Annotated in this window: 63 protein-coding genes and 1 pseudogene (1 of these 64 only partly in view); 22 read left to right on the top strand and 42 right to left on the bottom strand. The window is 44.7% G+C overall.

Going from position 1 to position 55,986, the window contains the following annotated elements; translation table 11 throughout:
* On the top strand, positions 1–1,132 hold the 3' portion of the coding sequence (locus LAY57_RS07330) for a hypothetical protein (RefSeq protein ID WP_249065740.1). 401 nt of this gene lie to the left of the window's left edge; the window shows 1,132 of its 1,533 coding nt (coding positions 402–1,533); its start codon lies beyond the left edge, outside the window; its stop codon occupies positions 1,130–1,132.
* 32 nt (positions 1,133–1,164) lie between these two features.
* Positions 1,165–1,920 carry a hypothetical protein gene (locus LAY57_RS07325; protein ID WP_249065739.1) on the top strand — a complete coding sequence of 252 codons (756 nt, stop codon included), beginning with the start codon at positions 1,165–1,167 and terminating at the stop codon, positions 1,918–1,920.
* A gap of 72 nt (positions 1,921–1,992) precedes the next feature.
* Here LAY57_RS07325 and LAY57_RS07320 read toward each other — a convergent pair whose 3' ends face one another.
* Positions 1,993–4,926, bottom strand: a complete 2,934-nt coding sequence (locus LAY57_RS07320; RefSeq protein WP_249065738.1) for a tetratricopeptide repeat protein — start codon at positions 4,924–4,926, stop codon at positions 1,993–1,995.
* A gap of 36 nt (positions 4,927–4,962) precedes the next feature.
* Entirely contained in the window at positions 4,963–5,811 is an 849-nt protein-coding gene (locus LAY57_RS07315) for a DUF4384 domain-containing protein (RefSeq protein ID WP_249065736.1), read from the bottom strand.
* Between the two features lie 194 nt (positions 5,812–6,005).
* On the opposite strand from LAY57_RS07315, the gene LAY57_RS07310 reads away from it, so the two are divergent.
* Positions 6,006–6,476: a hypothetical protein gene (locus tag LAY57_RS07310; protein ID WP_249065734.1), complete on the top strand. Its 471-nt coding sequence runs from the start codon at positions 6,006–6,008 to the stop codon at positions 6,474–6,476.
* Between the two features lie 222 nt (positions 6,477–6,698).
* Here the strand turns inward: LAY57_RS07310 and LAY57_RS07305 are convergent, their stop codons facing one another.
* Together LAY57_RS07305 and LAY57_RS07300 are read right to left on the bottom strand one after the other, a co-directional pair.
* Complete coding sequence (locus LAY57_RS07305) at positions 6,699–6,908, bottom strand: hypothetical protein (protein ID WP_249065732.1); 210 nt, start codon at positions 6,906–6,908, stop codon at positions 6,699–6,701.
* A complete protein-coding gene (locus LAY57_RS07300) occupies positions 6,908–7,279 on the bottom strand; it encodes a PIN domain-containing protein (RefSeq protein WP_249065731.1) in 372 nt (123 codons plus the stop codon). Before LAY57_RS07300 ends, LAY57_RS07305 begins: the two co-directional genes overlap by 1 nt.
* Positions 7,280–7,410: 131 nt before the next feature.
* Here LAY57_RS07300 and LAY57_RS07295 point away from each other — a divergent pair, with 131 nt between their 5' ends.
* From LAY57_RS07295 to LAY57_RS07285, 3 genes are all read left to right on the top strand, one after another.
* Positions 7,411–7,647, top strand: a complete 237-nt coding sequence (locus tag LAY57_RS07295; RefSeq protein WP_249065730.1) for an antitoxin family protein — start codon at positions 7,411–7,413, stop codon at positions 7,645–7,647.
* 5 nt (positions 7,648–7,652) lie between these two features.
* Complete coding sequence (locus LAY57_RS07290; RefSeq protein WP_249065728.1) at positions 7,653–8,057, top strand: type II toxin-antitoxin system VapC family toxin; 405 nt, start codon at positions 7,653–7,655, stop codon at positions 8,055–8,057.
* 82 nt (positions 8,058–8,139) lie between these two features.
* On the top strand, positions 8,140–10,212 hold the full coding sequence (locus tag LAY57_RS07285; protein ID WP_249065727.1) for a type IV pilus assembly protein FimV: 2,073 nt from the start codon (positions 8,140–8,142) through the stop codon (positions 10,210–10,212).
* A gap of 226 nt (positions 10,213–10,438) precedes the next feature.
* Here LAY57_RS07285 and LAY57_RS07280 read toward each other — a convergent pair whose 3' ends face one another.
* The 6 genes from LAY57_RS07280 to LAY57_RS07255 all read right to left on the bottom strand — a co-directional run bounded on the left by LAY57_RS07280 (position 10,439) and on the right by LAY57_RS07255 (position 13,011).
* Complete coding sequence (locus LAY57_RS07280; protein WP_249065726.1) at positions 10,439–10,558, bottom strand: photosystem II reaction center protein J; 120 nt, start codon at positions 10,556–10,558, stop codon at positions 10,439–10,441.
* 164 nt (positions 10,559–10,722) lie between these two features.
* Positions 10,723–10,845 carry a photosystem II reaction center protein PsbL gene (psbL, locus tag LAY57_RS07275; RefSeq protein ID WP_249065724.1) on the bottom strand — a complete coding sequence of 41 codons (123 nt, stop codon included), beginning with the start codon at positions 10,843–10,845 and terminating at the stop codon, positions 10,723–10,725.
* A 9-nt stretch (positions 10,846–10,854) separates the two neighbouring features.
* Positions 10,855–10,992, bottom strand: coding sequence for a cytochrome b559 subunit beta (gene psbF / locus LAY57_RS07270; protein ID WP_249065723.1), 138 nt, complete (start codon positions 10,990–10,992; stop codon positions 10,855–10,857).
* 22 nt (positions 10,993–11,014) lie between these two features.
* Positions 11,015–11,263, bottom strand: a complete 249-nt coding sequence (psbE, locus tag LAY57_RS07265; RefSeq protein ID WP_249065721.1) for a cytochrome b559 subunit alpha — start codon at positions 11,261–11,263, stop codon at positions 11,015–11,017.
* A 212-nt stretch (positions 11,264–11,475) separates the two neighbouring features.
* Positions 11,476–12,480, bottom strand: a complete 1,005-nt coding sequence (locus tag LAY57_RS07260) for a photosynthesis system II assembly factor Ycf48 (protein ID WP_249065719.1) — start codon at positions 12,478–12,480, stop codon at positions 11,476–11,478.
* A 195-nt stretch (positions 12,481–12,675) separates the two neighbouring features.
* Positions 12,676–13,011, bottom strand: coding sequence for a rubredoxin (locus tag LAY57_RS07255; protein ID WP_249065717.1), 336 nt, complete (start codon positions 13,009–13,011; stop codon positions 12,676–12,678).
* A 183-nt stretch (positions 13,012–13,194) separates the two neighbouring features.
* Here LAY57_RS07255 and ndhC point away from each other — a divergent pair, with 183 nt between their 5' ends.
* Genes ndhC through LAY57_RS07240 form a run of 3 tightly spaced genes read left to right on the top strand, consistent with a single transcriptional unit; the run spans position 13,195 to position 14,781 of the window.
* Entirely contained in the window at positions 13,195–13,557 is a 363-nt protein-coding gene (gene ndhC / locus LAY57_RS07250) for a photosynthetic/respiratory NAD(P)H-quinone oxidoreductase subunit C (RefSeq protein ID WP_249065716.1), read from the top strand.
* Complete coding sequence (ndhK, locus tag LAY57_RS07245; protein ID WP_249065715.1) at positions 13,548–14,288, top strand: photosynthetic/respiratory NAD(P)H-quinone oxidoreductase subunit K; 741 nt, start codon at positions 13,548–13,550, stop codon at positions 14,286–14,288. Before ndhC ends, ndhK begins: the two co-directional genes overlap by 10 nt.
* Positions 14,281–14,781 carry an NAD(P)H-quinone oxidoreductase subunit J gene (locus tag LAY57_RS07240; protein WP_249065714.1) on the top strand — a complete coding sequence of 167 codons (501 nt, stop codon included), beginning with the start codon at positions 14,281–14,283 and terminating at the stop codon, positions 14,779–14,781. The genes ndhK and LAY57_RS07240 overlap by 8 nt, the downstream gene beginning before the upstream one ends.
* Positions 14,782–14,902: 121 nt before the next feature.
* On the opposite strand, the gene LAY57_RS07235 is transcribed toward LAY57_RS07240, so the two are convergent.
* The 3 genes from LAY57_RS07235 to LAY57_RS07225 are packed head-to-tail and all read right to left on the bottom strand — an operon-like array spanning position 14,903 to position 17,912.
* On the bottom strand, positions 14,903–16,084 hold the full coding sequence (locus LAY57_RS07235) for an ATP-binding response regulator (RefSeq protein ID WP_249065712.1): 1,182 nt from the start codon (positions 16,082–16,084) through the stop codon (positions 14,903–14,905).
* Positions 16,085–16,086: 2 nt separating this feature from the next.
* Positions 16,087–16,452, bottom strand: a complete 366-nt coding sequence (locus tag LAY57_RS07230) for a response regulator (protein WP_249065711.1) — start codon at positions 16,450–16,452, stop codon at positions 16,087–16,089.
* Positions 16,449–17,912: an ATPase domain-containing protein gene (locus LAY57_RS07225; RefSeq protein WP_249065709.1), complete on the bottom strand. Its 1,464-nt coding sequence runs from the start codon at positions 17,910–17,912 to the stop codon at positions 16,449–16,451. The genes LAY57_RS07230 and LAY57_RS07225 overlap by 4 nt, the downstream gene beginning before the upstream one ends.
* Positions 17,913–18,131: 219 nt before the next feature.
* Between LAY57_RS07225 and LAY57_RS07220 the strand changes: the two genes are divergently transcribed.
* Together LAY57_RS07220 and rdgB are read left to right on the top strand one after the other, a co-directional pair.
* A complete protein-coding gene (locus LAY57_RS07220; protein WP_249065708.1) occupies positions 18,132–19,592 on the top strand; it encodes a phosphoglucomutase/phosphomannomutase family protein in 1,461 nt (486 codons plus the stop codon).
* 222 nt (positions 19,593–19,814) lie between these two features.
* Positions 19,815–20,396 carry an RdgB/HAM1 family non-canonical purine NTP pyrophosphatase gene (gene rdgB, locus LAY57_RS07215; protein ID WP_249065706.1) on the top strand — a complete coding sequence of 194 codons (582 nt, stop codon included), beginning with the start codon at positions 19,815–19,817 and terminating at the stop codon, positions 20,394–20,396.
* An 83-nt stretch (positions 20,397–20,479) separates the two neighbouring features.
* Here rdgB and LAY57_RS07210 read toward each other — a convergent pair whose 3' ends face one another.
* The 7 genes and pseudogenes from LAY57_RS07210 to LAY57_RS07180 all read right to left on the bottom strand — a co-directional run bounded on the left by LAY57_RS07210 (position 20,480) and on the right by LAY57_RS07180 (position 26,929).
* The gene (locus LAY57_RS07210; protein ID WP_249065705.1) at positions 20,480–20,818 is read right to left on the bottom strand and encodes a P-II family nitrogen regulator; all 339 of its coding nucleotides are present in this window, start codon (positions 20,816–20,818) and stop codon (positions 20,480–20,482) included.
* Positions 20,819–21,565: 747 nt separating this feature from the next.
* Positions 21,566–22,393 (bottom strand): DUF3153 domain-containing protein, encoded by an 828-nt coding sequence (locus LAY57_RS07205; RefSeq protein ID WP_249065703.1) that lies wholly within the window; start codon positions 22,391–22,393, stop codon positions 21,566–21,568.
* A gap of 4 nt (positions 22,394–22,397) precedes the next feature.
* Positions 22,398–22,850 (bottom strand): annotated as a pseudogene (locus tag LAY57_RS07200) (metallopeptidase TldD-related protein); the annotation flags it as partial.
* 12 nt (positions 22,851–22,862) lie between these two features.
* Complete coding sequence (locus tag LAY57_RS07195; RefSeq protein WP_249065700.1) at positions 22,863–23,387, bottom strand: hypothetical protein; 525 nt, start codon at positions 23,385–23,387, stop codon at positions 22,863–22,865.
* Positions 23,388–23,686: 299 nt separating this feature from the next.
* On the bottom strand, positions 23,687–24,580 hold the full coding sequence (gene argB, locus LAY57_RS07190; protein WP_249065790.1) for an acetylglutamate kinase: 894 nt from the start codon (positions 24,578–24,580) through the stop codon (positions 23,687–23,689).
* A gap of 290 nt (positions 24,581–24,870) precedes the next feature.
* Positions 24,871–25,422 carry a shikimate kinase gene (locus LAY57_RS07185; RefSeq protein WP_249065699.1) on the bottom strand — a complete coding sequence of 184 codons (552 nt, stop codon included), beginning with the start codon at positions 25,420–25,422 and terminating at the stop codon, positions 24,871–24,873.
* On the bottom strand, positions 25,364–26,929 hold the full coding sequence (locus LAY57_RS07180) for an NB-ARC domain-containing protein (RefSeq protein ID WP_249065697.1): 1,566 nt from the start codon (positions 26,927–26,929) through the stop codon (positions 25,364–25,366). The genes LAY57_RS07185 and LAY57_RS07180 overlap by 59 nt, the downstream gene beginning before the upstream one ends.
* A gap of 354 nt (positions 26,930–27,283) precedes the next feature.
* On the opposite strand from LAY57_RS07180, the gene LAY57_RS07175 reads away from it, so the two are divergent.
* Complete coding sequence (locus tag LAY57_RS07175) at positions 27,284–27,520, top strand: hypothetical protein (RefSeq protein WP_249065696.1); 237 nt, start codon at positions 27,284–27,286, stop codon at positions 27,518–27,520.
* Between the two features lie 22 nt (positions 27,521–27,542).
* Here LAY57_RS07175 and LAY57_RS07170 read toward each other — a convergent pair whose 3' ends face one another.
* Both LAY57_RS07170 and LAY57_RS07165 read right to left on the bottom strand, forming a co-directional pair.
* Positions 27,543–28,256, bottom strand: a complete 714-nt coding sequence (locus LAY57_RS07170) for a lipopolysaccharide assembly protein LapA domain-containing protein (protein ID WP_249065695.1) — start codon at positions 28,254–28,256, stop codon at positions 27,543–27,545.
* 103 nt (positions 28,257–28,359) lie between these two features.
* On the bottom strand, positions 28,360–28,977 hold the full coding sequence (locus tag LAY57_RS07165) for a flavin prenyltransferase UbiX (RefSeq protein WP_249065693.1): 618 nt from the start codon (positions 28,975–28,977) through the stop codon (positions 28,360–28,362).
* Positions 28,978–29,215: 238 nt separating this feature from the next.
* Here LAY57_RS07165 and LAY57_RS07160 point away from each other — a divergent pair, with 238 nt between their 5' ends.
* Positions 29,216–29,389: a hypothetical protein gene (locus tag LAY57_RS07160; protein WP_249065682.1), complete on the top strand. Its 174-nt coding sequence runs from the start codon at positions 29,216–29,218 to the stop codon at positions 29,387–29,389.
* Positions 29,390–29,444: 55 nt separating this feature from the next.
* Here the strand turns inward: LAY57_RS07160 and LAY57_RS07155 are convergent, their stop codons facing one another.
* A complete protein-coding gene (locus tag LAY57_RS07155; protein WP_249065680.1) occupies positions 29,445–31,793 on the bottom strand; it encodes a ribonuclease R family protein in 2,349 nt (782 codons plus the stop codon).
* A 657-nt stretch (positions 31,794–32,450) separates the two neighbouring features.
* Here LAY57_RS07155 and LAY57_RS07150 point away from each other — a divergent pair.
* Both LAY57_RS07150 and LAY57_RS07145 read left to right on the top strand, forming a co-directional pair.
* Positions 32,451–32,690, top strand: coding sequence for a hypothetical protein (locus LAY57_RS07150; RefSeq protein WP_249065679.1), 240 nt, complete (start codon positions 32,451–32,453; stop codon positions 32,688–32,690).
* 149 nt (positions 32,691–32,839) lie between these two features.
* A complete protein-coding gene (locus LAY57_RS07145; protein WP_249065678.1) occupies positions 32,840–33,649 on the top strand; it encodes a slr1353 family protein in 810 nt (269 codons plus the stop codon).
* 90 nt (positions 33,650–33,739) lie between these two features.
* On the opposite strand, the gene clpP is transcribed toward LAY57_RS07145, so the two are convergent.
* The 6 genes from clpP to LAY57_RS07115 form a co-directional block, all read right to left on the bottom strand.
* On the bottom strand, positions 33,740–34,345 hold the full coding sequence (gene clpP / locus LAY57_RS07140; RefSeq protein ID WP_249065677.1) for an ATP-dependent Clp endopeptidase proteolytic subunit ClpP: 606 nt from the start codon (positions 34,343–34,345) through the stop codon (positions 33,740–33,742).
* A gap of 32 nt (positions 34,346–34,377) precedes the next feature.
* Complete coding sequence (locus tag LAY57_RS07135; RefSeq protein ID WP_249065675.1) at positions 34,378–34,533, bottom strand: hypothetical protein; 156 nt, start codon at positions 34,531–34,533, stop codon at positions 34,378–34,380.
* A gap of 22 nt (positions 34,534–34,555) precedes the next feature.
* Positions 34,556–35,335, bottom strand: coding sequence for a 3-methyl-2-oxobutanoate hydroxymethyltransferase (panB, locus tag LAY57_RS07130; RefSeq protein WP_249065674.1), 780 nt, complete (start codon positions 35,333–35,335; stop codon positions 34,556–34,558).
* Positions 35,336–35,381: 46 nt separating this feature from the next.
* Positions 35,382–36,035 (bottom strand): alpha-ketoglutarate-dependent dioxygenase AlkB family protein, encoded by a 654-nt coding sequence (locus tag LAY57_RS07125; RefSeq protein ID WP_249065673.1) that lies wholly within the window; start codon positions 36,033–36,035, stop codon positions 35,382–35,384.
* A 22-nt stretch (positions 36,036–36,057) separates the two neighbouring features.
* Entirely contained in the window at positions 36,058–36,849 is a 792-nt protein-coding gene (locus LAY57_RS07120; protein WP_249065672.1) for a hypothetical protein, read from the bottom strand.
* A gap of 237 nt (positions 36,850–37,086) precedes the next feature.
* Positions 37,087–38,157, bottom strand: coding sequence for a ligand-binding sensor domain-containing protein (locus LAY57_RS07115; RefSeq protein WP_249065669.1), 1,071 nt, complete (start codon positions 38,155–38,157; stop codon positions 37,087–37,089).
* 279 nt (positions 38,158–38,436) lie between these two features.
* Here LAY57_RS07115 and LAY57_RS07110 point away from each other — a divergent pair, with 279 nt between their 5' ends.
* From LAY57_RS07110 to LAY57_RS07090, 5 genes are all read left to right on the top strand, one after another.
* Complete coding sequence (locus LAY57_RS07110; RefSeq protein ID WP_249065668.1) at positions 38,437–39,867, top strand: form I ribulose bisphosphate carboxylase large subunit; 1,431 nt, start codon at positions 38,437–38,439, stop codon at positions 39,865–39,867.
* Positions 39,868–39,958: 91 nt separating this feature from the next.
* On the top strand, positions 39,959–40,357 hold the full coding sequence (gene rcbX / locus LAY57_RS07105) for a RuBisCO chaperone RbcX (protein ID WP_249065667.1): 399 nt from the start codon (positions 39,959–39,961) through the stop codon (positions 40,355–40,357).
* A 55-nt stretch (positions 40,358–40,412) separates the two neighbouring features.
* Complete coding sequence (locus LAY57_RS07100) at positions 40,413–40,748, top strand: ribulose bisphosphate carboxylase small subunit (protein WP_249065666.1); 336 nt, start codon at positions 40,413–40,415, stop codon at positions 40,746–40,748.
* 113 nt (positions 40,749–40,861) lie between these two features.
* Positions 40,862–41,239: a hypothetical protein gene (locus LAY57_RS07095; RefSeq protein ID WP_249065664.1), complete on the top strand. Its 378-nt coding sequence runs from the start codon at positions 40,862–40,864 to the stop codon at positions 41,237–41,239.
* Positions 41,236–41,406, top strand: a complete 171-nt coding sequence (locus LAY57_RS07090; protein ID WP_249065662.1) for a hypothetical protein — start codon at positions 41,236–41,238, stop codon at positions 41,404–41,406. Before LAY57_RS07095 ends, LAY57_RS07090 begins: the two co-directional genes overlap by 4 nt.
* A gap of 286 nt (positions 41,407–41,692) precedes the next feature.
* On the opposite strand, the gene LAY57_RS07085 is transcribed toward LAY57_RS07090, so the two are convergent.
* The 3 genes from LAY57_RS07085 to LAY57_RS07075 form a co-directional block, all read right to left on the bottom strand.
* Complete coding sequence (locus LAY57_RS07085; RefSeq protein ID WP_249065661.1) at positions 41,693–42,787, bottom strand: hypothetical protein; 1,095 nt, start codon at positions 42,785–42,787, stop codon at positions 41,693–41,695.
* Between the two features lie 21 nt (positions 42,788–42,808).
* The gene (locus LAY57_RS07080) at positions 42,809–43,903 is read right to left on the bottom strand and encodes a hypothetical protein (protein WP_249065659.1); all 1,095 of its coding nucleotides are present in this window, start codon (positions 43,901–43,903) and stop codon (positions 42,809–42,811) included.
* A gap of 107 nt (positions 43,904–44,010) precedes the next feature.
* A complete protein-coding gene (locus LAY57_RS07075; RefSeq protein WP_275993698.1) occupies positions 44,011–45,069 on the bottom strand; it encodes a hypothetical protein in 1,059 nt (352 codons plus the stop codon).
* Between the two features lie 226 nt (positions 45,070–45,295).
* Between LAY57_RS07075 and LAY57_RS07070 the strand changes: the two genes are divergently transcribed.
* Entirely contained in the window at positions 45,296–45,685 is a 390-nt protein-coding gene (locus tag LAY57_RS07070) for a deaminase domain-containing protein (RefSeq protein WP_249065658.1), read from the top strand.
* Positions 45,686–45,699: 14 nt separating this feature from the next.
* Positions 45,700–46,173, top strand: coding sequence for an SMI1/KNR4 family protein (locus LAY57_RS07065; RefSeq protein ID WP_249065656.1), 474 nt, complete (start codon positions 45,700–45,702; stop codon positions 46,171–46,173).
* Between the two features lie 86 nt (positions 46,174–46,259).
* On the opposite strand, the gene LAY57_RS07060 is transcribed toward LAY57_RS07065, so the two are convergent.
* The 10 genes from LAY57_RS07060 to LAY57_RS07015 all read right to left on the bottom strand — a co-directional run bounded on the left by LAY57_RS07060 (position 46,260) and on the right by LAY57_RS07015 (position 55,783).
* The gene (locus LAY57_RS07060) at positions 46,260–46,769 is read right to left on the bottom strand and encodes a hypothetical protein (protein WP_249065654.1); all 510 of its coding nucleotides are present in this window, start codon (positions 46,767–46,769) and stop codon (positions 46,260–46,262) included.
* A gap of 194 nt (positions 46,770–46,963) precedes the next feature.
* Positions 46,964–49,174: a helix-hairpin-helix domain-containing protein gene (locus LAY57_RS07055; protein ID WP_249065653.1), complete on the bottom strand. Its 2,211-nt coding sequence runs from the start codon at positions 49,172–49,174 to the stop codon at positions 46,964–46,966.
* A 6-nt stretch (positions 49,175–49,180) separates the two neighbouring features.
* A complete protein-coding gene (locus LAY57_RS07050) occupies positions 49,181–49,954 on the bottom strand; it encodes a PP2C family serine/threonine-protein phosphatase (protein ID WP_249065652.1) in 774 nt (257 codons plus the stop codon).
* Entirely contained in the window at positions 49,954–50,619 is a 666-nt protein-coding gene (locus LAY57_RS07045; RefSeq protein WP_249065788.1) for a vWA domain-containing protein, read from the bottom strand. Before LAY57_RS07045 ends, LAY57_RS07050 begins: the two co-directional genes overlap by 1 nt.
* 141 nt (positions 50,620–50,760) lie before the next feature.
* Positions 50,761–51,657 carry a hypothetical protein gene (locus LAY57_RS07040; RefSeq protein WP_249065651.1) on the bottom strand — a complete coding sequence of 299 codons (897 nt, stop codon included), beginning with the start codon at positions 51,655–51,657 and terminating at the stop codon, positions 50,761–50,763.
* Positions 51,658–52,046: 389 nt separating this feature from the next.
* The gene (cobA, locus tag LAY57_RS07035; RefSeq protein WP_249065650.1) at positions 52,047–52,829 is read right to left on the bottom strand and encodes a uroporphyrinogen-III C-methyltransferase; all 783 of its coding nucleotides are present in this window, start codon (positions 52,827–52,829) and stop codon (positions 52,047–52,049) included.
* Positions 52,826–53,611 (bottom strand): sirohydrochlorin chelatase, encoded by a 786-nt coding sequence (locus LAY57_RS07030; protein WP_249065648.1) that lies wholly within the window; start codon positions 53,609–53,611, stop codon positions 52,826–52,828. Before LAY57_RS07030 ends, cobA begins: the two co-directional genes overlap by 4 nt.
* Positions 53,612–53,785: 174 nt before the next feature.
* Complete coding sequence (locus LAY57_RS07025) at positions 53,786–54,472, bottom strand: manganese catalase family protein (RefSeq protein WP_249065647.1); 687 nt, start codon at positions 54,470–54,472, stop codon at positions 53,786–53,788.
* A gap of 173 nt (positions 54,473–54,645) precedes the next feature.
* On the bottom strand, positions 54,646–54,825 hold the full coding sequence (locus tag LAY57_RS07020; RefSeq protein ID WP_249065645.1) for a hypothetical protein: 180 nt from the start codon (positions 54,823–54,825) through the stop codon (positions 54,646–54,648).
* Entirely contained in the window at positions 54,815–55,783 is a 969-nt protein-coding gene (locus LAY57_RS07015) for a hypothetical protein (RefSeq protein ID WP_249065644.1), read from the bottom strand. The genes LAY57_RS07020 and LAY57_RS07015 overlap by 11 nt, the downstream gene beginning before the upstream one ends.
* Between the last annotated feature and the right edge of the window lie 203 nt (positions 55,784–55,986).

The raw sequence follows: 55,986 nt of genomic DNA, 5'->3' as shown, positions 1-55,986 counted from the left end.
CAATGCCAGCAATGTTAGCGATTTGGTGCGCGAATTGCAAGTACCACTGCAAGGTATGGGAATTGCCTTCACCACTAGCTTAACTGGAATACTTTTTAGTGCTTTGTTAACAGTAGTTAACTTGCTATTCAATGCTAATCTTGTCAAGTATCAACTTATTAATTCTCTAGAAGATTATCTTGATAATGTTTATCATCCCACACTACAGGGTCAAACTCGCCTGGATAAAATAGTTCATGGTATGGCAGATTCATTTGAAAATTTCTTAACTAGATTTGGGGTAACTGTAAGAGAAGCGGTGGAAGGTTCTCTGAAAGATAAACTGCAAGAAATTTTCGATGCTAATATTAAAGCTACTCAACTAGCAGAAGAGGTATACACCAGATTTGCGGAATCTTCTGGTACAATAGCTAGCGGTGCTAATCAATTTAAAACATCTGCTAATGACTTGGCAAATGCTGTGGCGGCGATGATGATAACTGCCGATCGCTTTGAACAAGTGGGCCAAATATTTGAGCATAGCCAATTTCCGCAAAGGTTATCCGAGGCGACAGCAGATATGGCTAGCACGCAAGCTGAATTTTCTCATTCTGCTTCCATTTTAGCTGAATCGGTTCAATCTATAAAAAAAGCAGTGAGCGAACTGCGACGTTCCAGTCAGCAGTTCTTGAGTTTGCAAGAAGAAGTCAGCAGTATTAATCAGACATCAGGGCAATTTTTAGATTTGCATCAAAACCATCAGAAATCTCTCGATGAGATTCTTACACAACTCCAGCAAGCATTGCCGAGTTTCCAGTCAATTATGGAGTTACAATCTGGAGGCGATAATTTCGATAAATTACAAGCGGAACTGACGAATTTGGTGGAGACGCTGAGGAACTATACGGAGGGTGTTAGTCTGGGTATTGAGGCGGTGGGCGATCGCATTTCCGAAACTATCAATAACCAATCCAATACTAACAACTCTCAACTTCAAGTTGTCATAGATAATGTTCAGGAAGGCATTAATCATTTGGATGACACAAAACATGAAGTTTATAGATTGAGACAAGCACTAGAAAAGAGGTCAAATAGAGATAGTGTGGATGAAGCAAAATTAGATGAGATAGTAGATAAATTAAACAAAATTTAGGCAAGATCTATAAAAATAATTGGGGGCCGATCGTGCGTCGTCGTTCACGGCATATTAATTCAAATGAAGAAGAACTCAACATCTGGCCAGCTTTCACAGATTTAATGTCTAACGCCTTCATGATTTTGAGTTTATTTTTCCTACTATCTATCGTTAAAGCATCCATATTAAAATCAACTTCAGAACAGACAATTACGAAGCTGAGTCAAAGTGAAGAACAACTGAAAAACTTAGAAAAGCGCGTAGCTTCTTTGCAGCAGAAATTGCAGGAAAAAACAAATCAAGTCACCAACCTAGAAGGACAAGTTGAACGACTGAAATCACCGCCGATTATTGTAATTAAAGATTCGGGTGAATATAAATTTGAAAAAGGCAAAGCAGATTTGCCTAGCGGATTGCGTAGTAAAATAGAAACAGATTTTGCCAATCAAATTGAACGTTATGGCAGGGAATATAAAGGCTATGTTGTAGAGGTGATCGGTCATACAGACGGGCAGAAAAATAGTAGTAGATATAGCAATTTAGATGATATACTAGAAATTGGAAATATTAGTCAAGTTCAAGTAGGGTCTAATGCAGATTTGGGTTTGATGCGAGCATTAGCAGTTGTGAAAGTACTTGAGGATATTCAAAGGAAAGGTCGCTTAAAAGGGTTAAACTTTCGTGCCTATTCCGCTGCACAATTGGTTTTGCCAAAAGAATACTTTCCTCCTAGCAATAGTAATGCGGATGAACCAACGCGGCGGCGCATTGAAATTAGGTTTACTCCGCCTGGGCTGGAAAGATAGGAGAATTGTAGGTTGGGTTGAGCGATAGCGAAACCCAACAAAGCGGAGAATTGTAGGTTGGGTTTCGTTACCTCAACCCAACCTACTAATCGCAACTGGCAATTCAGTTGTTTCTCCCTGACATACCCAAGCACCCCAATAAAAAGGATGCTCTAAAGGTCTTTCTTCCTCTTGACAAGATACATTATTTGGTGATAATAATTCTTCTAAGACTTCGCGACCGAGTTCGGATTGGCGCAACTCTCTAACGGTGATATTGCGGATATAATTTTGGCTCTCTAGTAATGCGTTGGAACGACCAAAACCGCGTTCCAAATTATCAAAAAATCGCTCCATCAACAGCGCCGTTGCTTTATCTGGAACAGGCCACAAACTCATTACTAAAGTTTTCGTTCCGGCGACAGCAAAAGCGCGACGCAAACCGAAGACACCTTCGCCTGTTTTAAGATCGCCGATCGCAGTATTGCAAGCCGATAATACCGTGAGTTCGTTCGCCCAAAGGTCGAGTGCGGCTACATCTTGGGCAAACAGAAAGCCTTTGCCAGCTTTTTCCGGGAGAGTTCCGCCGGATAGCCAGATGTTCGCACCTGCTAAGGCAAGTCCAGAACGCAGCATCGGGTTTTCTACTTTTGTAGCAGAAAATCGGCTCCCAAATATCCGATTCTCCAAAGTGGGTGGTTGATGGGGCAAGTCAGGTAAGAAAACGCCGTGAGTAGCAATCAGCAGGATACTGGGAGATTGGTTGTTGGTAATGTGAGTTTCCAGTGCTTCAGCATCCAAATATGGCGATACTTCCAGCTTTTTGGCAACCGCTTCACCCAGAAACCTTGTACCTGGTGCGCGTTCCAAGCTATTGCCCAACACCGATAGAAACCCGGTTTCTCCAAGAAACCGGGTTTCAGATGCCCCACCCAAATCAAAATCAGGATCGGCAATAATTAGAGGTGCAGTAGCGGGACGAGTTGGTTGAAAATGGGAACGCAAAATATCGCGTCCGACACTGAGGTAAGAGATAGTATACTCATCCATTAAAAATCGCGTTCCTGTCTCATCGGGCAATAACTGAAACGGCAACAAATTTAATTCGCCATCGGGAGAAACTAGCAAAGATTTACTATCGCCTATCACAGCAGAAATAGGCTCGAAAATCGCTTGCCGCAGTTCCATGCCAAAGGCGGGATTGTATTTCCTAAAAGTAGGGATCTCCTCGTCATCATCTGCCATATTCAGCAAGTCACCTTTGCCAGAGAAGTAAGATCTAAATACCCGCAACAATTTATCGATATATTCCGCTTCTCCTAAATCAATCATCTCTACTTTATCTGGCTGTTTTGCTGGTAAGATAAAAGCTAGGTAGCGGGCAGGTTTCCATTGTGATTCCCCACGCGCCGGGATTGCTTGGAAATCAAAAACATCAAATCGCACGAATTCTACTAAAGTGGAACCTTCTGGTAATTCCAAAGCAACAGCGCGACGGTTAGCAGTTTCAAGTTCCTGTTGCAGTTGGATTTCGGGAACTTGGGATGCTAGTAGTTTTTCTAAGTTTTTGCATTCTGTTTCTAAATCAGATAGGCGCTTTTGATATGCTGCTTGGCGCGTATGAAAATCGTCGTCGGTAATTTCTGAATCGGGTGAGGGTGGAGAATAGATTAAGTGAATTTGTTCAGCCCTTAAAGATTGCCATTCCTTAAACTGCGGTGCGAGGTGAGAATAGCGATCGCTATACAAAGCATAGTTGAAAGCAGCAAAGGCGGCGGCAGTTAAAGCTTTGCGTTTGAGTACCAAATCATAAGCTGCTTGTTTTGCTTCAGGAGAGTTAGAAAGGTGGGAATTAACTAAAGAGAGAAAGACATCAAAATTAGATCGGATCGTTTCGAGATAGGCGAGGCGATCGCTTTCTGAACTAGCGGCAAACATTTGGTGAATTATGCCGTTTTCGATTTCAGTAGCTTGACACATAAGTGTCAGTGCTTCTGTAGCGCGGTTGGTAGCTGCCAATAGTCCTGCCAAATTATTCAAACTGGTAGCAATGTTGGGATGTTTTTTGCCCAAAACATCTTTACACAATGCCAAAGCTTCCAATTGTAACCATTCTGCCTCACTAAACCGCCCTTGCAATTTGTACAGTCCTGCCAAATTATTTAAACAGCCAGCGACATCCAGGTGTACCTCTCCCAGCAGGCGTTTTCTCATGCCCAAAGCTTCCATGTACAAGGGTTCCGCTTCGCTAAACCGCCCTTGTGATTTATACATTTCTGCCAAATTATTCAAACTGGTGGCAACATTTGGATGTTCTTTTCCCAAAAGGTGCTTACATAAGACTAAAGCTTTTAATTGTAAAGGTTCTGCCTCGCTGAAGCGCCCCTGATAATAGTACAGTAAGGCCAAATTATTTAAACTATTAGCAACATCAGTATGTACTTCTCCCAGCAGGCGTTTTCTCATATCTAAAGCTTCCGTGTATGAGAGTTCTGCCTCTCTAAACCGCCCTTGAGAAGTGTATACTTCCGCCAAATTATCCAAACTGGTAGCAACATTTGGATGTTCTTTGCCCAAAAGTAATCTATTCAATTCTAAAGCTTCCAATTGCAAGACTTCCGCCTTGCTAAATTGAGCTTGAGATTTGTACAATAAAGCCAAATTATTTAAACTAGCAGCAACATAAAGGTTCTCTTTTCCAAATAGCTGCTGTGCTAATTGCAAAGCTTGCTCCGCAACAATTATCCCGTGAGAGTATTCACCGCGACGGTAGAGATATAAAGCCTGTTCATTTAGCTGTTTCCAAGGTACAACTGCTTCTCCTAAGATTACCGCCAAACTTTGCAACCAATCGGCATTAGGTTTATCCGACTCTACCATTATGGTTGCTACTAATTCCATTGCTGCTACTAATCTTTCCTCTATTAAATTCTGGTTAGTCTGCAAAATTCCTAGTTGATCTTCACTATCGCAACTCAGTAATTTCTGAATCAAATTGAAATAAGCTTCGATGCGTTGTTCGTCCACCTGATTCTCTCTCTCTTCTGAAATTAGCGACCAAAATTATGCTGTAACGGTATATTCCGTGTAGAAAACTTTGCCATCTCCACTACTTTGCAAATATTCCAGTAATTCATTCAAATGCCCTTCTTCCATTTGCAAAGGTTTCCCGCTTCCCTCTGGCAACCAATCTAAACTAGGGTTATCCTTCCCAATAATCGCTACAATCTGCTCTAAACCGACTTGGCCAGTGATTTTAAACGATTTTTTCCCCGAAACAGGCTGGGGCAAAACAACCACACCCTCACCCAAGTAAGGCTGAGGCGCAAACACTGAAGGACACAAGCACCAAAACCTGCCAGTTGTGCCTTTTTCCAGCAGCAGTAAATATCCCGGAGTCTCAAGCTTTAGCTCAAAAATAATGTGACTGCCCAAAGGTACGCATTCTTGGTAATCACCCACCATATCCAGCACGCCAGCCAGTTTTGGCCCCATTTTGTCTGTGGGGGTAGCCAGTTTCAGCAATTTTTCCCAAGGGTGGAGAGTCACAGGCGCATCTGCTACCAAACCTTGCTCTTTCGCCCATTGTGGAAATACTACCTCGCGTAGCCAGCGTTTTGCATTCGCCCAACGACCATCACCAGTGCTAGGAGGACACCCCGCCGTTTCCAGTTTTTCACAAATTGCTTTTAACTGCTGACGAAAAATGCGAGAAGCATCACCGTTTTTGGTTCCTTGAATCAACTTTTCTGCGAACTTAGGATTACCAACTAATTTTTCGTGAGTTACTTCTCTATTGTCTTCGAGAAAACGTTTCTCAAATATCAGGCTATTCTTTCCCGTGAAGCCAAAACGGGTTGCCATTGCATTGAGGAAATCTCCCTCGTGATCTTCATATCTAGGTAAATTCATCCCCAATTCATCCTCTACTAACTTCTTTTATATTAAAGCGCAGCTATGGCAAATGTCATTACCAATTTGTCGTTTCTCTACTTCAATCTACAAAAATCTACATCTACAGCACTCTACATTTCTCGATAGACAGTCATAAAAAGCCATGTCTTAATAAATTTAAGTTAACCAACCCAAAAGAGGAAACTTAAATCATGTCTCACAATCTCGAACCCATCAAAGATATTATCCTCAGTATCTTATCCCAAAACCCTGAACTAAATGTTTTAATCCAACATTTACAATTAACCGCTATCACAATAACACCGCCACAATTACCAACCCCAAATCCCAGCCAAATCGATGTACTTGATTCCTACATCAAATGGCACATTCCCACCAAAAAATTTAAGCGTGCCAAAAATCATCTTTTGCCAATGATTAAACCCTTGGGTGGCTTCAACAGCGTACCGAGTTTAGGCGGTTGGGTGAACGATAAAGATAAATGGGAACTGGAAAATATTCGTTTGGTAACTTCCTTTGCACCTTTTCCAGTTATTCGCCAACATCTGTTAAATATCTTGTTGGGTTCCTATCAAATGGGTAAGGCAATTCAAGAAAGCGCAATTGGTTTAGAAATTGGCATTCCCGATCGTGTTTGGATGCTGATTATTCCGACCAGATAATTAACGCTGCATATATCACCCGCCTGGGAATCAATTCCCAGGCTAATAGCGAAAGTCGGATAAATCCGACTGAGGAAAAAAACAAGAAGTACCGTTTATCCACCCAAAATATGATCTGATAAATAGTCCTCTTCAGAGGACTTTCGCTATTAGCCTGCGATTTGAATCGCAGGCGGGTGATGATCGAAATGCAAAAGCTATATATAACAAATCCACCTTAATTTACCCCTGCCAATTCTGCTTTGCCCTTTCAAATATCTCATCTATCGTTTGCCCTTCATAAAGCCGCTGCGAAACTTCCACATAATTCGTAGGTTCCCGATGCAAAAGTGTGAGAAATCGTAAAGCAGCAGCAGAACCAAGCGACTTTTGTAAAGCCTCTATCCCCTTAAGTCTGATTTCTGTATCATCCATAATTTTTGCCCTCTTCATTAGCTTTCCTCCTGTCTAATATAATCCACTGGATTCATAATAGCTATCTGCTGATTCAATAGTTGAGCTTTTTTCCTCAAATTATCATCACAAGTCAAGAAAAAATCTGCCTGAATATGAACCGCACAAGCAAAATGTAACGCATCTTTAGCCGAAAGGTTTTTGGATTGCTGAAATGATTGTCCAAGTTGATATATTTTTTCTTCTGGCCCTACCCTTACTTTACAAAGACTGGCTAGACCAAAAACTGCATATTTTCGTTCTGGAAAGGGACATATAATCGTTTCATCTTGGTGCATAAAAGACCAAACCAGTTCCACTTCTCCTGCATCTGCCCTGATAAAAATATCCTGACAGGCCAAAGCTTCCATCTGGATTCTTGTCTGTAAAGGATCGTCAAACCCCCTTTGAAAACAATTGTAGTCAAGGTAAATCAAATCCATATTAATTGATTATAATTAATTATGTCTATTATATCACATTCAATCAAAAAGCAAACAGCATGACACAAACTCTAGACGCAATCTATGAAAAAGGCGTTTTCCGCCCTTTAACTAATCCCGAAATTGCTGAGGGAGAATCCGTAAAATTAATAGTTGAAACAGCATCAAAAATAAACCCGGAAGAAATGCTTAAATTAGCCGCTCAAGTCTACGAAGGTTTATCTGAAGAACAGATAAATGAAATCGAACAAATTGCACTCGCTCGCAGTAATTTCTTTACCGAAAATAACCCATAAAAGTTGTGGTACAAGTTATTTTAGATACCGATACTCTTTCCGCCATTATGCGACAAAATCCAGTCGTCATACTGAAAGCGACAGAATATTTAGCCGAACAAGGTCAGTTTACCTTTTCAATTATCACTCGCTATGAGATTCTGCGGGGACTAAAAGCGAAAGGCGCAACTAAACAGATAAGCCTATTCAATGAATTTTGCGCCAAAAATATTGTTTTACCCCTAACAGATGAGATTGTAATAAAAGCAGCAGATATATACGCAGATTTGAAAAAACGTGGATTGCCTACCGGAGATGCAGATATTTTAATTGCAGCTTCCGCATTGGTGCTAGAGGTAGCAGTAGTAACAAACAACCAAGCTCACTTTCAGCGGATACCCCATCTTCAGGTACTCAACTGGCTCAATTAGCATAGAGCTATCTCAACCAATTGCTCTATCCTTCTCCCTGGTTTACGATTAAGGTTGGTTGGTGCTATCTTTCCAGTGACCGATGGAATATTGGGAATTTCTAATCCAAAAAGAAGGCGATCGCACCTGGCAACCCCTAGAATCGCCAGATGTCGAACTCCAGCAAGGTCGATATCGCATCCTTGCTCGATCGGGCCGTACAGATACCGAAGTGGACATTCGGATTATCCATCAGTCCACCGACGAAGATCCGCCTAAGCGTCGAATGCAAAAGCGATCGCGCCGCACCAACTCAGAAGGGTTAATGGTGCTAATTCCCTTTACCCATCTCAAACCCGGAATCTGGGAATTGCGCTGTCGTCCAGACTTAATCACCGATTTGATGGGCGATTCCTGGAAGCACACCCTTCGCCTGCAAGTGCTGCCAACGCTTGAAGATACTCCCGCCCAAGCAGCCGCTGAAGATGGCAGTGCAGGCGTCTCCCTAGCCGAATTAGGGGACATAAGCGAGTCACCAGTCCTCCCAACAGAGTCTCCAATTCCAGAAGCCCAGTCAAACCCAGATATTCCACCGAAAACCGCCGCACCGGAGGAATCAAATCCCTGGGCACCAGTTTTATCGCCAAAACCAACAAACGCCAACTCTCACCCGCTTCTGCTAATCCTAAAGCAGCAAACTTATATCGCCCGTCACGGACAGCCCATAAACCTATCGGGACAAGTTGCACTTCCAGAAACATCAGAAGATCGAACTGCTAGCCCCCCACCCATCTTTAGTGGAGAACTGCGAATTCGCCTGCGCGATCCCCAGAATGCCAAGATTTTAGCCGATCGCCAGCAACTGTTATCAGCACAAGCGATCCCTTTTACCTTTGCCTGCGATATCGAAATCCCGCCTAACAGCAAAACCCATTTGGTTTTGGGAGAAATAACTCTTTATAACGCCACAGAAACACCAGACGACCCACCGCTAGTTCTGGCAAGCAAATCCTTTAGCATTACAGCCGATTTGGATGACTTGCTGAGTGCCTTTGCGGAAAGCGTACAACAGAACGAAACAGACTTTTTTGACCCCGCATCAGCAGAGTCTGGAAAAGGGACAACAGAAGACGATCGCGAAGAAATCTCGAAAACTCCCCTGTTCCGACCCTTAGAACCATCAGTCGGTCAGTCTTTGCCCCCCCTACTTCACAAACCAGATCCGACAAAATCGGCCTCTAAACGGCTCGATCTGCCGACATTTGGCAATACTTCTAAATTTGCCCCAGCTGCCAACACCGAAACTCAGGCTGAGTCTGAGTCGGCAAATTTGACCGCCGCCGAATCGGAAGTACAATCTACCGAGTCTGAGACTGAGGAAGTCTCCCCATCCATAACCGAACAGGATTCTACTCCAGAAGCGGCAACAGCAGCACCCGAAGTAGCCGAACCGCAAACCGAAGTAACCGAAACCCAGCCTGATGCTGAGCCGTCCCCAGAGGACATAGCTTTTCAATCCTTGAAACTCGAAGATCGTTTTTGGTCGCGGTTGAATTCTTTAGCGACTGACGCTGAATTGTCCGCCGAGTTGAATATCGATGACATCTTAGACACAGACAACACTCAAGCAGAATTACCCGCAATTTTAAGCGATCGATCTACTGGGACAGAAGCTGACTTGACAGCCTACGAAATTGTCGTAGACGATGAGCCACTAGAACCCCTACCACAAAAAGCTACTAAGAGTCAGACACAAGATTTGAGCAGTAATCCAGATCTGCTTTCATCAGAAAGTGCGACAATTTCTCAGGATGAGGGTATCCCAATGCCCGAATTGGAAGTGCCTAAAGGCGAACTGATAGGCGGACAGCCAGTACGTATCCGTATTAAAATGCCCCTGCGGCAGCCCCGACTGGGTGTGAAACTGTGGGTTTTAGACCGCCAAACGCGATCGATCCTGGAAAGTCCACGCTGGATCGGCGATTTTGTCCCCGATCCTTGGGGAAAACTCGAATCTATGACTCAAGTAACAGTTCCCTTGGGTTGTTTGGCAATTCGCTTTGAGGCGATCGGTGTCGAAATACACACCCAGCGAGAAAGCCATAAAGCCACAATCGATCGCAACGTCATTCCCCCCGATCTCCCGACCTTTCCCTTAGATGACTTAGATGTTTAATCCCACAAATCTAAAATCTATAGCTAGGGACTAGGGGCTAGGGGCTAGGGGCTAGGGAAGAGGGAAGAGGGAAAAGGTTACTCCGTAAGGGATTATGAACCAGCAGGTAAGAGCTGGAGTTGTCTTAACCGCCTTGGCAGTTGCTATAAAATTTAAAATCCAAAATTAAAAAACCGCCTTTCCAAATTAGATCGGCGGTTTTTCTCATTTCAAGTTGGGGCAATACTTACAAAGCAGATCCTATACCGGCATAAGAACCGTAAAAGAAAAGTCCCAAAACGGTGAGAGCGCTAATTCCGGCGACAGTCGCCACGATCCACAAAGGTATTCTTCCACTTCCAGACACAGCTTTTACCTCTTCATGACAGCATTAAATTCTTTCTATCGAAACACAATCTATTCCAGCTAGGTGAAGTACCCCTCTGGAAAGATTGCAAAACTCCGTACATCCATTTTCTTGGCCTATATCCCGCCGCCAAATGAGTGCATTATGGCGAGGGACGAGAGCGATTAGTTAAAGAAATAACTGGAAAACAGAATACCGAGAACAAAAATCAGAAGTAAGCCTAAGAAGAGAGAAGTCCGATTTAACTCAACAGGCTGATTATTGGTATTGGGAGTTCTAGTTGGCATTTGTTACTCCTATCGGTGAATAAACTGCATTGCTGCGATCGCCCCTACAAAGAACACCGTAGGAACAGCCAGAGTATGAACCGCCAGCCATCTCACTGTAAAAATCGGATAAGAAACCGGCTGATTGGAGGGGGTGTTGCTTGTCATAATTCAAAACCAATGATTGAAACTACTTTTCGATAAACTGCTCGATTTGCTGCTTCGCTTCGTAGCGATCGCTCAAGATGGGTAATTCTATACGCTCTTGAGTATAGTACTCATTAGGCCGAGGCGTGCCAAAAGCATCGTATGCCAGACCCGTCTGTACAAATAGCCAGCCAGCAATAAACAACGCTGGGATGGTGATACTGTGAATCACCCAATAACGAATGCTCGTAACAATGTCCGTAAACGGACGTTCTCCAGTTGTGCCAGCCATTCAGGTTCCTCCTTCAACAAGATCGAAGCTTAATGAATATGATACGAAACATTACAAGCTCTAACAAGCAAGCCGCCCAGGCAAATAAAAACTTTTCCAGGACTTACGCCATATTTCTTGTTTCGCCCTCCCTTGCCCCCCAAATCTGGGGGGAGTAAAGTCCGGTTCCCCCAGATTTGGGGGGCAGGGGCAAAGGGGGGCTAGTACAGCCTTTAAGCAGCTTCAACTGTACCCTGATATTTCAGCAAAGTCCCTCTTTGACCGATAATGAAGCCCTTTTCCGGCGTCAAAAACAGAATCTTGTAGAAATTAGAAGGCACATCCTCAACCTCGCGGTCTTTTTGCCAAGTTTTTCCGCCATCGAAACTGCACAGCAAATTACCGCCGCCACCAGCCACCCAAATTTCGTCAGGCGTCCGAAAAGCTAAATCCAGCAATCCCCAGCTAGCTGAAAACTCTGGATAATCTGCATCCAGCCACTCATCTGGTTTTTCCGGGTCGGTAAATTGAACCTGGCCCCCACGAGCCAGCATCCACAACCCACCATCTTTAATAAAACCCATATTCTGCACGCGCCGGGAGCTATTGCGATTATGGGGTTCCCAGGCATCTTGTCCTGGTTGCCAAGTAGAGTAGAAGCTGCCGTTAGCAGAAACTGCCACATACTTGCCATCGATCGATCGAGAAATGTTGCGAACCACCCCTACAGCTTGCTGCACCAAAGCTTTCCACGTTTGGCCACCATCTGTAGTCCTATAGATTGCTCCCACATCTGTCGTCATCTCCGCCGACTGGGGTGCCAGCGCCAGCACAGTATTGGGATTACCCGGAAGCTTTTCCGACAGCGGAATGCGAGACCAAGTTTTTCCTTCATCATTGGTGTACAGCAGTAGAGAAGGTTCCCCTACAATCCACCCTTCTTGACCGTTAAAACTTACCGAATTAAAGCGGTACTTTTGTCCGCCCAAATCCAGTTCTCTGCTTTGCCAAGTTTCGCCGCCGTCCGTTGTTTCTAGCAGCGTAGATTGACTGCCGACTAACCATCCGTGCATGGGGTTGCCGGTGAAAGCGATATCCATCAAATTGGCATTTGTCGGTAGAGAAACGACTTGCCAAGGGTTTTGACTTATCGAGGGTACTTTACTGCAAGCCAGACACAGCAGGGCAACCGCCAGCAGTACTCCTACTCGTTGCCAGGATTTTAAGAGCGATCGCATTGTTTTTGAAATATCTGTAAAACCTGAAGAGTGGAAACTCGATTGTAGTTATCTGTTTGAAGATAACGGAGGATTTCAAGCCTGATTTTTAACGCCTTAGTTTTCGGCTTTATCCAATTGTAAGGCAATCAATCCTCAAAATTGTGAGATCTTAGCTTTGTTTGACCCTCGTATTTAACAATAAGAGTCAAACTCTCATTGCAAACCGTAGAGACTAAGAAAGAATAAAACCCCCAGTCCTAAAGCGCCAAAAATCAGTAAATTCTTCTGCGTTGGCGTTAAGCTGTTCACACCCAGACCATAACCAAGATTTGACTTGAATCCAGATGGAGATCCTTTAGGGCCAATATTTTGGAACTGCGACTTCCGCGCCCCACAAACAGGACAGCGCCAATCAGCAGCTAACTCTTCAAAGGAAATTCCCGGCGAAATATCCTGCTTACTGTCACCCTTATCAGGTTCGTAAACATAGCCGCAAGCTCTACATTCATACTGATCCAGGGCGTTGGCATCAACAGCTTGATTGCTCATAGCTCACGCAAAAAAATAAAGTTAGAGGTCAAAGCTTAAAAACTCTGTTACAAATTATGACATACATTGGGCATTGGGAATATTCTTGCCTCGTCAAGACTCAGTACTCCCTCTTTTCTTCTATCTGTCAAAATGTAAAAATAAGTAACAAACGTCCTTTCGCCAAAGCGGTAGCTATTAATTGTGTTTGTCCTCAGTGGCTATGAGTATTTGCTAGGCTTCCTCATTGTTTGCAGCCTAGTGCCTGTCCTTGCTCTCACCGCGTCGAAGCTACTCCGGCCCAGTCGTCGCGGCCCAGAGCGGCGCACTACCTACGAATCGGGCATGGAACCCATTGGGGGAGCTTGGATTCAGTTCAACATTCGTTACTATATGTTCGCCCTGGTCTTCGTCATCTTTGACGTTGAGACGGTTTTCCTGTATCCCTGGGCTGTCGCCTTCAGCAGGCTGGGACTTCTAGCCTTTGTTGAAGCGCTGATCTTTATAGCGATTCTTGTCGTTGCACTCGTTTACGCATGGCGCAAAGGAGCCCTGGAATGGTCATAAACTCTCAAACTCTTACTCCAGAGGATGACTACAAAGATATAATCCTCAATCCTATTCAGCGCACTTCTGTCACTCAAGACCTTTCGGAAAACGTCATCCTCACTACAGTTGATGACCTCTACGACTGGGCGCGTCTCTCTAGCTTATGGCCTCTGCTGTTCGGTACGGCCTGTTGCTTTATTGAAGTAGCGGCGATGATCGGCTCTCGGTTTGATTTTGACCGATTTGGTCTGGTGCCTCGTTCTAGCCCCAGACAAGCCGATTTAATCATCACCGCTGGCACAATCACCATGAAAATGGCCCCGGCTCTGGTTCGTCTCTACGAGCAAATGCCAGAGCCTAAGTATGTCATCGCTATGGGAGCCTGCACAATTACGGGCGGAATGTTCAGCGTCGATTCCCCAACCGCCGTTCGCGGTGTGGATAAACTCATTCCGGTGGATGTCTACTTACCGGGCTGTCCGCCTCGTCCAGAAGCGATTATGGATGCGATCGTCAAACTGCGGAAGAAAATCGGCAACGATTCTATTCAAGACCGAGCCAAATTGCGCCAAACTCATCGCTATTACAGCACAACTCATAAGATGAAGGCTGTGCCTGCTATCTTGACCGGAAAGTATATCCAGTCGCCCACTCGCCAAGCACCACCGAAGGAATTGACGGAAGCGATCGGCACACCCGTCCCACCAGCTTTGATGACAGCACAGAAGCAGGAGGTCGAACGTGGCTGAAGAATCTCAACTCGTGGAAGCCGGTATTGTTTCCCGTTGGCTAACAGAAAACGGTTTTGACCATGAGGTTTTGGAAGCAGATCATCAGGGTGTGGAAATTATCAAAGTTGAGCAAGATTTCCTCGTCCCACTTTGCACAGCTCTCTACGCCTACGGCTTTAACTACCTTCAGTGTCAAGGTGGCTACGATGCGGGGCCAGGTCAGGATTTGGTCAGCTTTTACCATTTGATTAAAGTGAGCGATTATGCCGATCGCCCCCAAGAAGTCCGGGTCAAGGTATTTCTGTCCAGGGAAAACCCCAGAGTGCCTTCCGTGTATTGGATTTGGAAAACCGCAGACTGGCAAGAACGGGAATCCTACGATATGTACGGCATTATCTACGAAGGACACCCAAACCTGAAGCGAATTTTAATGCCGGAAGATTGGGTCGGCTGGCCCCTGCGGAAAGATTACATCTCCCCAGATTTTTACGAGTTACAGGATGCTCATTAAAGGGGAATAGGGGAAGAAGGGGCTAGGGGCTAGGGGCTAGGGACTAGGGGAAGAGGGAAGAGGGAAGACGGGGAAGATCTCCACTCTCCCACTCCCCCACTCTCCCACTCCCCCACTCCCCTCATTCCAAGACTTTTAATGGCAGCGTCACCGTAAACTTAGTACCCATTCCGACTTCACTGGTAAATTCTATCTTTCCGCCGTGTAAGTCTACACATTGTTTAACAATACATAATCCCAAACCGTTACCGCCTATCTTGCCAACATTAGAAGCTCGATGGAATGCTTCAAATAATCGGGGTTGCTCTTGTTTAGGAATGCCAATACCCTCATCCTCAATCTGGAAAATAGCTCTGTCGCCATCACAAATAAAGTCAAAATGGACAGAACTTCCCACTGGTGAATATTTAACTGCATTCGAGAGCAAGTTGGACAAAATGTACTGTAACAGGTTTTCATCCATACAAGCATTTGTAAGTTTATTGTCCACATGGGTTGCAGTCAGTTCTGAATCAGTTGCGTAGAAGGTACGAAAAATAATTTTGTGTTGATTATTGTTGGTAAATTCTATCTCTTGTGCCACAGATATACAGAAGTTTTCTAAATATATTGGAATCGGATTAAAATCTTGTTTTCCCAGGTCTAACCTACCGATTACCAATAAACCTTCTGCCAGGTGATCCATCCTATTAACAGCTAATATAATTTGCTTTAAATATTCTAGTATTCGCTCCAAAGACAACTCGGAAAAGTGACTTTCGATGATTTTGGCAAACCCCAAAATGAGGGATAGCGGGTTGCGAATTTCGTGGGAAACCATTGAAACCAAGCGGCTTTTTAGTTCGCTATGTTTTTGCAGTTCTTTATTGGCAGACTGAAGTTGTAGGGATAGGTTTCGCGATCGCAACAAAATTTCTACCCTGGCCTGCAATTCCACCTTTTCAATCGGACTGATAATCAATTCGTCAACGCTTTGCCACAGGTGTCTTGTAGCTATTCCTACCTCCTGGCGGGAGGTAAGCAGGAGAAACGGTAGAAAAACTGGGCTCGCGACCTGCCTTCTAGCTTGCACCCATTGCCATACCCGGTCTAGAGCCAGACCGTCTAAAATACATAAGTCAAAATCAATATCTTTGTTCTCTTCTGCTGAAGAAGCGATCGGACAAGAACCAGAATCAGAACTCAAAAATAGCAATTCAGGATTTTTTTCATCGGGCAGGAAAACCTCATGATACCTGCTCAACCAATCCCACAGCAAGCGACGGTTATTCTTGTGATCTAGAAGCAGTAAGATACGGCTCATGTTTATTCACCCATTAAGCCGCGAATCATGCCCAGAAACTCTCTGATCGCAAGTGGCTTTACGACCATACTACGGGCTCCATGAGCAATGCTTTCCTGCTGAATAGCCGCACTTTGTTTGGGCGAAATCACCAGAAAAGGAATTTGGTCATCCCGCAATTTCTCGCATAAATCCCAAATCTGTCGATCGAAACCAGATATATCTACCAAAACCAGCCCAATTTCAGTTTCCCCACTCAAAGCTTGCTGAAACTCCTCCTGGCTACCAGCAGAGATGGTTTGGTATCCTTCTTTATTGAGGAATTGTCCGAGCAGTTCAAGATTCCTTCGATTATGGTCTACTGCCAGAATAAATGGCTTATCCTTCATAATTTTCCGTCTGTAGCTTTGCCCAATTGTGGAAGGTCGCTAAAGATGCCCCTCAGTCCCGATATCGGGTCGCCGATTTTAATGCCGTAGCGAGTAATTTGAATTTCCCGCAGGCTTTTTTCAAAGTCAGTCAGCCGTTTCTTCAGTACTCCAATTGCTTTACGCAACTCAAGTTTGGAGTCCACGTTTCGCTCCAAGTAGCGCATGAAAATAAAATTATCTGCTAGATAGCTGATGCTATATTCGCTGCCGCGGTACTCCCCGCCAAAGGCTTCTGTCTGATTGACTAAAATAACCGTAATGCCCATGTTTGCGAGATACTTGCACATGGAGTGGAGATGGCTGACTAAATCTTCACCCCGGACAGCAAGGCGATAGCCAGAAACACTGTCAATCATAACAATGCTTGTTTCTTGCCGCTCAACTTGTTGACGCACCAAATGGGCAAATTCATCGGGCGTAAATTGCAGAGGCTCGATTTTGACCAAGGAGAGGGTACCCCGCTCGATCATACTTTGGGCAGGTATGTTGACGTTCTGACAGCGACGGACAATGATCTCTAATTCCTCTTCAAAAGAGTAAACTACCGATCGCTCCCCTCTACCCGCTGCTTCTTTCATAAACTGAAGACCGATCGTCGTTTTGCCCACCCCACTTGGGCCGCTCATAATGGTGACCGTACCCCTCTCCAGTCCGCCGTGAAGCAGTTGATCTAGTTCCGCGATGCCGGAGGAGACAGATTCAGGCGCAAACACCTTCTTGTACGTTCCCGGTTGCAAACGCGGGAAAACCTCCATTCCCATACTTGTCAATCGGATTGAGTGATACCCAGCCTGAAAGCCAGATCCCCGAAACTTAGTGATGCGGATGGTTCGTTTGTCAGGCAAGTAGTTTAGGTTAATGATACCATCGCTCATAAATTGCAGATCGTCATCTGGAGCCGCCTCGCTGCCTTCGGAGGTGAAGAGTACGGTAATTTTCTGTTCCACTAAAAAGCGCATGAATGAAAGCACTTGTTTGCGGAATTGAAAAGTATCTGTAGACAGGTAGCGGAACTGGGTCATGGCGTCCAGAAATATCCGCTGGGGTTTGAGCCTCTTTACCTCGTCAATAATTTTTTGGGTCGTTGGTTCTCGTTCCACCTCAGCTGGTGAGAAAATGTCGTAGGTCTGAATATCGGTGAAAAATTCTGATGTGGGGCTGAGATCGAGAAAACTAATACTTTTTTGGTCAAAACCGAGAGCTTCCGCATTGCTGCGGATTTGCTCTGCCGGTTCTCCTAATGTGATATAAAGCGTTCTTTCGCCATTAGCAACGCCAATGGCAAGAAAGTGCAATCCCAAAGTAGTCTTGCCGGAGCCAGGGCCACCCCGCACTAAATAGGCTCTCCCTGGAATCAGACCGCCATCAAGCAGCTCATCTAGACCAGATATCCCTGTTAACAGACGCTCTTGAGACATATAAAAGTCTTCTTTTCTTTTGCTTGGTACTATTCTTTGAGCGAACTAGCCACACTAAGCTTAAGCTATAGCGAAGATTTCTCACCAAGGTGGGGCAGTCCGCACCAAGGTGAGTGCGATCGCTACTATAGCTAGGGACTAGGGACTAGCTATAGCGCACGGAGTGTCAATCGGATACACTCGAAAAGTTGATGTGTGAGTCCCTATCGAGGCTGATTTATGGTTCACCCTTCCTATGAGCCAATTGCTGTTAACCCCATTAAGTTTGGTACAGATGGCTGGCGGGGCATCATTGCAGCAGACTTTACGTTCGATCGCGTGGCTTTAGTAGCACCTCTTGCTGCACAAGTCTTGGCGAAAGTCTATGGCGAGACGGCAGAAAACCGTAGGATTATCGTCGGTTACGATCGCCGCTTTTTAGCAGAAACCTTTGCCCGTAAAGCGGCAGAAGCTGTCTGTGCGGCTGGTTTTGATGTGCTGCTATCGGAATGCTACGCTCCCACTCCGGCTTTTAGTTGGGCCGCCAAACAACTTAACGCCTTGGGTGCATTGGTGATCACAGCCAGTCATAATCCTGGCGCATATTTGGGTTTAAAAGTCAAGAGTGCTTTTGGTGGATCGGTTCCCCCGGAAGTGACGCAGGAGATTGAAGCATTATTGACTTCTGAATTGCCGTCGGCGACGACGCCAGGTAGTCTAGAAATGTTCAATCCTTGGCCTAGCTACTGTGAAGGGCTAAGAGCTAAAGTGGATATCGATCGAATTAAGGATGCTCTAGCCCAAAATAAGCTAACTGTCTTTGCTGACGTGATGCACGGTGCTGCTGCTGGTGGACTGGGACAATTGCTGGGTTTGCCGATCCAAGAAATTAACAGCGATCGCGACCCTCTGTTTGGTGGCGGTGCGCCAGAACCCCTGGCGCGTTACCTTTCCCAGATGTTTCGCTTGATGCGGACTCATCGCCGCAACGATAAGAGTGGTTTGTCGATCGGGTTTGTATTTGATGGCGATAGCGATCGCATCGCCGCAGTCGATGGACAAGGTAACTTCCTTAGTTCCCAAATATTAATACCGATATTGCTCGAACACTTGGCAACTCGACGAGGTTTTAGCGGCGAAGTAGTCAAAACCGTGAGCGGTTCTGACTTAATTCCCCTCGTAGCATCGCTGTATAATTTGTCCGTATTTGAAACAGCTGTTGGCTACAAATACATAGCCGATCGGATGTTAGAAGCTAAAGTTTTCTTAGGTGGTGAAGAGTCTGGGGGAATTGGGTATGGAAGTCACATACCAGAGCGGGATGCTTTATTGTCGGCGCTATACTTATTGGAAGCTGTTGTTCAATCCGGTATGGATTTGAGCGATATTTATCATCGGTTGCAGTCACAAACAAACTTTTTCTCTGTATACGATCGCATCGATTTGCCTCTCGCGAGCATGGACGTGCGATCGCGCCTTCTCGATCGACTTAAAAATCGGCCTTTAACGGAAATTGCCGGACAAAATGTTGTTGATTGCAACACCATTGATGGTTATAAATTTCGTTTAGCCGATCGCAGTTGGTTGATGATTCGTTTCAGCGGTACAGAACCTGTCCTGCGACTTTACTGCGAAGCTAGCAATTTAGAGGAAGTGCATCAAAGATTAGATTGGGCTAAAAACTGGGCAAATTCCGTCTGATATATTGGTTGGCGGACAAATTTCCGGGCATATCATCTTCAATAGCATCCGGTGCTTAAAAATTCGCCTTCTTCTCTTATCTGCGTTCATCTGCGTTCATCTGTCTACATCTGCGGTAAAAACTTAACCCACGATAACAACAGACAATTTTCCGATCTCACTCATCTACTCCCGATGTGAGCGGACACAATCCAAAATCCAAAATCCAAAATCCAAAATCGAATGACTTTGTTAGTAGTAGCTACAGGAAATCCAGGTAAACTGCAGGAAATGCAGGAATATTTGGTTGGTTTGGACTGGGAATTGACCCTCAAGCCAGACGATCTAGAGATTGAGGAGACGGGGGACACTTTTATGGCAAATGCTTGTCTGAAGGCGTCCCAGGTGGCAATGGCAACAGGAAAATGGGCTATAGCAGATGATTCCGGTTTGTCAGTCGATGCCTTAAATGGCTCACCGGGTATCTATTCTGCTCGTTATGGCAAAACAGACGCCGAGCGAATTGAACGGTTACTCTTTGAATTGGGTAACGAATTGAATCGGGAAGCTCAGTTTGTCTGTGCCGTAGCTCTAGCTCGTCCAGATGGTTCAATTGCTCTGCAAACAGAAGGGATTTGCTTTGGCGAAATTCTCCGCGCTCCGCGCGGCACAGGCGGCTTTGGCTACGACCCAATTTTTTACGTCCCAGAGATGCGGCTCACCTTTGCCGAGATGAAACCGGAGTTAAAGCGATCGCTCAGTCATCGGGGCCAAGCTTTCCAAGCCCTACTCCCCCAACTCAAGAATCTGCTGAATGTCGAGTAGAGGGGCTAGGGGGATTTGAGATTTTAGATTTTATTTCAACAAAGAAATCTAAAATCTTTTCTCCTAGCCCTACTCCTTAGCCTCTAAATGGCTTCCATGTTCTTTTCCCCTGTCCTAATCCGCACGACTTGATCGACAGGCGTGATGAAAATCTTGCCATCACCGATTTCCCCAGTCCGAGCTGCTGCGATAATTTTATCTACAACTAGATCGACTTGCTCATCTTCAATTACAACCTCAATCTTGAGTTTTTGCAGAAACTCAACCGTGTATTCAGAACCCCGATAGCGTTCTGTCTGGCCTTTTTGGCGTCCAAAGCCTCTGACTTCAGAAACCGTCATCCCCACAATGCCAGCATTGACTAACGCGATCTTTACTTCGTCGAGTTTGAAGGGCCGAATAATCGCTTCAACCTTTTTCAATTTCTTCACTCCTCAGCTCAGTTCTATTTATTTATCGCAAAATCATCTTGTATTGTGAAGTACCCACCACGATACCCAGGGGTATGGTGGGGGCTTCCTGTCTCACTGGGAAACGCCACGTTAGGCACACCACTTGTGGTGTCCGCAACTAAATGCGGTGATGGTCTTACTGTCCCTCTCTAGTCTTGCGACTTTTATCGGGTCAAGCCCGAACCCAGGCAGCTGCCCGTCTTCCACAGGCAGATATTTGATTTCTGTTCATGTTTTAGTATTACTGCAAATCGTCACTTTTTTGTACCAATCAATACTTTTGTCGCTGATTTGGCCCAATCTCCCAGTCAACTCCCAGCCAATGCCCCAAAGCTTTGTATATAGCAACTTTAGGGCGATTAAGGCAACTCCAACTGTTACCTTTAGTCCATAATCCCTTACTTCGTCAAGCTTTTTCCTCTTCCCTCTTCCCTAGTCCCTAGCAAGAAAGCCCCTAGTCCCTAGCTATAATTTCGATGAGTGACGTTCTCCCCCGAAGCCAGCGAAACGCTGGCTTCGGGGGCTTGAAAAGAAAAGTGTTAACTGAAAACCAGTTAATATTTCCTTTGCTTCTTGCTTCATCGGCTGAGTATCGCCATCGCCTCCACAAGCAGAAACGATGAGTCCCACCGTTTTCAAATTTTTGATTGAACAGGTCTTAAAATGTATTGTTATGGCTAACTGTTAGTAACAATTAGCCATAAGCAACTAGGAATTTTAACCAACTTTGGCACTAGCAGCATTTGGGCGCTTTGCTATTGCAACTGGGGGTGAAATCCGAGATTTAAAATAAATCCCTACAGCCACAAACAAAGCAATTATAATCGCACCAATTCCCAAAGGACTGGGAAGCCAGAATACAGCTTCCAGATGGTTGACTTGACCGGGTTGAAGCATCCAAACCAATTGATGTCCGTCTTGTAAGGTTTCTGGACTAATCGCATTCTCGGCGTTGGTGACGCTGGTGGCACCCCAAGGGGTGTTCAGGCGAAACTCTAATTGCAAAAGGGAACCTGGATTAACTACGATGTTAGATTTAGGAGAAATAACTTCAAGCGATCGCAAATCCAGATCGTAGCTCAACCGATTTCGCACTGCTACCCACAAATTACCCTGGTTGAGGGCGATCTGGGATTTAAACACAGGAAAATCACCATCCGTGCTTGTATTAGACTGAGATTCTCGCTCGTAAGTCGGGTTGAAAAATTCATTGAATTTTTCCTCTAATTCTCTACCATTATTGAAGGGAATAGTAACAATCAATTCCCGATCGGAAATTCGCTTAGTTGTACCTCGCAACTGGCTAGCCCGATTCTCAATGCTGTTTAGCCATTGTTCAGCCGTTTCGCTGCTAAACGCACTTAGCTTCTCTCCCAGCTTGATAGACTGTACGATCTCACCCTTATTGGTATTATTAAAATTCACTCCCAAATCGTACTGAACACAACCAGTAAGAAAAGCTAAAAGGCAAAAGGTAAAAGGCAAAAGAAAGAGAAAATGCTTTTTCCTTTTCGATTCTTCAGGTTTAATTTTTTCCTTTTTCATTTTATTAATTTTGCCTTGCGGTCACACCCAATTTTTGGAACAGTATACTGGGCAGATAAGCGCTGCCGCCCACCCACTCCGGTCGATCGCTCAAATCCACCAAATTCTGAAACGCTTCAAAAATACTACCAGCTACCATTGTATTTTTGACGCGACCGACAATTTGGCCTTTTTCTACTTTGTAGCCCAAATCCAAGTTTACGGAAAATTCCCCAGCCAGCTGGTTAGACTGTCCAGCACCTAAAACTTGATCGACTATCAACCCTTCTTCCATACCGGCAATCAATTCAGCAACTGGCGTGCTACCCCCAGAAATACAGAGGTTGACGATATCTGGGCCTGGACGAGATAGTCCGCCCCGAAATCCGTTGCCCGTAGATTGACAGCCCGCACGGGAAGCCCAGCGCCTATCCCAATAAAATCCCATTACGGTGCCTTGGTCAATAAAGACTTTGCGACTGGTGGGAGTTCAAAAACTCAACCAAAGCAAACCGCCGAGGGTAAGAACGGCAGCGATAAGCGCGACCCAGATAAAGAGATTATCTTTGGTATTCACCTGGCCCAGATCGACAGGTTCGGTTTGAGGGCGTGGGGGAGGAGGACTTTTTACAGATGAGGCAGGATTGCCCAAACGAGATTTAGTTTCATTGTCGCCGATCGCGCCCAGATCGGGAATTTCAGTGAGCCATTCGGGACGGCGGTTAAGCTGAGGAGCTTCTAAAATATAGAGCAATCGGCGACTTTGTTTGCGGGTTTCGATACTGGGATGACGATCGAGCTGCTTGCAAAGAGAGAGAGCCTCATTCCTTTGCCCCGCTGCTTCGTAAGCAGTCACCAGCCAAATTTGGATCTCGCCACCAAGACGAGAATTGCGATCGACCAAAGCACTTGCCTTTTCCAGATGCTGAACCGACTGGCGATAGTGTCCGCCTTCAAAGGCAGATTTGCCAGCTTGGTACTCGGTTTTGACAATTTCTAAAGTTTCTGCACTCACTGGTGATTTAGAAGTTGGTTGTCTGGTTTAACTTGCCTGCTTCTTCTAGGCTAACGCTAAGTACTTACAAGCAATACCGAAAAGTAAGTTTTAAAGATTTTTTTTACCACAGATGAATACAGATAAACACAGATAAACACAGATGTGTAGAGGATTATGGTAGAAAACTTAGCGCCATTCGATCATGGTAATGCTTCCCACGGCTACCAGTTTAAAGCGGGACAGTCGAACCATTACTCCTACGAGGTAGTATTCCCCCCTCTCCGATCTCGGAGAGGGGGGTTGGGGGGGTGAGGTTTCTAAGCCATAAACTGCGAGCCTACGATCATAGAGCCAATACCGGCGTCGGTAAAAATCTCCAACAGCAGCGCATGAGGAATCCGACCGTCGATAATGTGAGTAGCGCGGACGCCTTGGGCGAGACTGCGGACGCAACAACTCACCTTGGGAATCATCCCACCGCTAACAACACCGGATGCAATTAGCTCGCGAGCTTCTTGAATATCCAGCTTAGCAATCAAGGTAGACGGATCTTTGTAATCCCTGAAGATACCCGCCGTATCCGTGAGCAATATCAACTTTTCTGCGCCTAAAGCCGCTGCCAGTTCTCCAGCTACAGTATCGGCGTTGATATTATAAGCTTGTCCCATGTCGTCCGCCGCTACGCTGGACACCACCGGGATGTATCCACTCTTGACGAGGGAATTCAAAAGCTTGATATCCACAGCGCTTACTTCCCCCACAAAGCCGATGCCTTCTTGGCCTTCGGGACGCGCTTTAATCAAGTTGCCGTCTTTGCCGCAAAGTCCCACCGCCCTACCACCAGCTTGGTTGATCAAGGCAACAATTTCTTTGTTTACCCGCCCTACCAAAACCATTTCCACCACATCCATTGTGGCGGCGTCAGTAACCCGCAGACCATTTTTAAATTGTGGCTCAATTCCCAGCTTATCCAACCAGGAGTTAATTTCTGGGCCACCGCCGTGTACGACTATGGGTCGCAAGCCCACACAGGATAAGAAAACTATGTCGCGGATAACTTTGTCTTTAAGCGTGCTGTCTTTCATGGCTGCACCGCCATACTTGACGACAACAGTCCGACCGGTCAATTGTTGGATGTAGGGAAGCGCTTCGCTGAGTACCTGTACGCGAGTGGCATCAGTATTCTGAATATATTCGTTTTCGCTGACCATGAGCAGTTTTTGGGATGGAATAACGTTTAAATGCAGTTTAGATGAGGTTGCCACTCTTAATTATCTCAACGACAACAGTTTATCTTTTTCTGTAGTAGGGTTTGGTAACGAAACCCAACCTACCAGGACTTACGCACTCATGCCCCCCTTGCCCCCTCCCCCAAATCTGGGGGAGAAGAAGTCTTGTCCCCCCCAGATTTGGGGGGTTAGGGGGGCCTATACGTAAGTCCTACCTACAATTCCTCCTTGTCTCCCTTGTCTCCCTTGTCCTCCTTGTCCTTTTTGACTTTTCAGGGAGGAGTAATTTCTGGTTTGAGAACTTTGGGAATCTCTTCCATCACTCGCGCTGCTAGTTGTTCGGGTGTCCCACCAGCGTCTGCGGTGACTCGAATGTCGGCTTGGGCATAAAGCTCTAGTCTTCGCTCTAAAAGCATTTGCAGCTTTTTTTGGGGGTCGGCATCCTTTAAGAGGGGGCGCGTCGTGTCCTCTGCCAAACGGGCTATCAGTAGTTCTACGGGTACGTCGAGCCATACGACAAGACCTTGGTGCAGATAACTCCAGTTTTTTCGGCGCAGAACTATGCCCCCGCCGGTCGCTACAGCTAGTTTTGTGTACGCCGACAGCTCTGCTAACACCTGGCTTTCGATTTGCCGAAAGGCATTCTCACCAGCAGTTGTAAAAATTTCGTTAATGGATTTACCCCCTGCTACCTGTTCGATAACGGCATCGGTGTCAAAGAAACGGTAGCCTAGCTGCTGGGCCAATAAGCTTCCCACGGTCGTCTTACCAGCTCCCATCATCCCAATCAGGTAGAGATTGATTCCCTTTAAAATATTGTTCACCTGTTAAGCTCTCTGTACCGTTTGCGTCAGGACTGGTATTTATTTTACCGAGAATTTGGTAAGTTTTGGGTTGTTCTTTCTCAATGGCTCGATAATGTGTTTCTTGGCAGGTATGCTTAATTTGCTGTTCGTTAAAATACTCCATAAATATAGGTTGAAGCTTAAAACTTGTAGCATTTCTATAAATTAGCGAGCGCCTTGCCAAAGATGACAACACTTCTATCAATTCCAGTCTAGATATAGAGGGCGTCTTCTCCTTTACCATTTCTGGCAATAAAACTAGCTCTTGATTAATCGCCAACCATTCTATTACTTGCTTCTCGACATTTGACAATCGATTTAACTGCTCTTCTAATAATTCGCGGATTTCCCCAAATACTAAGACGTTTTGCTGTAGAAAATCAGATACATTCCCATTAAATAATTCTTTGATAGTTGTTGAAATAATTTTTAATGCTAAAGGGTTACCTGTATAACCTCTAATTAGTAATTTCCAATCTTCTTCGGAACCAGACACGCCTTTAGACTTAATAATCTCGTGGCATTCAATTTCTGACAACCCTTTTATAGCTAAAGAGCGAGCTGGTAGTATAGACCCTTCAATTGATGCTATTACTTTGATTTTTTCGCGACTGGTAAGTACCAAGCAGCTTTGATGCAATACTTCTGCAAGTCGTTTAAATAGTTCCCCGTAAGCTTCATATCCCTCTCGAAGATTGCCTGTGTAAGTATTTGGTTGGAGAAGAGACTCAACGTTATCTAGTATCAGCAAGCAGCGAGAACCTCTTAAGCAGTCAATCAGTTGTGAAATTCTACCAGCTAAAGTTTCTGATAAGGTAGTTGCATTTAGATTGTCATTAGATAAAAATTGAATCAGGGTAGCTAAAAAATCTTGGATGGGTGGAGCATGACGAACCGAGCGCCAGATCGAACAGTCAAATTTATCGTGAATTTGTTGTGCAAGGCGAACTGATAACGCTGTTTTTCCAATCCCACCCATACCTAGCAGCGCCACCAAGCGACAGCGATCTGTAACGATCCATTCTTCTAGCTGAGCTAATTCTTTTTGGCGTCCGTAAAAGATATCAACATCAATTGCTTCTCCCCAATCGTAGCGCTTATTGTTTGATGAAACTAAGTAATTATTAACCTGGTATTGAGAAGCATTTTTTTTATATCCAGCTTCTTGAAGTAAAGTGATAACGCGACTCCAATGATTAATTTTTATTGTTTCCTTAGTTTGGGAAATCCGCATTAATTCTATATACTTATACAAGGCATTAGATAGATAAACCCTCACAGAACTGCTAGTGCGAGTTTGATAGATTGCATTGGCTATTTCTGCGGGACTATAACCGCAAAGTAATCCTCTAAGAATCTTTTTTTCAACGGGTGTAAGACCTTTGCCTTTAGCAGAGGCAAGATCTATGTATAACTTCTCTAAGTGCCAGCTATTAGCTGCTTCTGTAAATTCTTCTTGCACTTTTATTAATAATGTAGATGCCATGTCACTAATTTACTAACGCATATTTAACTTAATGTTGATATATGTTAGCTATTTAACATCTAAAGTATAAAAGACTAACGCAATTAATAACATCCGTGTAATGACGTATAACTCATTTATGAGTTAACATAATCTTCATATAAACTTCATAGAATCTTTATAAAGTTTCTATGAAGAATGGCTAAAAATAAAGGTAGGCGATGAATATTTTTGATTAAAATCGTGCTAAGACCTGTGTTACCCGGTTCTGTAGACACTGCGGTTGCTCAGGGTGCCACTGAGCCTTCAGAGACTTTAGTTCAGTGAATTTACTGGTTCCTCCTTTTGATATTGCAGTTTTTGCAGGTGGTAAAGATGTATTTAATCCGCGAAGTTGTCCAACAGGCTCTAACGACTGGCTATCTGACTGTTGCCGCAGAAGAAGATCTACGCCAGTTGTTGCAGAAAAGGTACGATCTCGAAGATCTAGATGCCTTCATGGCCTTGCAGCAAGAAGCAATGGCTGGTAGGGTGACGCAAGAGTCCCGCGAGTTAGTAAAAAATCAGTATTTTGGCCGTGGCAATTTGTGTACTCCCTATATGGCAAGCTGATTTTGCTCGATCGCGTTAGATTTTACGATCGCAAAGGAGACCGATCGTCTTCATCATCAAATTCATCGTCATCCTCAAATCCCCAATCCTCGTCATTCCCGCTTTTATTATATTCCCAGTCATTTTCACTTTTTTTTGGCTCTCCCCGATAAGGCGGCGTGATGACTCGATACTCTGCATCGTAAACAGACTCAGTTTTTCCCACGCCCGAATTTTTAGGTTCTTTATAGCTATAGGAATATACAGAGCCAGTTTTGGAGCTACTTGTCGGCGCTTGCTCGGTTTCATAAGTAGTGCGGTTTCGGACATTATCCCGACCCTCTTGAGTGTCGTCGATCGGGCCTTCTTCATCATCCTCTTTTTCCAAATAATCATATTCCGCCGAAGTTTGGGTGGTGGAATATGAGCGACTTTCACCATCTGAAGAACTTTGCGGAGATTGCCATCTATAACGGGAGCTTTCCGCTTCGAGAGTACGAATGCGGGATTCTGCTGAGCGGAGCGTCCTTTGGGCGACTTGCAATTGTTGCTCAGATAAATAATTCGAGAGTTGGAATAACAGAGATAGCAGCAGCGAAAAGAAAAAACCAGTTGCTAGAGCTGCCATCACCCATACCCCTAGAGGTAACGGCAACGACTTCGCGCCCAAAAACATCAGCACGACTGGCGACAAATTGGATAAGGCAAATAGAGTTAGCCCTAAGAGAAATATAAGCAGCAATACCAGGCGAGACATAATTGGTATCAAAGAATTTTGGATTTTGGATTTTGGATTTTGGATTTTGGATTTTGGATTGCAAATTTTAAATCTAAAATCCAAAATCTAAAATCTAAAATTACTAAAGGTGTCCTGACCAACGAGCGATAGGAATGCAGTCAATATCCAGCTGATCTAAAGCACGAGCTACCACAAAATCCACCAAATCTTCAATTGTCTGGGGATTGTGATACCAAGCTGGAATAGCCGGAACAATTCTGGCACCAGCTTCTGCCAAACTCGTTAAGTTCCGCAAGTGAATCAAGCTGAATGGCGTCTCGCGGGGGACAATTACGAGTTTGCGTCCTTCCTTGATCTGGACATCAGCTGCACGCTCCAAAAGGTCAGAACTCAGACCAGCGGCCAGCTTTGCTACAGTACTCATACTGCAAGGCATCACAATCATCCCCAAAGTGCGGAAAGAACCACTAGCAATGTTAGCGCCCACATCGCCCCAAGAGTGACAGCGCAGTTTACCCTTCGTTTCTACCCCGCAGTGGAAGCGCCAGAATTGCTCCTGCTGGATAGGATTGGCAGGCATACTTATATTTTGTTCTGCTTGCCAAACCATATAAGTAGATTTAGAGGCAACAAGCTCAATAGCCATCTCTGCTGACAACAGAAATTTTAATGCTCGAACGGCATAGATCAGGCCAGATGCCCCTGAGATGCCTAATATCAAAGGTTTATCATTAGTCATTGGTCAGTGGTCAGTGGTCAGTGGTCAGTTGTCAGTGGTCAGTGGTCAGTTGTTAGTGGTCAGTTGTTAGTGGTCAGTTGTCAGTTGTCAGTTGTCAGTTGTCAGTTGTCAGTTGTCAGTTGTTAGTGGTCAGTTGTCAGTGGTCAGTTGTTAGTGGTCAGTTGTTAGTTGTCAGTTGTTAGTGGTCAGTTGTTAGTGGTCAGTTGTTAGTGGTCAGTTGTCAGTGGTCAGTTGTTAGTTGTCAGTGGTCAGTGGTCAGTGGTCAGTTGTTAGTTGTCAGTTGTTAGTGGTCAGTGGTCAGTTGTCAGTTGTCATTAGTAATTGGCGATTGGGGAATTGGGAATTGGGCACTGGTGATTCTCTCCCCCACTCTCCCACTCTCCCACTCCCCCACTCCCTTCTTTACTTTTGACTTTTCTAGACCCTTTTTGACTTTTGACTTTTGAATGAGTGACTTTTCTAGCCCCTCACTCATCATCAATATTGATAAAAGGGTCTTCATCTAAATCCTCGTCTGAAATTTGATGGTCGCTGCCTACAGTCACCAAGTCTATTTGCTGACGGTAATAATCGACGCTTTTGACTTGGACTTCTACGCGATCGCCCAGTCGGTACTGCTTGCGGTTCTTGCGCCCCACAAGCGCCTCTTGGCGAGAGCGATACTCATACCAGTCATCTTTGAGGGAGGATACGTGAACCAGTCCTTCGGGGTAAAAGTACTTTCCATCCGGCAGTAGCACTTGCATTTCCACAAAGAAACCGTAGGATTGGACACCAGTAATTACCCCTGGGAACACCTCACCAGTGCGCTCCTTCATCAGCTCGGCTTTTTTGAGCCCCGCCAAGTCTGCCTCAGCGTCCTCCGCCTCTTTTTGTCGCTCATTGAGCGGCACAATCACCGCTGTCAGATGAGCTTCCAGTTCTTGATGAATGCTGGGTGGTAGGACATTCCAATTGATATTGCCGTGGGCGGAACTGTGGCCCAGGTTGACTTGTTCCTTGGCGCGGGTGGTACGGCGATCGCGTCCATGCTGAAATACCGCTTGGAGTATTCGTTGCACGAGTAGATCTGAGTAGCGCTGTGCCGGTGAGATGCAGTGAGTATAGCCGATATCCAAAGCCAGACTAAAGTGAGAACCAGGTGCAGTGCTATAAAAAGCTGGCTTTAAGGTGCCTTCCAGCAGAGAGTCGAGGACTTTCTGTGACTTAGAAGCGGCAAATTGTTGGATAAATCTTTGGAAATCAGAAGGTAGAACTACATCTTCCTGTTCTAGTTGCAATTCTATCCCCAGATTGCTTGCCAATTTGATCAACTCTTGTGCATCATCCGGATCGGGTGCCGATTGAATCCGGTAAATTCCCGGTACTCCTAGCGCATTCGTATGGCTAGCTACCACTTGATTCACCAAGATCATCCATTCTGCCAGGAGCGATCGGTCTGGTCGAGAGCGCAAGGTCACCAGCACATTATTCGCGCCTTCATCGCTGAATTGGCTGCTGAACTGCTCGGTCGTTTCCGGCTTTTCTAGAGCAAATCCACCCCGCTGTTGCCGGTGTTCTTTCACCTGCTGACTTAGCACCAAAAGTTGGTCAAGCGTCGGAATTACTGGTGCCAAGTCGTGCATAACTGCTCGACCGATCGGAGTTTCGTGGCGCAAAAGAATCGCTCGCGCTTGAGACTGAGTTAGTTGATAGTCTACCTGAATGACGCTGGGTAGAATCTCAAACTCCACCAGTTGACCGGAGCTGGAAAGCGTCAGCTGCACCGATATAGCCAGCTTGTCTTCTCCCATTAACAGAGAACAACGCTCCAAAACCGCTTCTGGCAGTAGGGGCAACACCATTTCGCCCAGATGCACGCATCTACCGCGTCGCTGAGCTTCCCGATCGATGCTGGAGTCGGTTTCGACATAAGAGGCTACATCAGCAATGTGAATGCCTACTCGCCAGTTTTCGGCATCAATTTTTTCTAAGGTAAAAGCCTGTTCTACTAGCAAAGTACCTGAATCCGACTCTTTATAGCCGTCGGGAGTAATCGCGATCGTCACCAGATGACGCAGATCGAGTCTATTTTTTAAATCTGTTTTACTGATGGAAGTTGGCAATTTTTCAGCTTGAGCCAACACAGCGTTGGGAAAGCGCCTTGGTAAATCGTGTTTGCAACAAACGATGTCGATGTCGGCTGCTGCTTCGGCATCGCTGCCCAGGATTTGCGCCACGCGACCCACAGGGGGCTGAGTCGCTAGAGGGTAGCGGAGGATTTCTACATGAACCAGGTGGTCTATTGCTTGACCCAGGTTTTTTCCATTGGCGAGGAGGTCGAGTTCAAACAGCAGGCGATCGTCCAAGGGAACAGCCCGATACACTTGGCGTCCCACCCGGTCTACGCTTTGCTTCACTCGCGCCAGCACACTGGGATTGGCTCGCTCCAGCACCAGCCGCACCTCCCCTTCTGGGCTCCGTCGCCGGTTCCCTTCTTTGGTGATTTTGACCAAGACGCGATCGCCATTCCAAGCCGTACTCAAATGGCTTTCCCGGACGTAAATATCAGCCGCGCCCTCTACATTTTGAATAGCAAAACAAAACCCCTTACTCGAACAGCGGAGTTTGGCTTCGACCACACCGGGCTCAAATATCCGGCGATACTTACCCCGCTCTTTTACCAAAATGCCAATCTTTTCCAGAGCATCTAAAGCTATTTCTAATTGGCGTAGACCATTTTCCTCCTGGCAACCTAGTTTTTTCTCCAAAGCTTTGGCAGCGACCAATTTTTCATCTGGAAAATTAGAAAGCAGTGTAGCGATTGAAAATTCCATGTAGCGACTCAATCCTTAGCGTCTCAATTGCGTTCTTTTAACAGCCGCGATCTGGTAAAACCAGATCTGGGCAAAACCCCAGATTGCTCTTGGGATAACAACTTAAGCCGGGACAGAAAGCCCTCATCCACCTCCCCCCTCTCCCAACTTTGGGAGAGGGGGAGCAAGATTTCCGCCCTTGCGTTGGGGGGTTAGGGGGGCAAAAATCTCCCCAGGCAAGGTTGGTAGCCTGCTCTTGCATTGCCAGAGCTACTTTGCTGCTTCTCTTCAAGCACTGCTAGGTCGGGGGAAGGGGAAAAGGTTAAAAGGAAAAGGAATTTTCTTCATTTTCCTTTTAACCTTTTCGCTTTTCCCTTCTGCCGCTACAGATGTATGTTTCTATATTTGGCGAAACGTTTGCCAAATATAAGCAGTGCCCGAAAGGGAGACCATTACGCTCTGATAGCCAACACATCCACCTCTAAGCTCTCAACAGTTAAGATATGTAGATTCCCCTAACAGATACAGTCATTAGTCATTAGTCATGATTGACTGTTAAATTTTCACAGTCATGACTGCTGACTGCGAACAACTGACTTTTGACAACGGTCTTTGTCTTTCCTTCAGCCATTCTCACGCCTTTACACGCTCGTTTTTTTTAGGGTGAGAAACCGCTGAATGAACCTACTGGCTCTACGGCAGTGGGGAGGGGGCAAAGGGGAGGGGGTAAGAGCGTTAAGCGTTGCGGCTTTCCGGCGATGCTGGATGAACGATCGCGTCACAGCAGTCAGGAGTAGGGACAAAGCAACCGGAAGCGAAAAATTTTGGCGATTGCCACAAATTGTCGTCCGAATGGTAAGGCCCGTACAGAAGTCAGATTTTAAAAGTCAGCGTCGCTTGGGCTTTCAAACCCAGTAACAAGTTACTAATGAAGAAGAAAAAAGTTTGCCTATCTCTTCTTCTCCTGACTTTTGTCTGCTGACAGCTGTATCCAGATCTTATTGTAGGTTTAGAGCGGTCATCACGAAAACCGCGATGCTCGAAGATTCATCTAGGGTATTAATGCTATGTTTGCACAATTTCAAGCTCGTTATCCCACAGGCAGTCTAATCTCTGAATTAATGACGATTTATCACGGCAAATATGTCGTGCGGGTCTTGCTTCTCTTTGAGGGCGTTACGCGGGCAACTGGTATGGCAGTTGCCGATACAATTGAGGCGGCAGAAGATCGGGCGAGAATTCGGGCGATGGAAGTAATGGGAATTGGTTTATCTGCGGCGGCGGATTCTCAATCTGCTGGTGCTGAATTTCCTAAGCTCAAGGTCTTTGAGTCAGAACGGTTGGAATCTGGCAATATGGATAGTATTTCTACGGATACGAGTTGGCTAAGAGAGACAACTGAGCCATCTTTGTTGGAGAAGACAACTTTCGTACCACCGTCTGGAATGAGCCCTATTTCCACTGTAACGAGTGCGGCTGTTCCGGGCAATGTAGATTGGACGCGGGATGATTATGTTCGCAATACTGAAATAGCTTCTTCTGTAAATGAGGCTGAACCGACAATTTCTTTTAGTAGTAAGGTAACGCCAATTGAGTCGCGTCGCCACGATCGCGAAATGAGCGCTGTTGAGTCCGACTTGGTAAGTTCTGAAACCCAGACTAGCATTGCCGAGCGGACTAATTTGAGTGGGCGGGTCGATCATTCAGAACTGATCGCTCGGATCGGAGTTTCAATTAAACGACTCGGCTGGAATAATAAACAGGGAAGCGATTATCTACAACGCACGTATGGCAAAAAAACACGGCACGATCTGACGGACGAAGAGTTGGTAGAATTCCTTGAATACCTTGAATCTCTTCCCAACCCTTCCTCATAAATATGAGGAGAGGCGGGTGAGAGTTGTTCAATTTGTTATTCAACCAGAACAATCAACAACTCTCACCCGCCCGTACAACTCAAACCTTTTCTAGGCTACGGCTAAAGGTTTGCTACCAGCTGCGGTGCGATCGATCACTTGGTCGATCAACCCGTAGTCCTGCGCTTCCTTCGCTGACATGAAGAAATCCCGCTCAGTATCTTCCTCGATCCGCTCTATGGGCTGACCTGTGTGTTCTGCCAGCATCTCATTCAGGCGTCGTTTGTGGTATAATATCTCTTTCGCCTGGATCTCAATATCCGTTGCCTGCCCCTGAGCCCCACCCAGCGGCTGGTGAATCATAATCCGAGAATGGGGTAGACTCATGCGCTTGCCTTTAGTCCCGGCGCTGAGGAGAAATGCTCCCATACTGGCTGCCAGTCCCGTACAAATCGTGCAGACATTAGGACGGATTTGTCTGATCGTATCATAAATGCCCATGCCTGCCGATACAGAACCACCCGGCGAGTTGATATATATGTAGACATCTTTTTCCGGGTCTTCGGAGTCTAAAAAGAGCAGCTGGGCAACAATCAGGTTGGCGAGATCCGAGTCAATTTGTCTGCCTAAGAAGATAATACGCTCCCGCAGAAGTCTGGAGTAGATATCAAAGGCGCGTTCCCCGCGCCCAGATTGTTCAATAACGGTAGGTATCATGGTGTCTGCGTATCCGGTAATTTTTCTTAATTTTATCGATTTATGCTCTTAAAGGCTTTGGCGGTTATCCGAATCGAGATCTGGTTCCCTACATCTTCGTTAACTTTTTGAACTTTGCCTGAAATACTCCCATCTTTGTAAAAATTTAAAACGTATTTTTCTGGCGTGAATTCGATCGATTCGTTCATGAATTTTTTACGGAATTGGATTTTAGGAAGCGGGAAATTTTCGCTCTCTTACCTCATTACCATAATTTTGCACGGCTTGTGCGATCGCATCTCGCAAATTAACATAAGATTTAGCAAAAGGTGGCTGTTTCTCAGAAAGCCCCAACATATCGGCAGTAACCAAGACCTGACCATCACAGTGTGGCCCTGCACCAATTCCAATTGTCGGAATTGTCAGCTTTTGGGTAATTTGCAACGCCAATTCAGATGGAATATGCTCTAAGACTACCGCAAAGGCACCAGCTTCTTCAAGTGCGATCGCTTCTTGTAAAATCCTCTCTCCCGCTTCCGGCGACTTCCCCTGCTGACGATAACCCAACTTATGCACTGACTGGGGCGTCAAACCCACATGACCCAGCACTGGAATTCCCGCTTGGACGAGATGGGAAACGGTTTGTGCCATGATCGGATATCCTCCCTCCAATTTTACCGCTTGAGCGCCCGACTCCTTAAGCACCCTCCCTGCCGAGTGCATTGCTTGCTGAAGACTTTCCTGATAACTCAAAAACGGCAAATCGCAAACTACTAACGCCTGCTTCACAGCTCGACGTACCGCCTTGGCGTGGTGTATCATCTCATCCAGAGTCACCGGCAGAGTAGTTTCATAGCCCAACGCCACCATTGCCAGAGAATCTCCCACTAGGATAACATCCACACCAGCAGCATCCAACACGAGGGCGATCGCATAATCCCAAGCTGTTAGCGTCACAATCGGACGCCCTTGCTGTTTCCATTGAATTAATTGTTGGGTGGTGATTGCCATTTATTTTAGGTAATTTTTCGTTGGCTCTATCTTTCCTTCCTTATTACTAGAGTATCACTCTAAAAGTAAGGTTTATTCTGGGTTCTACCTTCTGCGATGTCTTTGGTACTTGATGTTGCCAATAGTGCTGCGTTGCACCACCCATTAGAAGAAAACTCCCATCTGTCAGTTCGATTTCTGTCTTCAAATCCTTGTTGTCTATACGCCTAAATATAAATCTTCTGGATGCACCGAAACTGACAGAACCTATAACTGGATTTTTACCCAGTTCTGGTTCGGCGTCGGTGTGCCAACTGATTCCATCACTGCCATTGCGGTAAAGATTTAACAAAACACTGTTGAAGTTTACCTTTGCAACTTCTTCAATTCTCTGTTTTATTTCAAGAAGCGTTGGCGTCCAAGGTTTGGGGTTAAGCGTTATACCGGAAAAAGTATACGATTTGTCACTATCTCCGTACCAGGCAGTTTTTCTTGGTAAGTCTACTTCTTTCCCGTAGAACTTCATCTTATCCTGCCGCCACTCGATTTCGTTCAGCAGATTAGTAAACATTTCTCTGCTTTCATTGCGCTCGAAGAACTCATGGTAGAAAGTCACTTCTGCATCGGACATTTCTAGTCTTTCTAATACTTTTTTTTCTGTTTCTAATTGGGCAAACAGATCCAATTGTATTGCATTGCTATCAGAACTCTGTCTCTTCATTTTACCCTCCTTAAAACCTGCTTTATAGATTAACTATAAACTGCTTTTCTCGCCTCTGAATTGGGAACAACCTGTATCTGCCTTGAATAACGTCAAAAATTTCGCCCTCTAGTTGCTCGCTCTTATCGACAATAGATTGCTCTATTACTACATGAGACTGTGCGAATAGATTATAGAACTGGTCTATCCTGCTAGCACCATTGTAAAAAGGACTTGTACAGATGAAGCAATTGCTTCCTCTATAGCAACCGACAATTAACTTATACAGCTTAATCAGGTCGAAGCTGTTCACATCTAGTATATTCGAGAAGAGATGAAGCTTGATTCTTTTTGGGTCAGAAATTATATCGCTTACTTTCAGACTATCCAAATCTTTGTTTATGCAACGGATAATAGAGCCAGCATTAGCGTCATTCTGAAACATTGCTTGAATATAAGTAGAGCCTTGCTTTAGTGCGAGTTTAGATGGCTCAATGAGCGTAATTTGAGTAAACTTTAGATCGATCTCTTGCTCAATCAGATAGTCAATCAGAACACAGGTAGCAAGTGCTTGACCGCACCCCCAATCAATAATCTCTACTTCTCTACCTTGAATATTTCCAAACTTTCTCGCTGCAAACGCCGCACGGAGCTTGTGATAATGATGTCCTCCATAGAGAGCAATGTACCCAACAAGTTCGGTTTTATTTTGCAAGATCCTCTTTCCATTGTCGTAGTTATCAAAACCGCCTCCCAGCTTTGCTTGCGCTACACAGCGTTTGTAAATATTGTTATAGAAACGTATCTTGGCCTGTTGCAGGTTTGGAGTCCGCATACATTATTGTTTTAGGCAGAGGTCAAACTTTATAATTATGCCACTTCTCTTAGCCTACACTCTTACTTGTAATCCTATCCCACCTATAGGGGTCTAGCACTCTCGTGGAGAGCTTTCAACCGCTCAGTGTTCTGAATTACTCGTAACTGTAAAGGGAACAAAATGCTCGCACCACAATTATGAGCGCTCGAACAGACACGATATGACTGGTGACGGTTAATTGCTCTTCACCCCTCTTCAATACTGGGGACTGACGCGAGTAAAGGCGCGATGCGCCCTAGCAGCACCAGTATTCAAGTTTACCCAAGCCAGACCTTCGCGAGTCCCCACCCATAACTTATTGCCGGTATCGGGAGAAAGGGAAAAGACTCTTGCTAGGGGTAAACCAGAAACTTGTCCGGCTAGAGTACCAGTATAAGGATTGTAGCGAAACACAGCTCCATCTGTGCCAACCCAAAGGCTACCGAGTTCGTCAACGCGCAATGTAGTGATATTGCGTTCAGCCAGTTCGGTAACAGTTCGCACCACTTTACCCGTCAGCGGGTCAAGTTCGATCAGACTGCTGGGCGTTCCCACCCACAGAGTACCTTTGGGATCGAGGGCTAAAGCTTGTACGGTAGTGCCTGGTAAATCGGTAACGCGACTAATTGGATAGGCACTTGTCGTATCAATTCGTACCAAACCGTCGAGGGTTCCCACCCAAAGTTGACCTTCGGGATCGAGACTGAGGGCGTTGGCGCTGACCCCTGGCAAGTTTCGCAGCGTCGTCATCAACAATCCTTTATCGGGACTGATTAAGGACAAACCGCGATCGCCTCCCACCCACAAATAGCCCCGTTTGTCAATCAAAAGCGACAAAACTCGGTTGGAGGGCATAAAGAAATTCTGTGCCGTAATTTCGTTGGTGCGGGGATCTACTCGCTGCAATCCCTCGTAAGTTCCCACCCAAATTCTTCCCACCTTATCTTCAGCTAAAGCACCGATGTTGAGATCGGGTAAATTGACCCGCGCCAAAACTCTACCAGTGTTGGGGTCAATTCGCGCTAGACCCTGGGAAGAACCCACCCAGAGGTTTCCAGCAATGTCGCGTAGCAAAGCACCAACGCGATACTCTGCTTGCTGTTGCATTTGGCGCTGTATCCTCTGCAAATCCACACCGGGCGGTGGCGCTTGAGGCGGGTAGATGGAAGTATCTCTCACCGCTGATTGGGCTAGGACAGCGCTGGTGCTGGTTCCGACCATGATTGCTAAGAAGCCCAGCAGGGTGGCATTCAGGCAAATACTGTTATGTTCGCTCAACAATGGCATAAAATTCTCCTGACCAAATCATTCACAAATACGCTACCGTGTCAATATTATTTTTAACTTAATTTAATCCCTGAGAAGAAGTACTGGAAGGGGAATAAAAAAATCACAAGATGTCGCTTTGCGTATCTATGCCGCAACAAATATTTATACCTACATCATATAAACATAGATTATGACATTCTCTAAAAAATTTGAAGTTTACCTAATTGATTTCTTGATATAGTTTTAACAACTGCCAGATAGGCAAAAAAAATTCAAGTAATTCCAGGAACAGACATTATGTCTTACGCCCAAACCAAGACTCAGACAAAAACTGGGTATCAAGCCGGAGTAAAAGATTACAGGCTGACTTATTACACGCCAGATTATACGCCGAAAGATACAGATATTCTGGCGGCTTTCCGCGTTACGCCTCAGCCCGGAGTTCCTCCCGAAGAAGCTGGTGCTGCTGTGGCGGCTGAGTCTTCCACTGGTACTTGGACAACAGTTTGGACTGACTTGCTGACCGACCTCGATCGTTACAAAGGTCGTTGCTACGATATCGAACCAGTTCCAGGCGAAGACAACCAGTACATCTGCTTTATTGCCTATCCTTTGGATCTGTTTGAAGAAGGCTCCGTCACCAATATGCTTACCTCTATTGTAGGTAACGTATTTGGTTTCAAAGCTTTGCGTGCGCTGCGTCTAGAAGACCTGCGGATTCCTGTTGCTTACCTGAAGACATTCCAAGGGCCACCGCACGGGATTCAAGTTGAGCGCGACAAACTCAACAAGTACGGTCGTCCTTTGCTGGGTTGTACGATTAAGCCCAAATTGGGTCTGTCGGCGAAAAACTACGGTCGTGCAGTTTATGAATGTCTGCGTGGCGGTCTAGACTTCACCAAAGACGACGAGAATATCAACTCTCAGCCATTCCAACGCTGGCGCGATCGCTTCCTGTTTGTAGCAGAAGCCATCCACAAAGCGCAAGCCGAAACTGGTGAAATCAAAGGTCACTACCTGAACGTCACCGCCCCCACCTGCGAAGAAATGATGAAGCGGGCTGAGTTCGCCAAAGAACTCAAAATGCCCATCATCATGCACGACTACCTCACCGCTGGCTTCACTGCCAACACCACCCTGTCTAAGTGGTGCCGCGACAACGGTATTCTGCTCCACATCCACCGCGCTATGCACGCCGTGATCGATCGTCAAAAGAATCACGGTATCCACTTCCGCGTCCTTGCTAAGACCCTGCGGATGTCTGGTGGCGACCACCTCCACTCCGGCACCGTCGTCGGTAAACTGGAAGGCGAACGCGGCATCACGATGGGCTTCGTTGACTTGATGCGCGAAGACCACATCGAACAAGATCGCTCACGGGGTATCTTCTTCACCCAAGATTGGGCTTCCATGCCCGGCGTAATGCCAGTTGCTTCCGGTGGTATCCACGTATGGCATATGCCAGCGTTGGTTGACATCTTCGGCGATGATTCCTGCCTGCAATTCGGCGGCGGCACTCTGGGCCACCCCTGGGGTAATGCTCCTGGCGCTACCGCTAACCGCGTGGCTTTGGAAGCCTGCGTTCAAGCTCGTAATGAAGGTCGCAACCTCATGCGCGAAGGTGGCGATGTCATCCGCGAAGCTTGCAAGTGGAGTCCTGAGTTGGCTGTTGCTTGCGAACTGTGGAAAGAAATCAAGTTCGAGTTCGAGGCAATGGATACCGTCTGATCCATTTTGGATTGCCGATTTTGGATTTTAGATTAATCTTAAATCTAAAATCCAAAATCTAAAATCTAAAATTGCGGGGGCGGGGTCAAAAATGAATCTCAAACAAGTTGCCAAAGACACTTGCAAGACGCTGATTAGTTACTTGACCTATAAAGCCGTGCGGATTGTCCTGGATCAGTTGAGCGAAACGAATCCTCCTCTGGCTTACTGGCTCAATAACTTTTCCTCAAAAAGCAAGCTCCAAGATGGAGAAGCTTATCTTGAGGAATTACTCCGGGAAAAACAGGATCTGGCGCTTCGGATTATGACTGTGCGCCAGCATCTGGCGGAGGAAGTGACAGACTTTTTGCCTGAGATGGTTCGCACTGGCATTCAGGAGGGAAATATGAAACATCGGCGTCAGCATTTGGAACGGATTACCCAACTAACCGTGTCTGACCCCGGCCCACTTCCAGAAGAGCAAACAGATTCACCAGCCGAATCTGGATAATTTCGGCTAAAAGCCGATCGATCCGAAATACAAGTACAAGGAAAACCAGCAAGCAATGAAAACTTTACCCAAAGAGCGTCGTTACGAAACCCTTTCCTACCTGCCTCCTCTCACCGACGTACAAATCAACAAGCAAATTCAGTACATTCTAGACCAAGGCTATATCCCAGCCGTGGAATTCAGCGAAACTTCTGAACCTGAAATGCACTACTGGACTCTGTGGAAGTTGCCTTTGTTCAATGTTACCACTCCTCAAGAAGTGATGAATGAGGTGAAATCTTGTCGTTCGGAATACTCTAACGGCTATATCCGTGTGGTAGGTTTTGATAACGTGAAGCAGTGCCAAGTTCTCAGCTTTATCGTTTCCAAGCCAAACACCAGAGGCTACTAGATCTGAAATAGCACATCTGAATAGTTAGCTGTGTAAAGTAGGGGCAATTCACGAATTGCCCCTATTTTGTTTGCGTGGGGCCGATCGCGGTATGCTGATTAAGTTCATCCAAAATGCTAATTTCACCTGACATTAAATCAACAATGGCTATTCCCAGAAAAATACAAGCTTTGATAGACCGACTAAACGAGGAACTAGATCGGACTGAACAACAAGCAATAGAGGGATTGAACTTAGTTAGACCAGCACTGTTTCTTTTTCCAGATAATGCTATACTAATGCAGTTCTTTGCTACTATCAATAATGTTATATTTGCTGTAGAAATTTACAGAAGAAGAATTCAGGTGACTGGAGATACACTTTCAGCAATGAATGTGGATTTCTCGGAAATTCAGGAAGCTGGAGAAGAGTTGGCAACAATCCTGGGATTGGTGCTGGAAGCTAAAATAAGGGTGGAAAGGATTATTTCTAGTTTGGAAAATTTGTCATGAAACAATTACCAGATGAAAAGACGCTGCTTGAGCTTCTTGAAGTTGCTAAAGAAGCTGAACAAAAAATGAGAGAAGCGGGTGAACGGATAGAAGCTTTTTCCCAAAAGTGGGAAGGTAGGCTAAAAGATAGACAAGCAGTGACGCAGAAAGTAGGCGGGATTGAGTAGGGTGGTGAGGCGCGATCGCATTTCCCATCAACTACCAAATATCGCACTTTGCCAACGTATTTGCCTCTGTTAATAATTCGCTGCTTTTCGTGGAAACTTACACAAGAGTAATTCAGAATACGGTTGAGGAGATATCGGTAGAGAATGTACCTGCCCAGGTTATTCAAGAGACTGGGGAAGATTTGGCAACATTAGACGTCTCCAGAAATTAAAGGTGCTAGCCCTTGAACCCTTGTAGAGAGCGTTGATAGAAACGTCTCTACAATGTTTTTTGGAGAGGTCTATTTCAACTAGCCTTCGGAATCTGTCGAGATGACAACCCGGTAATAATTTTACCTTCCACCTCTTCAATAGCAGCCATAATACTATTCTCAGGCGAATTAAGAATTGACCATTTGACTTCTTCTAAGTAATCTAAAATATTTTGGCGCAATTCTGGTCGAGATTTCTTCACCATATTATCATAGTCCCACACATCCCAAATTAAAATCCCTACAGCCAGCAGCGGATCTATAAGTTGAGCGCCAATTTTAGCTACAATTGCGCCGCTGGCTTTACCTGCTATCTTCGCACCAGCTTTTAAGGCAAAATTAACAGCTACTTTAGTTCCTACTGCCGTACTTATTATTAATAATTTATTGCCCAAATTAGCAGCTGCACTATCTATTTCTAAACTATTTTTACTATTTCCAGTATCATAAATCAGACCAGCCAGGTCATTTAAATATCTTTCCCATTCTCCATCACTTAAATTGTAGGAATATTTGATACTTGCCAATTTCATCCCCAGTGCTGAGGCATAGTTTCTGCCGACTCTTTCTGTCAATTTAACCAGTTCGGCTTTCGATTCTTCATCTAGTACTTGCTTGTTAAATTTCCCTTGAAAATCTTCAAGCATTCTTTTTTGTAAAATTTGACTGGCATTTAAACTTTTTTCCTCCTCTTTTATAAGAATTTTGAAATATGAATCAACCTTAAATGCCGCCCAAGCAAAAGGACTCCCAAATTCCTGCGCTTTCTGATTCCAGTAACTAAAGTACCAATTCAGAAACTTTTCATCAACTTTCTTCATTAAATCATCTACCCAATCATTTAACTCAGCAGCAGCAAATTCCTCAGTGCTATCATGCGCTATTCTGAGGGCGTCTATCAAATCTTTATCAATTTTATACCAATCGCTTGAAGAATTAACCGCAACTAAATTGTCGTAATTTTGTTTATTATATGAATTATCCAAAAATCCTAATAACCTGGGTTTATACAGATATGCTGCGTAGGCGGGAGAGATTTTACCCATAATAGGAAGCATTCCGCCTAAAGTTAGTACAACAGTAAGAAGCAGCGAAACAAACAGCTTAAACAATCGATTTTGAAATATCATTTTTTTAATTTTAAAATTTACTTAAATTGATTCTATAATCTTGCTTTGTATTTGGTCAATTGCTGTCATAATTCCATTTTCAGGATTATTGAGCAGAGAAATTTTCACTTCTTGCAAATAGGCTGCCAGATTAGCACGTAAAATTGGCTTTTCTATATTAGCTGTATGGTTATTATCCCAAATATCCCAAAGAATAATACCTACACCGACAGTAGAATCTAAAACTGCCGATGCTACTTTACCAACTAGCGCTGCACCAGTTTTGGTGGCAATTTTTGCACCGGCTTTACTAGCTAATTTAGCCACAACTTTGCTGCCAACTTTTAATACCAAAGGTGCAACTAAAGGCTTAACAGCTAAATAACCGCCACCAGCCGCTAACACCTTTAGGGAAAGATTTGATATTTTTCCTTCGGTATCATTAATAGTGATGGCAATTTCGCTGAGGTAACGATCCCAGTCTGCCTGTGGGATTTGATAATTTATTGGTATATTATTAATGTTACCGCTCAATTGTTTAAGGTAATGGTTAACTGTTTGTTGGGTTAATCGTTCTAGTTTTAGTTGAGCAATTTGGGGTCTGAGTACCCGATTTGCAAATTCTTTTTGGAAATCCGCAGTAATAACTTCGGCAACTTTTCGATCTGGACTGGGATTATTTGAATTGAGTAAATGCGCTACGCCAGAGGAGATTTGCACAAACAGACTTTTATATTCTATTTGTTTCTGATTGAAATAGCCGAAGTACCAATCCAAAAAGCTATTATCAACGCGAATCATTAAGTCATCTACCCAAGCGGCGAGTTCTTGAGAGGCATAATTTTCAGAACTTGCACGGGCGTTTTTAAGCGCTTGCGCTATTGCTGCATCAACTTTGTTCCAGTCAGGCGATGCGGGTAAAACTACGGTTGTTTTTTCTGTATCGCTAGTAACTGTTTTGGGTGAAAATGCGTTAGCGATAAAGATTTGACCGATGAGGGGAATGATGACAATTAAAAGAACAATTAGCCAGATAAAAGGGGCTAGGGTTTTGATAAATTGACCCCAGGCTTTGATGCGATCGGTTTTTTCTGTATAAGTGGGTTTAGTGTCGGTGGGTGGTTGGGGTTGATTCATAGGAATTTGCAGAGCCTGCCAGCTCTAGTATCTCATATAGTGAGGTGCGATCGCACTTTAGACTACCTATTGCACCTAGTGGCTAAAGAGTGCGATCGCATTTTTTGTCAATGTCCAAATCTGCTTAGCAATTCTTCACGGGACAGTTGCACTAACAAGGGAGTAAATTCTTCTGGTGGGAAAGTCAAGATTGAGTCAATTAAAGCAGATAATTCTGCATCTAATTCTCCAAATCTCAATCTTAATAAATTTTCGACTATTAAACGCTCTCCTCGTTGGATACCTTGCTCGATGCCTTGTTCGATACCTTGTTGGATACCTTGTTGGATACCTTGTTGGATACCTTGTTGGATACCTTGTTGGATACCTTGTTGGATACTTTGTGCTAACTTTTCTTGAAACAAAGGTTGTAATCTCATAACTAACTCCCGATCGTCTGCTTCTAAACTTTCATTGCGGTTTAAATTTTCTTGTAATTGATAGAACAATTCCAAGATTTTTTCTCGCCATACACTATCTGGTGGTAGTGCCTCCAATTCATCAATTGCTTGCTTTTGTACGGTTTTCCTTCCTAATATTCTCAGCCAAAGGGTTTCCGGGGTTTTGGGTAATTGATGAATTACTACAATGGCTGTTCTAAAATAATACGGCAGGAAATAAACTCCCCCGCCCCAATTGCCTTCTAGTATAGCGTGAAATCCATCTAAGATGGAGGTTGAGGCGGTGGGGGTGAGAATCCATAAGTGAGGTAAGCTGATGGGTGCATTTTTGCGCTTTGCTTGTCGTTGAATGCTTTCTCGGACTTCGAGCGCTTTCAGGAGACAGCTACAAATTTCATCTGGGTCAACGGGATTGCGAAATGGTTCAAAGATGGCGGCTGTTTCTCCCAATTTTCCTAATAATCCTAAATCTTGAGATAGGATTTCGGGAGGAGTGTTGGGAATGAATAGTACATCGATTTCCCTTGTCTCTGATGAGACTTTTCGATCGGGTTTGACTTGGCCGTAGGGTGTTAGTAATTCCTCTAGACAGTCTTTGGCAAATTGATCGTGAATGAAGCGAGTTATTGTTGAGAATGGGAGATACTTTGGGATATTTAATATTATATAATAAAGTGCGATCGCCATACAATTTGTATTTAATGAGAGCGCGATCGCATTTCCCATCAAAAGCGCGATCGCACTAAAATTAAAAATTTAGAGTAAGGGCGATCTCGACTTAGTGGCAGAGGCATTAGCATTTTGGCGACTATGAAGAGTTTGGCGGATGAGGGCGACAAAATCGAGATGCTCCCAATGTCTATCGCATCTTGTCTGGCAAAAAAGAGATTAAATGCCCAGACAACGCACCCAGATAATAATTTAATGGGAATAGTGTAAAAAAAATAATATTATGACCGGAGAAAAAATTTCCCAAATTCGTCAGCAAATGGGCGTGTCGCTTTACAAAAACATAGCCATTGCTGAGTTTGAGATTGGCGGTGATATTGGGGAAATGATAGCCATTAGTGGGACATCCACTCGCCCTGGAACAGTAGGTTTACCTCAACAACCTATATTTGTAACTTTTGAAATCCCACCCGGACATTCACGGGCTTATGATAGTGAATATAAACTACTGGAGGAACTGGCATCTCGATATGCTCAGGCTCCAGAAGTGGAAGGAACAATCAATTTATTTACGGAACGATCGCCTTGTGATTCTTGTACTAATGTTATAGAACAATTCCGCAGGTGGTTTCCCAACATCATCCTAACTGTAAACTATGCAGGTGACGCTTAAAGGAGTTAGTAGTTATGTACCTACATAAGGTTAAAAAACAACTGATAGAACTAAAACTCGCATCGCCAGATGAACTGCTGGGATGTACACAGGATGAAGTAATTAAACTTGAGGCAAAATTAGGAATTTTGCTGCCAAAAGCTTATCAGGAATTTCTTTTATTGATGGGGAATAGTGCAGGTAAATTTCTGCGAGGTTCGGATTGCTTTTTTAGAGATTTGCCATTTTTAAAAGATTGGGCGATCGCACTTTTAGAGGAAAATAGTTTTCCTGCATCTTTGCCAGAGGATGCGTTTGTGTTCTTCATGCACCAAGGGTATCAATTCAGCTTTTTTAGAGTTTCCCAAGGAGACGATCCGCCGACTTATTCTTATTGTGAAGGGACAAATGAAACGGCTTTTGTTAAAAGTCACGATCGATATAGTGATTTTCTGATGACAGAGGTGGAAATTCACGGGAAATATTTGTTTTCAGGGATTGGTGGATAAGGTGCGATCGCTTAAATAGGTGGCTATGTAGAGAGCGATCGCATTTCTGTAAAATAAGAGATTGAATCCCTAGAAAATAGGGAATATTATCTTATACTTGGATTATACACTGCTCCCAAATGCCAGCCCAGAGAACCTGAAGGGTGACAAATAAAAACATACTTTTCTAGAGGATATAAGTCTCCCATAACCTCCAATAAATTGCCTAAATTGTCTTGAACTACTGAATGATGTTGTAAAGGCATACAAATGTCGCTATCCCCAAAAGTCTTTACTTTTATCTTGTCGAACTCTTGCATATCCTTACGGACGAGATAGCCTGAAACCCTTTTCCAACCTTTATCCCTATTTGCTTCTGCAAATTTACGTGCGCTAGAGTGGCAAGCTTCATCCCAGTTAAGCTGAATGTGGTTACGATCCTCTTTGCTCAAAGAAGCCCTTAAATGATAGTCACCATTGTTCAAAAGCTGAAGGACTTGCTGGCATTCTGCCTCAGTCGGTTGCCTACCAGCATTTTTATTTGGTCGAACACTTATTACTTTGGTAAACATAGAAATGGAAAAAATTAACAACTCCTCAAGGTTAAGGGCAACCACAGTGACTTTTGTAGGCGTGTATCAAGCAAGAAAGTTTTTCAAGAGAGATTCGTTTTTACCAAATCGCCTTATTTCTAGATGGCACAAATGGCGTGAGGAATTTATGGCATATTAACTCCATCCCACCATATATAGACAGAAGACAAAATATAGCTTTACTCTTGTGATTCATTTGGCTGCTTTACTTAGACAGTTTACTTTACAACGGGAATACCAGATACTTGTAGCCGGATTCGTTGATCTGAGTAATTAGCCCAAGTCAGGGACAGATGTTCGGAACTTCCTAATACAGAAATCGGTATTTTTACCACACCTGTAATTCCCTGACCATTAGGGGGAAATTCTTCTGGTAAGCCTTCTACACTAGCGCTGAGATGACGACCCCAGTTATCAGTGACCGAAAATAAGAAAGTATCAATGAATTTAACTGATTGAAAACTCTCATTCTTCAAGCTAACATTGAGGAGCAAAGAATCCAAATGGCGACGAACTGAGAGTATCTTTAGAGTTACACCCAAATCATAACTCTTAAACTGCCAGCGGTTAATAGCAGATTGTGCTGTTTCATACAGTCCTTGATCAGGACGAATTTGTTGAGCAACTCGAACCGCATCTTGAAAATTACCTTGTTTAACCAAAGCTTCTGCTTGCTCTAAATAAAGGACGCTATTCCAGCGGTTAATAGCAGATTGTGCTGTTTCATAAAGCTCTTCACCAGGACGAATTTGTTGAGCCACTCGAATACCATCTTGAATATTTCCTTCTCTAGCTAAAGCCTTTGCCTGTTCTAGAATAGCATCTTGAAGTTCACGTTGTTTGGCTAAACCTTGTGCTTGTTCTAGCTCCGAGCTAGAATACTTCCATTCAAAATCTTTTTTCCCATTCTCATCACCTGTGGGAATGGATGGAGAAACAGAAATATCACTGGGAGCAATTAATAAAGTATGAATTTGATTGGCTGCAAGTCCTATTAACCCCAACGCCAGCACTGCACTACCACCCAAAATTTGTTTTGTAGACAGTGTATTGAATTGGGAGATCAACTTCGTTAATGGGTACTGAGGTAGTGTTTTTTTGAGTGAAAAGATAAGTTGCTGTTGGTTTGGTTTTGGTATCTGTAACAAATGGTTTTGCATATACTGAAGCCATTGTTGTTTGATCAGGATAAGTTGCTGTTGGCTCACTTTTGGTATTTGTGACAAATGGCTTTGGATGTACTGAAGTGATTGTTGTTTGGTCAGTATAAGTTGCTGGCTTAGTTTTGATATGTCTGATAAATGGCTTTGGATATACTGAAGCCATTGTTGTTCGATCGATGTTTGGTCAATACTAAGTTGTAATTGACCCGGTTTTGGCAATGGCTGTTGTACCAACGGATTAAAAGGAAAAGGATCGCGTCCCCTTAGCTGCATAGTCCTTTCACACCAAGGACAAACGTTCAAATGACCACCATACCGATGTTGATCGTTCACCGAACAAGTAACTAAAGTATTTTCCGCCTCAACCAGCGCCTTTACCCAAGTTTTAGCATCAGGTCTTGCCTTCGGATCGTTGTGACCATCCTCAAAACAACGGATAAACAATTGCCGCAACGTTGGATGCAGAATCTCAAACGGTGGTGCTAAAGGCTTAGAACGATAAGGCACAATCCTGTTACCGTAAGGAAAATGACCCTCTAAAATCCGCTTTTCCTTTGGTGGTGGGTCGCCACTTCCCTGAAACACACCATCAAATGGGTGCGTTCCCTCCATCAGCAATTGGAAAATCACCACTGCCAAACCAAACAAATCATGTTCTGGAGTGCGATCGATATCCCGAAAAGTCTTACCTTGAAGTTCAGGCGGCGTAAATTCCGGTTTACCCACAGGGCAGCGATATACTTTGTGATGCGGCAGATCGAACACCTGAAACGAGTCCGTATCTACCAAAGTTACCAGCGCCGTCTCCGTCACCAAAATATTCGACTCATTTACATCACCAATCACATAACCCTTAGCGTGTAAAGCACTCACAGCCGCAGCTAAGTTGCGTGCCGTTCGGTGCAAGTATAGATAATTAAAATATGGTGACCGATCGCGGCGAGTAGCAGGGATGTAAAAATCATGGATAGGACGCACCTCTGTTACCCGCTGCATCAGGAAACCAATAATTTGCTGACTACTGGTATCCTTTAGCAAATCAACAGGCCAAGCTATAGAAACGCGCCCTTGTGCTAATGCTGAATCATCTGGTGGGTTAGCAAACATCACGGAAAGCTTATCCGTGTAAACCTTTGCTGACTGGTGATAAACCTTCGCCACCAGTAAAGGTTCTTCCGATATCGAGTAAATTTTTCCCTCGCCGCCGCCGCCTAACTCAGTATTGAGGGTAATCATTTGTCCGTTAGATTGCCGTTGTACCTGCATTACAGTTCACCCCACCAAAGTCGCTAATAAAATAGTCAAATCGTCATCTGCCCTCTGTGTCACGCGGGGAGAATGGAGAAACTCCACTAACTCTTGTTTCGCTGCGGTTTCATCCGTTACCTCTGCCACAAAGCGAAACAAAGGCGAAAAGAAAGGCTTGTGCGGCGTGCCTTCAGGCATTTTCAACGCCAGCATTTGCAACCCATCTGTGAGAATACCCAGTTGAGCCGCTTTGCCATGCCATACTGTCACTTGAGCTTTTTCTACTGCATCAGGAGAGATTAGAAAAGTAGTTTCATTGATGTATTCACCTGTAGAAGGGAAAGTAAGAGCAATAATCTCTCCTTCATCCGCTACCACTGCTGCACCATCTCCCACTTGGACAGCAGCAACCAGTTCGGGAGTAGCAACTATCACAATCAAAGTGCTAGCTAAATCTCGCACCATTACTTTTTGGATAGTTGCTTCTATCTCAACTGCTGTTCGTGCTGATATCAAAGCATTAGTAATTAATAATTTCCATTCGGTATCATTTTGAGGAAATAGCTGGGAAGATAAGGAATTTTCGATCGCTTCCACAGCAGCACCAACAGCAACATCAGCACCCACTTCTGCCATTGCCGCCGAACCTGCACCATCAGCCACAGATGCCACCAAAACACCCTCTGGTAAAAGCTTCCAAGCATGGGCATCTTGACAAGGCTTTCCTGTTTTCTCATGGCTAGTACCAGCAACCGATGCTGCTACCACCCGCCAACAATCAGCATGATTCCTGTTCATCAAACTTCTGCCCAGCCTGACGGTGGTAGCAATGGCACTTGCTGATCTAGTTTTGAGTGAGAAACACTCTGCATACTTGCAGACAACCAAACAAATAGTTCCCGGAAACTCAGACCTTTTAGCTTTAAAGGTGTCCGAACTACAATTTGGCTAAGTCGCGTTATATTCGCACCTTCCACACCCACAGCGAAAAAAGCAACACCTTTTTTAGATTCTTCCTTTTTAATACGCTGTGCTGCCCGTTCCACCACCTCAGATGACTCTCCCTGTGGTTCTCCATCGGTAATTAAAAATACCCAAGGGCGATAGTAACTAACTCCATTAGCGCGATACTGGGATTTGCGGCTTTGAATCATATCCAACGCCTTATTAATCCCAGAAGCCGTATGAGTCAAGCCGCCAGTTATGAGCGTTGGCGGGTCGAAGCGGTCAGCCGTCACAAAGTCTCGAACTGCTTTCACATCGCTGTCAAAAGTGACGATTGCCACTTCGACCCGCTTCTTGGCAAGGTCGTCTTGATTCAGATCATCCTTAAATGTTCGCAGACCCTCATTTAAAGCATTTATTGGTGCGCCGGACATAGAACCGGAAGTGTCTAGTAGTAAGACACAGGGACAACGAGGTTCTGGGTTCTCGGCAAATTCTACCGCTTCTTCAAGTCTCAGGGGTTCAGGCATGATTTAGCTAAGATTCTTGGTTGTTCTTTTACTTTAATTTTCCCAGAACCCCAGTAAAAATTCACACCTAAGAGGTATTTTTACCCAAAATTACAGATTTTAAATTGGACAATGCCGATACTGCATCAGTTAGCCCCCCCCTCCAAACCTTTCCAACAACTCCTCGCGAGAAAGCGTCAACAACAACCGAGTCAACTCCTCTGATGGTAGCTGCAACATCGAAGGTATCGCCCCAGCTAATTGCTCATCCAGCGCACCAAATCGAATTTGCAGGAAGTTTTCAACCATCTCTCGCCGTTCTTCCCGCCGTCCTTCCTGTACCACATCTTCCCGCCATTTCAGATAAGCTGGTGATAAGTTCATAAGTACCTCCCTATCCTCTTCATCTAAATTTTGACTCGTTTGCAACTTAAAGTACCACTTACCAACAATTTCCAGAATATTTTTGGAAAAAGGATGGTTACTGGGTAACGCTTTAATTTCCTGTACGGCTTGTTTTTGAGTCTCGCGCCGTCCCATAATTCGCAACCACAAAGTTGCTTCTGTCACTGGTAACTGATTAATCGCTACCAGTGCCGTTTTCTGATATTCTGGCAAAAAGTAAACACCTTCCACCCAGTTTCCCAAACTATCCAACTTTGCGCCAAAACCATTCAGCAAATTTGCCGAACAGGTAGGTGATAAAATCCACAAAATTGGCAGTTCTGCTTCCGAAACAGAATCGTTCTCTCGTCGCGCCTTACGTAAAAGTTCGCCATGCAGCGAATACAATTTAAGCAAGCAGTTACGCACCTCAACTGGGCTAGGTTGATTCCGAAAAGGCTCAAACGAACAAGCAGATAAGGCCATTTGTCCCAACAAACCCAAAACTTGTGGTTCTGTCGAAGGCGACGCCGTTGGTACAAACCAAACATCCACTTGACGGACTTCTGGCGATACATCCCGACTTGTTTCCACCTGTCCCAAAGGTGCTAATAACTCCTCTAAATATTGTTTAGCAAATTGGTCGTGAAGTTGTCGCGTCATCTATTCCCCAAGTTAGATTAACTTAAATATATGATACAGCTAGGGACTAGGGGCTAGGGAAGAGGGAAGAGGGAAGAGGGAAAAGGGAAAAGGTTACTCCGTAAGGGATTATGAACCAGAGGTAAGAGTTGGAGTTGCCCTAACCGACTTTCGTCGGTTGCTATATTAGAACTTACGCAAAATCACGAAAAATCAAGGATTGTAGGGGCGGGTTTTGAACTGGGGTTATCTGTGAAATCCTTAATTTATCGGCTAAACCCGCCCCTACACCTCTGACGGGGTGCGTAAGTCCTGTATATAAGATTTAACAAGAGGTAGAGCATTAGTAATTTGGTGACCAGGTTCACCTGGTCACGAGGATAATTTAGTGATTTGGTATGGTATTGCCTTTATGGGCGGCAACCTGAGAGGATACTGTGCAAATTGACGACGTTACCAATCACTGCGATCGCAGGCGCTAAAAACTTCGCTTTCTCAATTTTATCTACAATTGTAGCTAAAGTACCTATTAGTTCTTCCTGTTCGGGACGAGTACCCCAACGTACTAACGCTACCGGAGTTTCTAAACTCAACCCAGCTAAATGTAGCTGTTCCACAATGTAGGGCAAATTGTGAACGCCCATGTAGATTACAATTGTTTCGGAACCGTGTGCGATCGCACTCCAATTTACAGCAGGTCGGTACTTCCCCGCTGATTCGTGACCAGTGACAAACGTAACCGACGAACTATAAGAACGGTGAGTGAGAGGAATTCCCGCATAAGCTGGTGCTGCAATTCCAGAAGTTACCCCCGGCACTACTTCTACCGAAACTCCCGCACCCACCAAATCTTCCATTTCTTCACCACCGCGACCAAACACAAACGGATCGCCACCTTTCAACCTGACAACGATCGCCTCTGTTTGCGCCTTTTCTATTAATAGCTGAGTTGTTTCTTCCTGCAATAAGGAGTGACGCCCCATGCGTTTACCGGCATCAATTTTGTCAGCAGCGGGATTAATCATTGCCAAAATTTGAGGACTCACCAGCGCATCGTAAACTACCACATCCGCACATTCTAAAAGCCCTTTTCCTTTCAGCGTCATTAAGCCCGGATCTCCAGGCCCAGCACCCACCAAATATACCTTACCCAAAACTCTCTTCCTCTCTTCCTTCGTGCCAACGTGGTTCATTTTTTGGTCAAATCCAAAATCAAATCTACTAACTCAGCACTCGATCCGATCGCGTCAGCTAAATGAAAACTGACTTTAGGAAACTCCTGTTTAATTTGCTCTACAGATTGAGCTAGAGCATCAGTAATTCCACCAGCAAATAAAAAATATGGTAAAATTCCAATCTGCTGATAACCCGCCATAGCTAAAGCTTTCACCTGAAATTCCAGCTTTGGCGATACAGACCAGTAAGCGGATAACCCTCCCAATTGGGTAGCCAGAGTTTCCACAGGCTGATTTGCACCTTGGCGGCGACTACCGTGAGATAACAAAATCCAGATATCTGCATCAAAATAAATCATCTGGTTTGCCAACAACCGCGCCATCCCAGAGTGAGATCCCAAGTGAGGTCGAATCTCAACAGCCAAATCTGAGCCAAAAGCCTGCTGTGCAGTTGCTACCTCTGCTGGTATATCCACCATGACATGAACCCCCGGCAGCAGAAACAGAGGTATCACTTGCAGGTTTTTGAATCCAGATGCGATCGCATATTCGCCAAATTGCTCGATCTGCTTATGTAACGGCAAATGGGCCAATTCTAGGCAGGCCGTGCCAACCAGAGGTTGCAAACCACTGCGATCGCGCATCTGGTCGGAACCAGTCTGGGCCAAAGAGGTTTTGCTATTAGACTGTAAACATCCCAGCTTCTCGGAAATTGACTCAGCCAACCTTTCGACCTCAACTTGAGGACGAGGGTCGCGACTACCGTGGGATACTAGCAGATAGGCAGATTGCAATTGCAAGCGAATATCTAAAAGCCAAGAATTGAATGTTTCAATTAAAATAATAGCGTTTATTCAGAATAGATTTTGTATAAAATGTTTCGATCTTGATGATTTCTTCAAAAACAGAAAGAGCCAGGGTATAGACTCTTCCCTGACTCTTCTTTATCCTATTCTCGTTTAAAGATCGGACATTTAGACTTTTTCCTTCATCGGATCGGCAATATATCTGAAATCCGGTTCAGAATTCCAAGGCCCGCGCTCATCCTTACCATTTTGAGACAAGTTGAAGTAAAGATCGACAGTACTATCAGGCTTGATATTGCCAAACATGGGATCGGTTAGTTTACCCAGCGAATCCAGCGCATTCATGAACATCTTGGTATGGGAAATTTCGCGGGTTAACAGATGCACTAAAGTATTTTTTGTTCCCTCATCCTGTGCCAGTTTAATCAATGCTTCGTAAGTCTGACGCGCACCAGCTTCGGCAGCGACATTTGCTCGCAAGTCGCGCACGACATCGCCTCCTTCATTAATGTAGGCAGCAGTCCAGGCACTCCCCTGACTGTCTAAGAAATGCGGCCCCATACCGCGCACGGCAAACAGCGTACTCTTATAAGCTTCTGTTTGGTCAACATTTTTGGTGTGCCCTTCGATTAGTTTGCCCACCATTTCTAAGTGGCTAAACTCCTCAAGTGCAATATCTTGAAGCATATCGCGAATACCGGCATTTTCGCAGTGAAAAGATTGTACCCAATATTGTAGCGCTGCGGTGAGTTCCCCTGTGGCTCCACCGAACTGCTCTAGGAGCAGCTGGGCAAAACGAGGATTTGCTTCATTGATATTTACAGTATGAATTGTTTCTTTTTTGTGAAAAAACATGAATTGTACTCCCTTCTCAGTGCCTCAGAAAAAATCTTTAGCTCTCTCTCGAAAACTGTCGAATCTTTTACTCTCCTAACAGCTTATAGCGGGCATAAAATCATAACCTGCATCTTGAGACAGAGTTGGAATTATTGATAGCTCTATCCTGAGTTAAGTAGTGTGGGATTGTGTTAAAGTACGGCTCGCTTAAGCAGTCGGCCCAGAAACCCGGTTTCGTCAATGAGATGTGAATGCGATCGCACTTGACAAATCCGATCATTTATGTATGGTGAGGTGAATGCGATCGCACTTTTGACTACCAGTTGTATTAGTTGGTAAAAGCTGCGATCGCATTTTTTGTTACTTTCCAAATCTGCTTAGCAATTCTTCACGGGACAATTGCAGTAGTAAGGGAGTAAATTCTTCTGGTGGAAAAGTTAAGATCGAGTCAATCAAAGCAGATAATTCGGCATCTAATTCTCCAAATCTCAATCTTAATAAATTTTCCACAATCAAACGCTCTCCTTGTTGGAGACCTTGTTGGATGCCTTGTTGGAGACCTTGTTGGAGACCTTGTTGGATACCTTGCTCGATACCTTGTTGGATACCTCGTTCCATCCCTCGTTGTTCAACTTGTGCTAACTTTTCCTGAAACAAAGGTTGCAATCTCATAACTAACTCCCGATCATCTGGTTCTAAACTTTGATTGAGGTTTAAATTTTCTCGTAATTGATAGAACAATGACAAGATTGTTTCTCGCCATACATTGTCTGCTGGTAATGCCGACAATTCATCAATTGCTTGTTCTTGTACTTTTTTCTTTCCTAATATTCTCAGCCAAAGAGTTTCTGGGGTTTTGGGTAATTGATGAATCACTACAATGGCTGTTCTCAAATAATGAGGTAGGAAATAAACTCCCGCGCCCCAAGTTTCCTCTAGTATAGCGCGGAATCCTTCTAAGATGGAGACTGAGGCAGTTGGGGTGAGAATCCATAAGTAGGGTAAGCTGATGGGTTCATTGGGTGCATTTTTGCGTTTTGCTTGTCGTTGAATGGTTTCTCGGACTTCTAGCGCTTTGAGGAGACAGCTACAAATCTCTTCGGGGTCAATGGCATTGCGAAAGGGTTCAAAGATTGCGGCTGTTTCTCCCAATCTTCCTAATAATCCTAAATCTTGTGATAGAGTTTCGGGGGGAGTGTTGGGAATGAATAGGACATCAATTTCCCTTGTCTCTGATGAGACTTTTCGATCGGGTTTTACTTCTCCGTAGGGAGTTAGTAATTCCTCTAGGTAATCTTTGGCAAATTGATCGTGGATGAAGCGGGTCATTATGAGGTATGTGGGATATTTTGATGATATTTAATATTATATAATAGAAGTGGTATTGGATAAATTAGGATTTAATTAAAGCGCGATTGCAGTATAATAAGTAAGTTCGTTCGGTTTGCCGATTTACCCTGAAGGGGTGACAACTATAGCTCAAACGTAGACTGAATAAGCTTTTCGGCTCTTCGACCTCGCTGATAATAAGG

Origin of the sequence: Argonema antarcticum A004/B2 (genome assembly GCF_023333585.1) — a bacterium.
Lineage (GTDB): Bacteria > Cyanobacteriota > Cyanobacteriia > Cyanobacteriales > Aerosakkonemataceae > Argonema > Argonema antarcticum.
Note: the sequence above shows the minus strand (reverse complement) of the source record. Positions and strands in the feature narration are given on the sequence as shown.

Bases quoted from the DNA above. Each gene is read 5' to 3' on its own strand.
- LAY57_RS07315 (WP_249065736.1), bottom strand. From the start codon at position 5,811: ATGAATTTACCTAGATATGAAGATCACGAGGGAGATTTCCTCAATGCA.
- LAY57_RS07310 (WP_249065734.1), top strand. From the start codon at position 6,006: ATGTCTCACAATCTCGAACCCATCAAAGATATTATCCTCAGTATCTTA.
- LAY57_RS07305 (WP_249065732.1), bottom strand. From the start codon at position 6,908: ATGAAGAGGGCAAAAATTATGGATGATACAGAAATCAGACTTAAGGGG.
- LAY57_RS07300 (WP_249065731.1), bottom strand. From the start codon at position 7,279: ATGGAAGCTTTGGCCTGTCAGGATATTTTTATCAGGGCAGATGCAGGA.
- LAY57_RS07295 (WP_249065730.1), top strand. From the start codon at position 7,411: ATGACACAAACTCTAGACGCAATCTATGAAAAAGGCGTTTTCCGCCCT.
- LAY57_RS07285 (WP_249065727.1), top strand. From the start codon at position 8,140: ATGGAATATTGGGAATTTCTAATCCAAAAAGAAGGCGATCGCACCTGG.
- psbL (WP_249065724.1), bottom strand. From the start codon at position 10,845: ATGCCAACTAGAACTCCCAATACCAATAATCAGCCTGTTGAGTTAAAT.
- psbF (WP_249065723.1), bottom strand. From the start codon at position 10,992: ATGACAAGCAACACCCCCTCCAATCAGCCGGTTTCTTATCCGATTTTT.
- psbE (WP_249065721.1), bottom strand. From the start codon at position 11,263: ATGGCTGGCACAACTGGAGAACGTCCGTTTACGGACATTGTTACGAGC.
- LAY57_RS07260 (WP_249065719.1), bottom strand. From the start codon at position 12,480: ATGCGATCGCTCTTAAAATCCTGGCAACGAGTAGGAGTACTGCTGGCG.
- LAY57_RS07255 (WP_249065717.1), bottom strand. From the start codon at position 13,011: ATGAGCAATCAAGCTGTTGATGCCAACGCCCTGGATCAGTATGAATGT.
- ndhK (WP_249065715.1), top strand. From the start codon at position 13,548: ATGGTCATAAACTCTCAAACTCTTACTCCAGAGGATGACTACAAAGAT.
- LAY57_RS07235 (WP_249065712.1), bottom strand. From the start codon at position 16,084: ATGAGCCGTATCTTACTGCTTCTAGATCACAAGAATAACCGTCGCTTG.
- LAY57_RS07230 (WP_249065711.1), bottom strand. From the start codon at position 16,452: ATGAAGGATAAGCCATTTATTCTGGCAGTAGACCATAATCGAAGGAAT.
- LAY57_RS07225 (WP_249065709.1), bottom strand. From the start codon at position 17,912: ATGTCTCAAGAGCGTCTGTTAACAGGGATATCTGGTCTAGATGAGCTG.
- LAY57_RS07220 (WP_249065708.1), top strand. From the start codon at position 18,132: ATGGTTCACCCTTCCTATGAGCCAATTGCTGTTAACCCCATTAAGTTT.
- rdgB (WP_249065706.1), top strand. From the start codon at position 19,815: ATGACTTTGTTAGTAGTAGCTACAGGAAATCCAGGTAAACTGCAGGAA.
- LAY57_RS07205 (WP_249065703.1), bottom strand. From the start codon at position 22,393: ATGAAAAAGGAAAAAATTAAACCTGAAGAATCGAAAAGGAAAAAGCAT.
- argB (WP_249065790.1), bottom strand. From the start codon at position 24,580: ATGGTCAGCGAAAACGAATATATTCAGAATACTGATGCCACTCGCGTA.
- LAY57_RS07180 (WP_249065697.1), bottom strand. From the start codon at position 26,929: ATGGCATCTACATTATTAATAAAAGTGCAAGAAGAATTTACAGAAGCA.
- LAY57_RS07175 (WP_249065696.1), top strand. From the start codon at position 27,284: ATGTATTTAATCCGCGAAGTTGTCCAACAGGCTCTAACGACTGGCTAT.
- LAY57_RS07170 (WP_249065695.1), bottom strand. From the start codon at position 28,256: ATGTCTCGCCTGGTATTGCTGCTTATATTTCTCTTAGGGCTAACTCTA.
- LAY57_RS07165 (WP_249065693.1), bottom strand. From the start codon at position 28,977: ATGACTAATGATAAACCTTTGATATTAGGCATCTCAGGGGCATCTGGC.
- LAY57_RS07155 (WP_249065680.1), bottom strand. From the start codon at position 31,793: ATGGAATTTTCAATCGCTACACTGCTTTCTAATTTTCCAGATGAAAAA.
- LAY57_RS07150 (WP_249065679.1), top strand. From the start codon at position 32,451: ATGAACCTACTGGCTCTACGGCAGTGGGGAGGGGGCAAAGGGGAGGGG.
- LAY57_RS07145 (WP_249065678.1), top strand. From the start codon at position 32,840: ATGTTTGCACAATTTCAAGCTCGTTATCCCACAGGCAGTCTAATCTCT.
- clpP (WP_249065677.1), bottom strand. From the start codon at position 34,345: ATGATACCTACCGTTATTGAACAATCTGGGCGCGGGGAACGCGCCTTT.
- LAY57_RS07135 (WP_249065675.1), bottom strand. From the start codon at position 34,533: ATGAACGAATCGATCGAATTCACGCCAGAAAAATACGTTTTAAATTTT.
- panB (WP_249065674.1), bottom strand. From the start codon at position 35,335: ATGGCAATCACCACCCAACAATTAATTCAATGGAAACAGCAAGGGCGT.
- LAY57_RS07125 (WP_249065673.1), bottom strand. From the start codon at position 36,035: ATGAAGAGACAGAGTTCTGATAGCAATGCAATACAATTGGATCTGTTT.
- LAY57_RS07120 (WP_249065672.1), bottom strand. From the start codon at position 36,849: ATGCGGACTCCAAACCTGCAACAGGCCAAGATACGTTTCTATAACAAT.
- LAY57_RS07115 (WP_249065669.1), bottom strand. From the start codon at position 38,157: ATGCCATTGTTGAGCGAACATAACAGTATTTGCCTGAATGCCACCCTG.
- LAY57_RS07110 (WP_249065668.1), top strand. From the start codon at position 38,437: ATGTCTTACGCCCAAACCAAGACTCAGACAAAAACTGGGTATCAAGCC.
- rcbX (WP_249065667.1), top strand. From the start codon at position 39,959: ATGAATCTCAAACAAGTTGCCAAAGACACTTGCAAGACGCTGATTAGT.
- LAY57_RS07100 (WP_249065666.1), top strand. From the start codon at position 40,413: ATGAAAACTTTACCCAAAGAGCGTCGTTACGAAACCCTTTCCTACCTG.
- LAY57_RS07095 (WP_249065664.1), top strand. From the start codon at position 40,862: ATGCTAATTTCACCTGACATTAAATCAACAATGGCTATTCCCAGAAAA.
- LAY57_RS07090 (WP_249065662.1), top strand. From the start codon at position 41,236: ATGAAACAATTACCAGATGAAAAGACGCTGCTTGAGCTTCTTGAAGTT.
- LAY57_RS07085 (WP_249065661.1), bottom strand. From the start codon at position 42,787: ATGATATTTCAAAATCGATTGTTTAAGCTGTTTGTTTCGCTGCTTCTT.
- LAY57_RS07080 (WP_249065659.1), bottom strand. From the start codon at position 43,903: ATGAATCAACCCCAACCACCCACCGACACTAAACCCACTTATACAGAA.
- LAY57_RS07075 (WP_275993698.1), bottom strand. From the start codon at position 45,069: ATGGGAAATGCGATCGCGCTCTCATTAAATACAAATTGTATGGCGATC.
- LAY57_RS07070 (WP_249065658.1), top strand. From the start codon at position 45,296: ATGACCGGAGAAAAAATTTCCCAAATTCGTCAGCAAATGGGCGTGTCG.
- LAY57_RS07065 (WP_249065656.1), top strand. From the start codon at position 45,700: ATGTACCTACATAAGGTTAAAAAACAACTGATAGAACTAAAACTCGCA.
- LAY57_RS07055 (WP_249065653.1), bottom strand. From the start codon at position 49,174: ATGCAGGTACAACGGCAATCTAACGGACAAATGATTACCCTCAATACT.
- LAY57_RS07050 (WP_249065652.1), bottom strand. From the start codon at position 49,954: ATGAACAGGAATCATGCTGATTGTTGGCGGGTGGTAGCAGCATCGGTT.
- LAY57_RS07040 (WP_249065651.1), bottom strand. From the start codon at position 51,657: ATGACGCGACAACTTCACGACCAATTTGCTAAACAATATTTAGAGGAG.
- cobA (WP_249065650.1), bottom strand. From the start codon at position 52,829: ATGAACCACGTTGGCACGAAGGAAGAGAGGAAGAGAGTTTTGGGTAAG.
- LAY57_RS07025 (WP_249065647.1), bottom strand. From the start codon at position 54,472: ATGTTTTTTCACAAAAAAGAAACAATTCATACTGTAAATATCAATGAA.
- LAY57_RS07015 (WP_249065644.1), bottom strand. From the start codon at position 55,783: ATGACCCGCTTCATCCACGATCAATTTGCCAAAGATTACCTAGAGGAA.